This is a genomic window from Klebsiella sp. 141162 (assembly GCF_050600755.1).
Lineage (GTDB): Bacteria > Pseudomonadota > Gammaproteobacteria > Enterobacterales > Enterobacteriaceae > Klebsiella > Klebsiella aerogenes.
Genome location: NZ_JAQIRI010000001.1, coordinates 1093997 through 1150942, shown reverse-complemented (window position 1 = coordinate 1150942; position 56946 = coordinate 1093997). Strand labels below are relative to the sequence as shown.

Sequence of the window (56946 nt, the reverse complement as noted above, 5' to 3'; positions counted from 1 at the left end):
CGGTGGAGCCATCGCATCAGGACACGCTGCGTTCTATCGAACTCATCGCTAAACACATTGCCCCGCAATTCAGATAAGGAGTCGCTATGAGCTTAAGTCAGGATATTTTGGCTGAACTGGCGGAGATCGCCGCCGATTCACCGCTGGGCAAGGCCCGCGCGTTACGCGACGCTGCGACCCGCCACGCCCAGGGAAGTTACGAGGTGCTATTTAGCCAACAGGATGAGGATTTTCCGCTCGAGGAACGGTTCGCCATCGCCGCAAAAGTGGCCAGACTTCATCAGGCAGACGCGCTGGCGGCGCATTACGCCGGTTTCGGCATTGCCGACCCGACAACCCCACGGCTTGCCGCCGCGCTGGGGTTTGCCCGCCTGCTGACCTTTACTCCGGTGGAAGCGACGCCCGCGGCGTTACAAACGCTTAGCGACGCGGGCTGGAGCCTGCGCGGTATCGTAACGCTGGCGCAGCTTATTGCGTTTGTCAGTTTTCAAAGCCGATTGCTGAGCGGCTTGCGTTTGTTAAATGACAAACCAATCTCCGCGGCCGAGACCCCGGTGGTCGCCGGCTACTGGCACACACATCCCAGGACTGCCAGCGGTAAACCTGCGCCGGTGGCCTTTACGCGCGATGAATTACACTGGGAACCGTGGATTGCCGATAAGCCGCTGGCTGAATTTAATCCCGCCGAGCAGGCGCTGCTGGCGCAGTTCGGCCACAGTGACTCCCCCTACTTCCGCCTGCTGGCGCGCAACCAACCGGTGCTTGAACAGCGCACGCTGACCGATAAAGGGATCTTCTATACGCCGGGGGGCCTGCCGCGCGCCGAACGTGAACTGGCGGCAACGGTGGCCAGTAAAATCAACGGCTGCATCTACTGCGCGTCGGTACACGCGCGCAAGGCGGCGCAGTTGGCAAAAGATGAGCGAGCGGTGGAGACCCTGCTGGCGGTGACGCCTGGGGAGAATCTCAGCGATGGTCAAGGGCCGCGCTGGCAGGCGGAGATTGACGCCGCCGCCGCGCTTTCCGTTACCCCGCCTGCGATAACCTCAGCGCATCTCAGCGCGCTGGAGCAGCAGGGTCTGGATATCGTCGAACAGCTGGATCTGCTGCAATCGGCGGCATTCTTCGCCTGGGCTAACCGCCTGATGCTAACCCTTGGCGAACCGTGGCGGGATTAATCAGACCTGCTCTGCCTGGGTAACGCGATGACGCGTTACCCGCCGCTGATATCGCGCATACAGCAGCAACGAGCTCATCGCCAGGAACGACAGCGCTGCCGCCGGCAGCGCCACCGAACGCCAACCTGCGCCAAAGGTAATCATCATTCCGCCGCAGTAGGCGCCTATCGCGCTGCCGAGGTTAAACGCTATTTGCCCGCCCGCCGCCCCGAGCATTTCTCCGCCTCTGGCATTTTGTAGCAGTAGTATTTGCAGCGGCGCGGCGAGTGCGAAGAGCCCGGCGCAGCAGATAAACGCCAGCGCCAGCGAAGCCAGAGGCTGTATGCCGAAGGCAAAGATGAGCAGTAACGCCGCGACAATGACGCCGTTGGTCATCGCCGCAATACGCAGCGGACTGTAGCGTCCTGAGATCCTGCCGCTAAAGAGATTACCTAAAACCATCCCCAATCCGACCAGCATCATAATTAACATCATCGCCGACTCGCTAAAGCCGGAGACATTCATCATGAAGGGCTTGATATAGCTAAACCAGGCAAAAACGCCGGCATTGCCGAACATCGTGGCAGCGAAAATAAACCACGGCGCCGGGGTTTTAAGGAAATGGAATTGTTCGCTGAGCCGGGAGGCGGATTTGTCATATAGCGTCGGCACCCAGCGCAGTATCGCCAATAGCACCAGCACATCAAATAGCGCGATGGCAGTGAAGGTATAACGCCAGCTGAACTGATGGCCAAGCCAGGTGCCAGCCGGTACGCCAAGCAGGTTCGCCACCGTCATTCCCGCTATCATCCCGGCGACCGCCGCGGTAACCCTGCCCGGCGAGGCGATTTTCGACAAAATAATCGCCCCGACGCCAAAATAAGCGCCGTGAGGAAAACCTGAAATAAAGCGACCGAGCGCCAGCATGGGATAACTTGAGGAGAAGGTAAATAACGCGTTGCCTGCCACACATAGCGCCACCAGAAACAGCATCACCGATTTCAGCGAAAAACGACTGGAAAACAACGCCATGACAGGCGCGCCAAACACCACGCCAAAGGCGTACCACGAGATCATGTTGCCGGCCGCGGGGATGGTAATGCCGACATCATGGGCGATTTCAGGCAATACCCCCATGATGCCAAACTCCGCCATTCCGAGGCCAAAGGTTCCCAGCGCTAAGGAAAAAATCGTTTTCTTCATCTAGTCGGTCACTTTAATGTGCATTCACGATGCTAGTGTAACCGATTTCACACCCTGTTTTCTCCCCTTACGACCGACGAAAACTTAACCCATCCCCAGATAAGCATTTCTGACTTCCGGGTTATCCAGCAACTCTGCGCCGCTACCGCTCAGACGTATTTCGCCGTTGACCAGTACATACGCGCGGTTAGCCAGTTTTAGCGCGTGGTACGCATTTTGCTCCACCAGCAGCAGCGTCATGCCCTGGGCGGTCAACTCGCGCAAGATGCTGAAAATCTGCTTCACCACCAGCGGCGCCAGACCCAGGCTCGGTTCATCTAATAGCAATAGCTTTGGCCGACTCATCAGCGCGCGGGCGATCGCCAGCATTTGCTGCTCGCCGCCGGAGAGCGTCATCGCCCGCTGCGCGCGACGCTCTTCCAGCCGTGGAAACAGCTGATACATCCGCGCTTTATCTTCATTCTGATAACGATTACCAATGGGAATAGTGCCCATCAGCAGATTCTCTTCCACCGTCATGTCGGCAAAAATACGTCGTCCTTCCGGCGCCTGGGCAATACCGTTGGTGGCGATATAGTGCGTCGACTGGCGGCTAATATCATGTCCGCGATAGATAATACTGCCAGCGGAAATACGCGGCTGGCCGAAAATGGACATCAGCAGCGTGGATTTTCCGGCGCCGTTAGCGCCGATTAACGCCACCGTTTCGCCTTCATTGACCGTTAGCGATACCGACTTCAGCGCCTGGATTTGCCCGTAAAAAACATTAACCTCGCGAAATTCCAGCAACGGTTGGCTCATCAGGCAATCTCCTGTTCATCGGTACCAAGGTATGCGGCGATCACGCTCAGGTTGGCCTGGATCTCAGCCGGGGTGCCATGAGCAATAACATCGCCGTGGTCGAGCACAATCACGCGATCGGAGATATCCATCACCATGCTCATATCATGTTCGATCAGCAGTATGGTGACGCCATGATGTTCTCGCAGAAAACGAATAATCCGGCTCAGGGCACGCGTTTCCGCCGGATTGAGTCCGGCTGCGGGTTCGTCAAGACACAGTATTTCCGGCCCGGTACACATCGCGCGGGCGATCTCCAGCCGCCGCTGCTGGCCATAAGAGAGCGTTCCCGCCAGTCGATTGGCGCAGTCAACCATCTCCACCACTTCCAGCCAGTAAAAGGCCCGCTCTAATGCGCGGTTCTCCGCCTGCCGATAGCCGCGTGTGTTCAGGATCCCGGCGATCAGGTGGCGGTTGACCTGCATATGCTGGGCCACCATCAGATTTTCAATCACCGTCATTTCGCGAAACAGGCGGATGTTCTGGAAGGTACGCGCCAGCCCGGCGCGGTTGACCAGATGCGCGCCGCCGAACATTTTGTAGTACATCCGCCGTCCCAGGCGCGCAGGATGGAAAAAATCATCGGCATGCAGTTTCTGCCCGAGAACCTGAATCACATCGGTCATTCGTTGCCGGGCATTAAGACGAATGGCGCCGCCGCTGGCGCGGTAGAATCCGGTCAGGCAATTAAACACCGTGGTCTTCCCCGCGCCGTTCGGGCCAATCAGGGCGGTAATCGATCCGCGTTCAACCTCAAGGTTGACATCATTCAGCGCTTTAATCCCGCCAAAATGCATCATCAGATGCTCGACCTGCAATATTGCATCGCTCATGGCGCGACTCCTTTGCGGATTTCCACCCCGGTACGCCCGGTGCGCACCAGCCCGCGCGGGCGCCAGATCATCATCAGGACCATCAGCACGCCAAAGAGCAGAACCCGGTATTCGTCAAAGCCGCGCAGCAGCTCCGGCGTGACCGTCAGGACGAAAGCCGCCAGCACCACTCCCAATGTCGAGCCCATGCCGCCTAATACCACGATGGCGAGGATCAGCGCCGATTCGAAAAAGGTGAACGACGTCGGGTTGACGAACCCCTGATAAGTCGCGAAAAAGACGCCAGCGATGCCGGCCGTCGACGCGCCAAGCATAAACGCGGACAGCTTAACCAGCACGTGATTCAGCCCCATCGCCCGGCAGGCGATTTCATCTTCCCGCAGCGCCTCCCAGGCCCGGCCAATCGGCATCCGGGTCAGGCGGTGTTTTATCAGCAACACCATTAACACCACGATAAACAACACGGCATAAATAAAGATAAATTTAAGGTTGGGGTTGTAGGCAATATGCAGAAATTCATGAATCGGAGTGCCGCCCTCTTTGGCTCGCCGGGCAAACTCGAGGCCGAAGAGCGTTGGCGATGGCACCGAAACGCCGTTGGGGCCGCCGGTAAAGCTCACCCAGTTGTTGAGCACCAGGCGGATGATTTCGCCGAATCCCAGCGTCACAATAGCCAGGTAGTCGCCATGCATTCGTAATACCGGAAAACCCAATAACGCCCCCGCCAAAGCCGCCATCACCGCCCCCAGCGGCAGCATTGCCCAGAAACCTAAGCCAAGGTATTGATAGCCAAGCGCCAGGCCATAGGCGCCAATGGCGTAGAAGGCGACGTACCCCAAATCAAGTAACCCCGCGAGACCCACCACGATGTTTAATCCCAGCCCCAGCAGGACGTATATAAGCCCGAGGATCGCAACGGTAAGCAGATACTTACTGGCCATTAACGGGAAAATGATAGCCACAATCGCCAGCAGCGGCAGGACAAAACGCAGCCGACTACGATAGCCGGGAGGACGGACAAATACCCCCTGGTCGTTGCCTTCAAAACGTCCGACAAACCGCTTCCCCCCGCGGGTTTGCAAAAGCAGACTGAGCAACAGCCGCCCCGCCATTACCACCGCCACCAGCACGATGACGCGCTGTGGAGAAAGCGTAAAGCTGTACCCCTTCAGCACGATGCCGACGATCGGGCCAAAGACTATCAGCGCGCATAAACCGGCCAGCACGCTATCAATAACGCTGCGTTTGACATCGATGCCGTCTAAACGGGAAATATCGGTCATATGTCCCCCTTAGACCTTGGCCACAACAGGACGGCCTAACAGCCCTTGCGGACGAAAAATCAGAATCGCCACCAGCAATGCGAACGAGAAGACATCCTTATAATCCGAGTTCACTAACCCGGCGAACTGCGCCTCGGCGACGCCCAGCAGCAGGCCGCCAAGCATCGCCCCCGGTAGCGAACCGATCCCGCCCAGCACCGCCGCGGTGAAGGCCTTAATGCCGATAATGAAGCCGATATAAAAATCAAACGTGCCGTAATTCATGGTCACCAGCACCCCGGCGAGGCCGGCCATGGCGGCGCCAATCATAAACACCAGCGAGATCACCCGATCGGTGTTAATGCCGAGAATGGCCGCCATCCGCCGATCCTGCTGGGTCGCGCGGCAAACCCGACCTAACTGCGTGTGGTTGATTATCCAGCTCAGTACCACCATGCCGACGAAGGCGGCGAGCAGGATGAAGATTTTGGTCCAGGTGATTTGCACCACGCCATCACCTACCGTAATCCGCAATACGCCGTGCATCAACGTCGGGATCCCCTGTTGATTGGGGCCCTGACTCAGTTGCACGTAGTTTTGTAAAATCAGCGACATGCCAATAGCCGAAATCAGCGGCGCCAGACGCGTTGAGTTACGTAGCGGCCGATAAGCAATGCGTTCGATGGCCCAGCCGTAGACGCCGGTGATGATAATCGTAAACACCAGCGTGCCGAAAATCAGCAGCGGGAAGGAGTGAATACCGAAGTAGGCCAGCAGCGCCAGCCCGATAGCGCACAGGTAGGCTGAGACCATATATACCTCGCCGTGGGCGAAGTTAATCATACCGATGATGCCATAAACCATGGTGTAGCCAATGGCGATAAGCCCATATACCGCGCCAAGCGTTAAGCCATTGATCAGTTGTTGCAGAAAGAATGCCGCCATATGAACCATCCTGCCAGTCAAGGTGCAGCAGACGCAGAGGCCTTAACGTCTGCTGCTTATGGTGGTACGACGCCCCTCTGATGAGGACGTTATGCGCACTACAATCCCGGGTTACAGCTGATGATATTTGCCTTTATCATCCCATTGATAAACCACGTAATCTGATACTTTCAGGTCGCCTTTGCCATCCCAGGCTTTTTTACCCATCACGGTATCGACGCTATGGTTTTTTAACCATTCGCTGGCTTTGGCATTATCGGTACCGGCGGCGTTATAGGCGGCGGCGATAGCCTGAATCGAAGCGTAGGCGTAAAGCGTATAGCCCTCCGGTTCAAAACCGCTGGCGCGGAATTTGTCGATCACCGCTTTACCTTCAGGAATGGTGCGTGGATCCTTACCGAAGGTCATTAATACGCCGTTGGTAAACTGCGGCCCGCCCGCGGCGGTAACTAACTCTTCGGTCACCACGCAGTCGCCGGAGAAGAACTTAGCCTGGACGCCCTGCTCGCGCATCTGGCGCACCAGCGGGCCGGCTTCCGGGTGGCAGCCGCCGAAATAAACCACATCCGGTTTCAGGGCGCCGATTTTGGTTACCAGGGCATTAAAGTCTTTTTCCCCGCGGGATAAGCCTTCATACAACACTTCTTTCGTCCCGCGTTTAGCCAGCGCCGCGCGCGTCGCATCGGCTAATCCCTGACCGTAGGTATCTTTATCGTGAATGACGGCGATCTTCTTCGCCTTCAGCACATCCAGCATGTAGTTGGCGGCAATCACCCCTTGCTGGTCATCGCGCCCGCACATGCGGAACATATCTTTCATTCCGCGTTCGGTGATTTGCGGATTGGTGGAACCCGGCGTGATGGTCAGGATGCCGGCTTCGTCATAGACCTCGGAGGCGGGCATCGTCGAGGAAGAGCAGAAGTGACCCACCACTGCCGAGACGCCGGAGTCGTCGACCAGGCGGTTAGCCACTGCCACCGCCTGCTTGGGTTCACAGGCATCATCGCCCTGCACCAGCACAATTTTTTCGCCTTTAATTCCCCCGGCGGCATTAATATCCGCCGCCGCCTGCGATGCCCCTTTCCAGTATTGGGCGCCATAGGTCGCATTCGGCCCGGTAAATGGGCCGGCCACGCCAATCTTCACATCCGCCTGTGCATAAAATGCCGCGCTCAAACAACCTGCTATTGCAAAATGCAGAGTCAACTTTTTAAGTTTTAAAGACATTCGGATAGTCCTCAGCGATATCGAACAGACGCCATAAACTGGCGCAGTAAAAACCACTTACAGCGTAACGTGCCAATGCTGGAATAAGCCGTAGCGGCTTCGGTAGATAAAGCAAAAAACCCGCCAGGAAGAGAGGTATCGCCAGATCGATTACTAATAGTCGCGTAGCGTGACCGCAATCGGTACCACCCCGGCAATGCGCCAGTCTTTACAGGTCAGGAGGTCTGTTGCCGTCACGTGGCCTGCCGGGAACGCTGGTGTCCATACCGACAGTGAGCTAAACATAGAACGACTTTAGCAACCTTGCGCACCGGGCTGGTGCAAAAGTGCGGTGATGATCAAAACTAGTGAAAATTTTGCTGCATTAATGTGAAATTAATAACGAGAGCATGGGGAATGCTCGGCAATACAGGTCGCTACCATAAAGAATTGCCGATGAATAGCAACTTTATGCTGCCAGACGGCGTTTACGCTTTGAAACATTAACTTCTTTTACGTATTATCTTAAGCCTTGCTCTTTTACCTGCCGCCGTGGCGGGTTTCGCCTCATGGATGAAAATCATGACTTTAAAAAAATTAATTATTATCGCCATCAGCGCGCTTTCTATTAACGCCTGCGCCTTCGCAGCGGGTAATCTCGCCGACCAGTTACATTATACGCCGCCGGAACCGGCAGACCTGGCCGTTAATCCACCAGCAGAATCGCCTGAATCGAAAACGGAACAACCAAAATTAACGATGACGCCCGACGTTAATGCCTACACCTATTACAACGAAAAGGTGAATCCCGTTACCAATGATATTGACCGTATTGAACAAGGCGGCGTCGTCGAATTCTGATTTTTACCGGCGCATCGTGCGCGCCGGTAAACATTGACCACGGAGTATTCGCCATGATGAAGGATTATCTGATCATTGCCTGGATTACTATCGTCGCCTGCTGGCCCATTACGTTACCGGTGTTAGCCGTGGCCGCGGGAATACTATTTTATTCCCGCCATCACGTGGCGGGTATCGTTGTATCCGGGCTGTTTATCCTCGAAGCCGTGGCGGCATGGCAGTTTGAGCGCTATATGTAACCACGGTTTGTTTTAATTGAGCGGCCCGTGGTTAACCTTGCTGAGCGCTAAATTGACATCGAAAATCTTGTAGAACATCTCCTGCACGCCAAATTGCTGCAGGCGGGCGGCGTGTTTTTTTGCATAAGCCTGCGCGCTCTGTTCATCTTCGAACAGATATATGCCGCCGGCTTCCTGCGTAGCGCTATTCTCCGTCCAAATCTTCCAGATAAAACCGGGCTCCTGGTTAATAGATTGCGCGAGCTCGGCTAATTGCGTCGACATTTCATCGCCAAACGGGCCGCTAAAAGCAAAGTGCACCTGCAAAAGTTTTTTCGACATACTCTCTCCCTGAATGATTTTAGCTAATTGACGAGACTATCCTACCCGATCCCTGATTAATCAGCAGTGAGATGATGCGCTTAATGGCTATCTTTCTCTCTCCGCTGAATGAGAAGTTTTTCGCCGCTTTGCCTGGGTCTGATTACACTTTAAACAGCGACCTGCCTTTCAGGCCGTCACGCAATGAGGACTGTCATGGGAAACAAGAAAAAAACCGTTGCGCCCGTCATACCCGCCAAAACGGAGCCGTTAAGCGAGAAAGAGTATCAGCAGGCGTTGCGTAAACTGCACGTCGAGTTGGTCAAGCTACAGCGGTGGGTAGTGCATAAAGGGCTTAAGATATGCATCGTCTTCGAGGGTCGCGATGGCGCCGGCAAAGGCGGCACCATCAAAGCGATAACCGAACGCGTCAGCCCGCGGGTTTTCCGCGTCGTCGCCCTGCCCGCGCCAACCGAGCGCGAACGCAGCCAGCTCTATTTTCAGCGTTATATCAAACATCTTCCCGCCGCCGGCGAGATAGTGATTTTCGATCGCAGCTGGTACAACCGGGCCGGCGTTGAGCGGGTGATGGGATTTTGTACCGAGGAGGAGGTGCAAAAATTCCTCGACGGCGCGCCGATGGTAGAGCGAGGGATGGTCGATTCCGGCATTATTTTACTGAAATACTGGCTGGAGGTAACGCCGCAGGAGCAAGAACGGCGCCTGCGCGACCGTATTGATGACGGACGCAAAATCTGGAAGCTTTCGCCGATGGATATTAAATCCTTCAACCGCTGGGATGACTACACCGTAGCGCGCGATGCGATGTTTGCCGCCACCGATACCGCCTGGGCGCCGTGGTTTGTCGCCCGCTCGGAAGATAAAAAACGCGTACGCCTGAATATTATTACCCATCTGCTTTCGCAGATCCCCTACGAGGCTCTACCAACGGAACACATTACCTTACCGAAACGTAAAATTGGCAAAGTGAAACCGACCCATTTTCCTTTCCGGTTTATTCCTGAGAAGTTTTGAAGGAATAGCTTTATCACCTTTGCGCAGTATTCCCCCTGCGCAGAGGATTATTACAATAAACGTTAATATTTCATCTGTTGCGTTGCTCTGGAACCCGGCTCGCAAAATATAAAAAAGCGTTGTTAACGACATTTATTTTCCGGTTTAATGCAGAGATAATCAGACTGTTAATCACAGGGAGCAGAAAATGAATAGCAATGCGATGAATAAAAAACAGCGAAACGAGTCTGATGCGGCGATTAAACAGACCTTCGATCGGCAAACCATTAGTGATGCGGAAAGACTACAGCAACACCAGGAATTCATAAATGCCATGAATGAATTTACCGCGCGCGCCGGTTTACTGTCGGAAGACCCATTCTTCGAAGGGATTTAGTTATCATGCAATTTGATGTTTATCGTAATCCATCACCGAGGACAAATGAACTCCAACCTTATCTTATGGTGATTCAACATGATTATTATGATGATTTATCATCAAGGTTAGTTTTGCCACTGAGTTATCATATACATATGGCGAGTCATTATCACCCTGCAGCTCCACTAGTAAATATTGACTTTCAAAAGCTATTCCTCAACACCCCGGGAATAACCAGCGTAGCAAAGCAGCGCCTGAATAATAAATATTTCGTCTGTAATTTACATAAAGAAAGAACGGCTGTTATTTCCGCCATCGATGCGCTTATAACAAATACGTAAACCCGCCCCGATATCACCGGGGCGGGTTTACCCCATAAAGGCTTACTTCATTCCCTCACGGCTCTCTTTTTGCGCTTCCAGGCGTTCGACATCGCGATACCAGCGCGGGTGATGTTTCTTCGCCCAACGGCGGCTGACCTTACCCTCAATCATGCCTTTAATCGACCCTTTCACCCAGAATGCCATATACATATGAATGAGGATCGCGTGGATCAGGATAATCGCCGAAGTAGCGTGTATCAGCAGGCTGTAACGGATAACCGGAATCGGGAAATAGTCCGCAAAATACGGGCGCCAGATAATCACCCCGGTCACCAGCAGCACAAAAATCATGCTCATAATAGTCCAGAACATCATCTTCTGCCCGGCGTTATATTTACCGACGCGCGCGACCTTATGTTCATTGCCTTTCAGAACCTCCACGATGCCTTTCAGCCAGGGGATATCCTGTTTATCAGGGATATTGTGGTGGACAAAACGCACAAACATAAACATCAGCGCGACAAAAATCAGCACCCCGAAAAACGGGTGCAGGATTCGCCCCATCTGCGGGGTGCCGAAGGTTTCCGTCAACCACTGTAGCGTTGGGAAGAAAAACGAAATCCCCGACAGCGCCACCAGGAAGAAACAGATAACCACCGTCCAGTGACAGGCGCGGTCGATAAATTTGGTGCGCACTATCATTTTCGATTTATTCATCATGTTCCTCCTCATCGTCATCAACTTCCTTGTTCGGCCCGATACCGATGTAGTGGTAAATCAGCCCGGCAAAGGTGGCAATAAAGCCCGCCGCCGACAGCGGTTTCAGCGCCCCCTTCCACAGATTGATACTGGTATCGATCTGCGGCGCTTTCGGCAGCTTGTGATACAACTCCGGCTGGTCGGCATGATGCAGCACGTACATCACGTGGGTGCCGCCTACGCCCTGCGGGTTGTAGATCCCGGCGTTGGCATAACCGCGTTTTTTAAGCTTAGCCACCCGCTCCTGCGCCACTTCCAGCATCTCTTTTTTCGTGCCGAAGTGGATAGCGCCGGTAGGACAGGTTTTCACGCATGCCGGTTCCTGACCAACGCTGACCCTATCCACACACAGGGTGCATTTATAGACCCGGTTATCCTCTTTATTGAGGCGCGGGATATTAAACGGACACCCGGCAATGCAGTAGCCGCAGCCGATGCAGTTTTCCTGCTGGAAATCGACGATGCCGTTGGCATACTGAATGATCGCCCCGGCGGACGGGCAGGCTTTCAGGCAACCCGGCTCTTCGCAGTGCATACAGCCATCTTTGCGGATAAGCCACTCCAGCTTGCCGTTCTGTTCGGTCTCGCTAAAACGCATTACCGTCCAGGATTTAGCGCTGAGATCCGCCGGGTTGTCGTACACGCCGACGCAGTGCCCCACTTCATCGCGAATGTCATTCCACTCGGAACAGGCCACCTGGCAGGCTTTACAGCCTACGCAGGAGGAGACATCGATAAGCTTGGCGACTTCGGCCTTATAGTCCCGCGCGCGTGGCGCGGGAGTCATCTGGTTGGTCGCGGAGCGTTTAATAATGTCTTGTGTTTCCATCGCCATTTAATCGCTCCTTACGCTTTCTCGATGTTGACCAAAAACGCCTTATACTCCGGCGTTTGCGAGTTGGAATCGCCGACGTTAGGCGTCAGGGTGTTGGCGATGTAACCTTTACGGGCCACGCCTTCAAAACCCCAGTGCAGCGGGATACCGACAGTTTCTACCTGCTGGCCATTGACGTTCAGCGTGCGCAGTCGGCGGGTCACCACGGCAACCGCGCGAATAAAGCCGCGTTTGCTGCTGACTTTCACCCAGTCGCCGTTAACGATACCTTTGCTTTTCGCCAGCCCTTCGCTGATTTCGACAAACTGTTCCGGCTGCGCAATCGCATTAAGCAGCGCATGCTTGGTCCAGGTATGGAAGTGTTCGGTCAGGCGATAGGTAGTACCGACATACGGGAACTTATCCTTCTTACCTAAGCGAATAGCGTCATCTTCGTATAAACGCACTACCGGGCTGGAGACCACATTCGGGTGCAGCGGGTTGGTGCCAAGCGGCGTTTCCATCGGCTCGTAGTGTTCAGGGAACGGCCCTTCCGCCAGTTTATCGAGCGCAAACAGGCGCCCAAGCCCCTCTTGCTGCATAATAAACGGCCCGGTGTTGCTCCCCGGCGGCGCGGTATTGAAGTCCGGAATATCATTACCGACCCACTTACTGCCGTTCCACTGAATCAGCATTCGCTTCGCATCCCAAGGTTTGCCGTTAATATCGGCCGATGCGCGGTTATACAGCACGCGGCGATTGAGCGGCCAGGCCCAGGCCCAGCCCAGCGTATTGCCAAGCCCAGAAGGATCGGCGTTATCGCGATTCGCCATCTGGTTACCCTGCTCGGTCCAGCAGCCGGTGTAGATCCAGCAAGATGACGCGGTGCTGCCGTCATCGCGCAACAGCGCGAAGCTATTCAGCAACTGTCCTTTTTTCGCCAGTAGCACCCCATTGCCATCGTAGAGATCCGCCAGCGCGTAGCCGTTGTTCTCTTTTGCAACCTCTTCCGATTCCGGATGATCTGGCTGCTTATAACTCCAGCTCATTTTCAGCAGCGGTTCCGCGCCCTTACCGCCTTCGCGACGGTACAGCTCACGTAGACGTTGATAGATCCCGGCAAGAATTTCGCCATCGTTGCGTGCTTCGCCCGGCGCGTCCTGGCCTTTCCAGTGCCACTGCAGCCAGCGACCGGAGTTGGCGATCGAACCGTCTTCTTCGGCAAAGCAGGTCGATGGCAGACGGAAGACTTCGGTCTGAATCGTAGCCGGGTCGACATCATTAGACTCGCCGTGGTTCTGCCAGAAAGTCGAGGTCTCGGTCACCAACGGATCGATAACCACCATATATTTCAGCTTACTGAGGCTACGCACCACTTTGTTTTTGTCCGGGAAGGACGCAACCGGGTTGAAGCCCTGGCAGATATAGCCGGTGACGTTGCCGTTATCCATCATATTGAAGTACTTGATGACGTCGTAGGCCTGATCCCATTTCGGCAACCAGTTGAAGCCCCAGTCGTTCTCTTTCTGCGCCGCATCGCCGTAGAACGATTTCATCAGGCTGACGAAGAATTTCGGGTAGTTGCTCCAGTAGTTCACCTGGTCGGCCAGCGTCGCTTTCGGCGTGTTGGCGCTAAGATAACTTTGCAGATCGCTCTGTTTATCGGACGGCAGCGTCAAATAACCCGGCAGACTGGTCGACAACAGGCCCAAATCGGTCAGCCCCTGAATATTGGAGTGTCCGCGCAGCGCGTTGACGCCGCCGCCCGCCATGCCCATGTTGCCGAGCAGCAGTTGGATCATCGCCATGGTGCGGATGTTCTGCGCGCCGACGGTGTGCTGCGTCCAGCCCAGCGCATACAGGAAGGTGGTGGTGCGATCCGCGACGCTGGTTGAAGCCAACACCTCGCACACTTTGAGGAAGTCTTCTTTCGGCGTACCGCAGATGTTTTCAACCACTTCCGGCGTGTAGCGGGAAACGTGCTGCTTGAGCAGATTCCACACGCAGCGCGGATGGCTGAGCGTTTCATCGCGTTTCGCGTAGCCATTTTCATCGAACTGGTAGTTCCAGGACGATTTATCATACTGGCGCTTTTCCGCATCGTAGCCGCTGAACAGGCCATCTTCGAAGGTAAAATCATCCCGTACCAGCAGGCTGGCATTGGTGTAATGCTTTACGTACTCGGCATTAATCTTATTATTTTCGATAAGGTACAACAGCACGCCCGACAGGAACGTAATGTCGGTACCGGAACGAATCGGCGCATAGATATCGGCCACCGACGCGGTACGCGTAAAGCGTGGGTCGACGACGATAAGCGTAGCATCGTTATTGTTCTTCGCTTCCATCGCCCAGCGGAATCCCACCGGATGCGCTTCCGCGGCGTTGCCGCCCATCACCATTACGACGTTTGCGTTTTTGATATCAACCCAGTGGTTGGTCATCGCACCGCGACCAAATGTTGGAGCAAGACTTGCTACCGTTGGTCCGTGTCAGACGCGCGCCTGGTTGTCTACCGCCAGCATGCCGAGCGAGCGCACAAATTTTTGCGTCAGCATGCCGGTCTCATTACTCGCCGCCGAGGCGCACAGCATTCCGGTGGAAAGCCAGCGGTTAACCGTCACGCCCTGTTCGTTCTTTTCAATAAAGTTGGCATCGCGGTCGGCTTTCATCAATTTGGCGATGCGGTTAAAAGCTTCATCCCAGGAGATGCGCTGCCATTTATCCGAACCCGGAGCGCGGTATTGCGGATACCGTAGGCGATTTTCACTGTGGACGTAGTCCAGCAGACCGGCGCCTTTCGGGCACAGCGCGCCGCGGCTTACCGGATGATCCGGATCCCCTTCGATATGATAAATCGCTTCTTTGGCGTTTTTCGCGCCGTCGCCCAGGCTATACATTAATAGCCCGCAGCCCACGGAGCAGTAAGTGCAGGTGTTGCGGATCTCTTTTGCGCGCAGCAATTTGAAATTGCGTGCCTGAGCCAGCGCCATTTTCGGGGCGAAGCCCAGTGCGGCAGCTGTTGTTCCGGCCATACCGCCTGCGCAGATTTTAAAAAACTTTCTGCGGCTGACGTCCATTGATTCCTCCATGCAGGATGTTTGTTCATCGCGCGGAGGAAACTAACAGCAATGTCCCTTTTTTTATTGCGTCAAATCAAGGTCGCCCACGCTAGCCCTCTAAAGAGTCATCGGCGACGAGTTTGACTAACCCCAAAGAGTTATGCGCTACGGAAAAGATCGACCGCCGGGCGCAAAAAGATGTTATAAATTCTGGCTGCGTTTGAGTCACTATCAGGTTAAACATGGAAAAAAAGAGAGCGACGTCAATAGGCTTCGCCGCCATTATATTATGGAGCACGATGGTCGGCTTGATTCGCGGCGTTAGCGAAGGGCTAGGTCCTGTCGGCGGCGCGGCGATGATTTATAGTCTCAGCGGCCTGCTGCTCATTTTTACCGTCGGCTTTCCCAACCTGCGCCAGATCCCGCGCCGCTATCTGTTAGCCGGCAGCGTGCTGTTTGTTAGCTATGAGATCTGCCTCGCCCTGTCGCTGGGCTTCGCCGCCACCCGCCAGCAGGCCATTGAAGTGGGAATGGTCAATTACCTGTGGCCCAGCCTGACCATTTTATTCGCCATTCTTTTTAACGGTCAGAAAAGCAGCTGGCTGGTGATCCCCGGCTTATTGCTGGCGCTGTTCGGCGTGAGCTGGGTGCTCGGCGGCGAACACGGACTCAACCTCGATGAAATTATCAATAACGTCATCTCCAGCCCGCTGAGCTACTTTCTGGCATTTATCGGCGCGTTTATCTGGGCGGCGTACTGCACGGTTACCGCGAAATATGCCAAAGGCAAAAATGGCATTACCCTCTTCGTCTTATTAACGGCGCTGACCCTGTGGCTGAAGTTTTTGGCCAGCACGCAGCCGCCGATGTTGTTTAGCTGGCCGGTGGTCATTAAGCTGATTACGGTCTCCGTGGCGCTGGGGCTGGCCTACGCGGCGTGGAACGTTGGCATCCTGCACGGCAACGTCAGCCTGCTGGCAGCGGCGTCGTACTTTACGCCGGTGCTCTCTTCCGCGCTGGCGGCGGTGCTGCTCAGCGCCGCGCTCTCATGGTCATTCTGGCAGGGGGCCGGGATGGTATGTCTCGGCTCCCTGCTCTGCTGGTATGCCACCCGCCGTTAGCCGAGGTCGCCGCCCGCCACCGGTAGCGTCACGCCGGTGATATAGCTGGCCTCATCGCTGGCGAGAAACAGGATCGCATTCGCCTGTTCCGCCAGCGTGCCGTAACGGCGCATCAGGCTGCTCGCTACCGTCTGATCGACAACCTGCTGATACCACGCCTTTTCCTGCTCGCTCGGCTGCTCTTCATTGCGCGGCGTCAGGCGCGGCGGGGCCTCCGTACCGCCCGGCGCGACGGCGTTAATCCGAATGCCGCTGCCGCTGTACTCCATAGCGATCGACCGGGTCAGCGCGTTAACGCCGCCTTTCGCCGCCGAGTAAGGCACCCGGTTAACCCCTGCCGTCGCCACCGACGAGATATTGACGATGCTGCCTTTCCCCTGCTTCAGCATCCAGGGGAGCGCCGCGCGGCAGCCCCACAAGGTGGGGAACAGCGAGCGGCGGATCTCTTTCTCAATTTGTTCTGGCTGATACTCGGCGAAAGGTCGTGCCCAGATGGTGCCGCCGACGTTGTTGATGAGCACGTCGAGGCGGCCAAAATGCGCGACCCCGGCGGCAAACGCCTGTTCAGTACTCTGCCACTGCTCAAGGTCAGCCTCCAGCGCCAGTACCTGACTTCCGGCCTGGGCTAAAACGGCAGCCAGTTCATGTACGTAAGGCGAGCGGTCAATCAGCAACAGGGCGGCACCTTCAGTTGCCGCCTGTTCCGCGGTCTGGCGACCAATGCCCTGCGCCGCGCCGGTGATAGCGACGATTTTATCGGTAAAACGCATCATGTCTCCTTACGCCGCCGCGCTCTGGCTGGCGATAAATTTCTCATACCAGAACCCTGCCGGGGAAATTCCTCGTTCGCGCAGCGCCATGGCGACCGCATTCACCATCGGCGGCGGTCCGCAAAGATAGATGTCAACGTCGCCATTATTCAGCATCGCGTCATCGAGATGTTCAGTCACGAAGCCGCGCTGCGGGCAGGAACTGCTTTCATCCGCCACCACCGGCAGCCAGCGATATCCCGTCAGTTGCTGTTTAAACGCATCCAGCGCGTCGGTTTTCACCAGATCGTCGTCACGGGTCACCCCGTACAGTAACGTCACCAAACGCGGGCTACCCTGTGTCTGCAGGGTGTGTAACATGGACAGCAGCGGCGCCAGCCCGGTGCCACCCGCCAGCATGAGCAGCGGGCGTTCGCCGCTGCGCAAATAGAAGCTGCCCATCGGGCCGCTGAGGGTCAGGCGGTCGCCGGGCCGCGCCTGCTGGGTTAACCACTGGCTCATCATGCCGCCAGGCACGTTACGGATCAGAAAGCGCCCTTCGAGAGAACCCGGCAACGAGCTAAATGAGTAGGCGCGCACATGAGGCGTGTCCGGTACCTGAATGTTGATATATTGCCCCGGCAGAAAAGCCAGAGGCTCATCCAGCGCGACCACCAGTTCGATGGCGGTATTGGACAGTAAATTCACCTGTCGTACCTGCGCCCCGGTGTTCGTCAGCGCGGTTTTACACTGCGCGGCGGCCACCGGCACGTCGATCACACAGTCGCTGGTCGGGACCATCTGGCAGGTCAGCACCTGGCGAGCCTGCGCTTCGTCGTCGCTTAACGCCTCGTCGAGATAATCCTCCCCCAGGTCGTATTCACCGCTGGCGCAGTGACATTTGCAGGTGCCGCAAACGCCGTCAGAACAGTCCATCGGCAGGTTTACCATCTGGCGATAGGCCGCATCCAGCACCTTCTCTCCGGCATTGCATTGAATAAATCGCGTAATGCCGTCCTCAAAATTAAGAGCAATATTAAAAGTCATAAGCGCCTCTTAAATGTGGTAAACGTCGATAACCTGACGGATATAGTCGTTATTCAGGCGTACCGTTTTACGAACGATCTGCGGCCTGCCGTCCTGCTCAATTAGCGTGCAGCAGGTAGAGCCGAAATAGGCATCCGTGTGTTGATAGCGATGGCTCCAGGTGACCCAGTTGTAGCGCACCGCAAGCCCCTCATCGCTCTCGCCCATCAGCTCGACATTGCTGATAATGTGCGTGGTACGCGGCTCCGGCGTGCTGGCGCCGGAACGTTCGGTTTTAATGCGATAGACACGATCCTCCAGTCCTTCACGGTTGGGGTAGTAGATAAGTGAAATCTCTTTTTGCGGGTCGCGCGTCAGCTGGTCATCGTCGCCCCATGCTGGCATCCAGTAGACCACCTGCGGGCTGTAACAACTCAGCCACTCATCCCACTGACGGTCATCCAACAGGCGGGCTTCGTAATAGAGAAACTGACGAACTTGTTCGAGATTCAGCATCAGGCCACCTCCACGCGCTGGGTAATGGACTGGTTGTAGCGCTGCTGTTCCTGTTCCAGCGCCGCCAGCATGACCGTTTGCCAGTGGTGATGATGGGCAATATACAGCGCCTCATCTTCCGATTTCACCCCGCTTAGCCGCGGCGTAAAACCCGCGTGCCTGGCGTGTTCATCCGGGCCGTCGACCCAACGTAGCGCGCCGCGGCTGAGATCGCTCCATGCCAGATTTTCGCCAAGATAGCCGCGCTGGCAGGCGCTGAACTCTTCCAGATCGTCCGGCGTCCCCATTCCGCTGACGTTAAAGAAATCTTCGTACTGGCGGATGCGTAACGCCCGGGCCTGGTCTGATTCCCCTTTCGGCGCAAAACACCAGATGGTGACTTCGGTTTTATCGACCGCAATCGGGCGAATTACGCGGATCTGGGTAGAAAACTGATCCATCAGGTAGACGTTGGGATACAGGCACAGGTTGCGGGTTTCATTGACCATCTGGTCGGCGCGCAGTTCACCGAACTCCGCCTGCAGACGGTCGCGGTGGGCATAGACCGGGCGCACTTCCGGGTTCAACGCGCGGGTCCACAGCAACATGTGGCCGTTGTCAAATCCGTAGCCGCCGCCGACGCTCTTTGACCAGCCGTTGGCGTCAACCGCATGCGTCCCTTCCGCTTCATAGTTGCGGCGTGACATGGTTGAGGCGTAATTCCAGTGCACCACGCTGACGTGATAACCATCGGCGCCGTTCTCCGCGCCTAGCTTCCAGTTGCCTTCGTAAACGTAGCTCGACGAGCCCTTCAGCACTTCCAGTCCTTCCGGCGCCTGATCGACGATCAGATCGATGATTTTGCGGGTTTCGCCGAGATACTCCTCCAGCGGCTGCACGTCCGCATTGAGGCTACCGAATAAGAAACCGCGGTAAGACTGAAAACGCGGCAATTTTTGCAGATCGTGAGACCCTTCATGTTTGAAGGTGTCAGGATAAGCGCCGGTGCTCTCATCTTTGGCTTTTAATAATTTGCCGTTATTGCTGAAGGTCCAGCCGTGGAACGGACAGGTAAACGAATTTTTATTCCCGGTTTTGCGTCGACATAACATGGCGCCGCGGTGGGCACAGCTATTAATTAATGCATGCAATTCATTCTTTTTATCGCGAGTAATAATAACCGGCTGCCGTCCCAGCGTCAGGGTATAATAATCTCCCGGCTCGGCAATCTGGCTTTCATGGGCGAGAAACACCCAATTACCTTCGAAGATATGTTTCATTTCAAAATCAAATAACTGCTGATCGGTAAATATAGAGCGGTGGCAACGGTAAATATGATTTTCACGGTCGACAATTAACGCGTTGTTAATTTTGTCTTTAAGCGCTGATAGCGTTTTTTGCATGAGTTAACACCTCCTGCAGAATTCAGGATTAAAGATATTTGGCAAATGTGGTGATTATCGGGTGTAGAGCGCGGCCCGGGCCATCAGCGTGGCCGGGGCCGCTAAAGCAGATTACTCTTTGGCGCGCAGACGGGTGCCGCGGTGCTCTTCGTCGGGGCTCAGCGCTTTACAGAGGGTGAAATCAAAGCGCACTTCGGTGTGCTCGCCGTCCAGTTCACGCTGTGCAATCGTCTCGCGGTCGCTCACTTTCACCGGGTCGGCAATCAGTCCATCGCGGGTGGCAAAGGCAAAATCATCCCACAGGTATTTGTCGCCGCTGAGGTTGATCTGGCTGGTCAGATGTTTATGCCCCGGCGCGGAGACGAAGAAGTGAATGTGCGCCGGACGGTTGCCGTGGCGGCCTAACTGATCCAGCAACTTCTGGGTTGGACCATCCGGCGGGCAGCCGTAGCCGGATGGCATGATGCTGCGCACGCTGTAGCGGCCATCGGCGCCGGTGCGAATACGACGACGCAGGTTGTAGTCGCTCTGGCTCTGATCGAAGAACGAGTAATTACCCAGGGTATTGGCGTGCCAGATATCAACGATGGCGTTAGCGATCGGCTGGCCCTGGCTATCTTTAACCTGGCCGTGCAGCCACATCACTTCGCCGGCGTCGGTGCCATCATCCATGCGGGCATGGCGGTCGGCCAGCGGCGCATTGGCCACATACAGCGGCCCTTCAATGGTGCGTGGGGTGCCGGTTTCACGATGCGCCGCCGCGTCGATAGCGTCCTGACGCAGGTCGAGGAAGTGTTCAAGACCCAGCCCCGCCGCCAGCAGCGCCGCTTCCTGGCGCCCACCCAGCTCGTGCAAATAGTTCACCGCATGCCAGAACTCTTCTTCTGTGACGTTATAGTCATCGATCAGCGTGCAGATATTCTCCAGCAAACGGTGGACAATGGCTTTAAAACGTTCGTTACCGCCTGGAACATTTAAACCCGCGCCTTCACGTAATAATTTCTGCACGGCTTCTTGTTGTACGAAAGCATTACTCATAATTATTCTCTCTTATCGTTGTAGGATATTTGCCGGGTGCTCCCGGCATGAGGTCATGTTTTATTTTTATTAGCTATCGTCTTCACGAATAGACGAGGGATGACGGCACAGCGCCTCTACGCGAATATCCATAAATGGATATAACGGCAATCCCATTAAAATTTGATGCAACTCTTCGGCATCTTTTACATCGAAAATGCTGACATTGGCGTAAAGACCGGCGACGCGCCAAATATGTCGCCACTTGCCTTCACGTTGTAATTGTTGCGAATAGTCTTTTTCGCGTTGTTTAATTTCATCCGCTTCGGCGGCAGGAAACCCGATCGGAATATTAACGGTCATATCAACTTTAAATAGCATTATTTTCTCCTGTTATGCTTTACGGGAATAGAAGCGCAGCTTGTCTTCATCCAGCTCCACCCCGAGTCCTGGCGTTTGCGGCAACGCCACCTGACCGTCGGCAAAGGTCAGCGGTACGCTGACGATATCGTCTTTGAGTAGCAGCGGGCCGAACATCTCGGTTCCCCACTGCAGCGGCAATGTCGACCAGGCATGCAGAGAAGCAACGGTCCCCACGGTCCCTTCCAGCATCGTGCCGCCATACAGGCCAATCCCCGCCGCCTGCGCGACGCGGGCCAGCGCCAGCACGCTATTCGGCCCGCCCGCCTTGGCGATTTTCAGCGCGTAAGCGCCGGTAAAGCCCTGGTGCGCCAGTTGGTAACCATCGTAAGCGGTCGCGACCGCTTCATCCGCCAGGATCGCGGTTTCGATTTGCTGGCTCAGGCGCACCAGCGCTGCATTGTCCTGCGCGCTCACCGGCTGTTCGATGAGATCGACCCCCATCGCCGCCAGCTCGCGACAGCCCTTCGCGCCGGTTGCGGCGTCCCAGGCCTGATTAACGTCAACGCGAATGCTGGCGCGATCGCCTAAGGCTTCCACAATGGCGCGGGTATGGCGGAGATCGGTGGCTAATTCCCGTGCGCCAATTTTCAGCTTGAATGCCTGATGACGGCGCTCGGCTAACAGCTTTTCCCCTTCGGCAATATCTTTCGCGGTATCGCCGCTGGCTAACGTCCACAGCACCGGCAACGACGTTTGCAGCGCGCCGCCGAGCAGCGCCGATACCGGTAGCCCTAAAGCTTTGCCCTGGGCATCAAGGAGTGCGGTTTCAATGGCAGATTTTGCGAAAGTATTGCCTCTAATGGCGCTATTCATACGCGCCGTCAGCGCATTCAGGTTATCCGCCGGCTGCCCTTTTAGCAGCGGCGTCAGATAGTGGGTCAAGGCCGATGAGATAGCCTCCGGGCTCTCGACGCCGTAGCTCAGCCCGCCGATAGTCGTCGCTTCACCGATACCGCATACGCCATCGGAACGGGTAATGCGCACGATGACCAGCGTCTGGCAGCCCATGGTGGTCATCGATAATTTATGTGGCCGGATAGTCGGTACATCCACTAACCAGCTCTCAATGCGTTCTACGGTCGCAGTCATTTTTTGTTCCTGAAAGATGCATAACTTTTTGTACCCACATCCATAACGGGGATGTCTGTGCTTTGACAATAGGGTCCAGCCTGGCGGATGGTCAACGGCGATAATCGAAATGTTGTGCGATTATCGGCACGCTTGTTAAATTGCGGTTAATAATGTGATCGAGGTGGTAAAACAGGCACAATTCACCGCGCCCTGGTTTGCGCGCGGTATAGTGATTCCCCGTGAGCTTTACGTTGCAACGGAGAAAGATGCAATGAGCGACAATACCCACACTACGCTGAGCGCCAGGCAGGCCGAGCACGACCCCAATTTTATGCTGTCACTCGCCCGCGGGCTGGAGGTGCTCAATGCTTTTACTCCCCAGCGCCAGCGGCTGACCATTTCGCAGTTAAGTCAAAAAACGCAAATTTCCCGCGCGGCGGTGCGCCGCTGCCTGTATACCCTGGCGGCGCTGGGGATGGTGCATAGCCCGGACGGCCGCAGCTATGAACTGCTGCCGCGCGTGCTGGCAGTGGGCCACGCCTATCTGGCGGGAACCCCGCTGGCGAAGGTGGCGCAAACGGCGCTGGACAATCTTGGTAAGACGTTAGGTGAAAGCTGCTCCGCCGCCACGCTTGATGGCGACAACGTACTGTATATCGCCCGCGCGGCGGTCAATAACTTGCTCAGCGTCGATCTGGGCCGCGGCAGCCGCCTCCCGGCATGGACAACCTCAATGGGACGGGTATTGCTGAGCGCGTTGCCCGAAGATCAACTAGAAGTGACACTGTCACGCGCACATCTGATGCGCTACACCCCGTATACCCTGTGCAATCCTACAGCACTACGTGCGGAAATCGCCAAAGTTCGCATGCAGGGCTATGCGCTGGCGGACAGGCAAATTGAAGTTGGATTATGCTCGCTTGCGGTACCGCTGCTGTCGCGTAGCGGCCAGGTGGTGGCAGCGCTCAACGTTGGCGTCCCCGCCTCTTCGATGAGCGCCGCGGCGCTGAAGGAGAAAGCCCTGGCGCCGCTGCGTCGCGCGGCGATGGAGCTGTCTCTTCAGCTGTGACATTACCGTGGCGCCGGCGTATTGGCCAGCCCGCGCCAGATCCCCAGCGCCAGCAACAACAGCAGAACGCCAGCCGTCGCCAGAGAAATACTGTGAGCGCTGATAAATGCGGTTTTCGCCGCCGCGATTAGTGAATCAGCCGGTATCGCGGGTAATGATTGCGCCACCTTCATCGCCTCGCCGATGGACGATGAGGCCTGTACCGCTGCTTCACCGCCAATCCCGGCAGGCAGTTCAATCGCCGAACTGTAGCTGCGGGTCAGGATCAGGCCGAACAGCGCAATACCAAGCCCCGCGCCCAATTCATAGGCCATGGTTTCAATGGCGCCTGCCGCCGACGCCTTCTCTTTCGGCGCTGCCGCCATGATCGCCGACGTTGACGCCAGCAGCGCGCTGGCGGCGCTAAAGCCCAGCAGCGTCATTAACCCCCACGCCTGCCACTGTTGCGTGCTGAAGTCGGTCATCGACAGTCCCAAAAAGCTTAAAGCGCTCAGCAACATACCGCCGGTCGCCACCTGCCGCAGCCCTAGTTTCGATACCAGCATTCCGGCAATCGGCCCGCTAAAGCCGCTGGCAACCATCACCGGCAGCATGAACAACCCGGCTTCAAACGGCGTTTTCTGATGCACGAACTGTAGCTCCTGCGCCATCAGCAATTCAAAACCAACCAGCGTAATGAGCGCGGTCATCGCCATCATCACCCCGCTTAAAATAATGCGGTGGGTGAAGAGACGCATATCCACCATCGGCGTCGGCATCGACAGCTGTTTGCGGACAAACCAGGTCAACATGGCCGCCCCGCCGATGGCCACCAGCGCGATTAGCCACAGCGCCAGCTGCCCCTTTAGCGCCGACTTAGCGCTAAACACCAGCATCAGAATGGCCGCAATCAGGATCAGCGCCTGCGGCAGATTCAGCGGTTGCTCGCGGCGGGCGGGCTGACGGGGCACAACCTTAGCGTTGATGGCAATGACCAGCAGCACGATTGGCACGTTGATCAGGAACACCGATCCCCAGTAGAAGTGTTCCAGCAGCATGCCGCCCACCAGCGGGCCAAATGCCGCGCCGCCGGATCCCACCGCGGCCCATAATCCCAGCGCCATGTTACGCTGGCTGGCTTCGGCGAAAGTGCCGCGGATCCCGGCAAGCGTCGCCGGCACAATCATTGCCGCGCCAACCGCGAGCAGCGCGCGGGAGATAATCAGCGTTATCGCCGTCGGCGACAGCGCGGCGCACAGCGAAGCGATACCAAAAATTGCGCTACCGAGCAGCAATAAGCGCTTAAAGCCGATTTTATCGCCCAATGCGCCCATCGGCAGCACCATACCGGCCATCACCAACGAATAGATATCAATGATCCACAGTAGCTCGTTGCCGCTGGTGCCAAGCGCGACGCTGAGCGTCGGGGCGGCCACATGCAGCACCGTTGCGTCAATTGCTACCGGGATATAAACCAGCAAAATCGCCATCAGCGTTAACCATTGCCGAGACATACTACTTTTCCTCAATTTTCGAAATTGGACACGCGTCCAGGATTGCGATCCTGCCGGATTGTTGAACGTCTGTCCAACTTTTTGTTACCATCATCGCATCACCTCTTTGTCATGGGTCGCTATGCACTATTTAAATCGGGAAGCGCGTCGGGAAGTTATCATGCAGGCCGCCATGCGAGTGGCGCTAAATGGCGGCTTCAGCGCCATGACCGTGCGCCAGATAGCCAGCGAAGCCGGCGTCGCCGCAGGTCAGTTACATCATCATTTTGCCTCGACCGGCGAGCTAAAAGCGCAGGCCTTTATCCGCTTGATCCGCGAAATGCTCGATATTCAGCTGCTGACCGATGACGCCTCCTGGAGCGAACGCCTGTTTTCATTACTCGGCAGCGAAGATGGCCGTCTCGAGCCCTATATACGCCTGTGGCGGGAAGCGCAGATTTTGTCCGATAGCGATGAGGAAATTAAGGCCGCGTATCTGCTGACCATGACCATGTGGCATGATGAAACGGTCACGGCGATTAACCGCGGCGCCGAAGGCGGTGAATTTCAGCCGCAGGATACGGCAGAAAATATCGCCTGGCGTCTGATTGCCCTGGTTTGCGGGCTGGATGGCATTTACGCGTTGGGGATGCAAGCCATTGACGATGCGGCATTTACCCGTTACTTAAAACATTATATCGCGCTGGAACTCCCTCAGGCTTAGGTTACATTTAGTAACAATTGACCACCCTTCATTCCCGGCGTGAATTCTTTCACGCCTCGATTCTTATCTATCCTCAAACAATACAATTATTAAAAACAGCTGAAGCTTAATTCCAGCCTGCACAACTTCAGCTGTTTTTTTATTTATCCTTTTGATCTCGTACGCTTTAGTGAGGGTGTTATGTCGATAGAAGGTGATAAAAAGAATCATTATCTTTTAAAAGATTGGCGACCAGAAAATGAAGCCTTCTGGGAAAATAAAGGAAAAGCCATCGCACGCAGGAACTTATGGATTTCCGTATTTTGTCTGTTACTCGCCTTCTGCGTCTGGATGTTATTTAGCGCGGTCGCGGTCAATCTCAATAAAGTGGGTTTTAATTTCACAACCGACCAGCTTTTTTTATTAACGGCGCTACCTTCACTTTCCGGCGCAATATTACGCGTCCCCTACTCCTTTATGGTACCTATAATGGGTGGGCGTTACTGGACGGTTATTAGCACGGTTATTCTGGTGATTCCCTGTTTATGGCTGGGTTTGGCAGTGCAAAATCCAACTACTCCGTACTGGGTATTTATCGCTATTTCGTTACTGTGTGGTTTTGCCGGCGCCAACTTTGCCTCAAGCATGGGCAATATCAGCTTCTTCTTCCCCAAGGCTAAACAGGGCAGCGCATTAGGCATCAACGGTGGTCTCGGCAATCTCGGGGTCAGCGTGATGCAACTGGTCTCGCCTATTTTTATCTTTCTGCCGATTTTTACCTTCCTGGGCGTCCGCGGCGTTGAGCAACCAGGCGGCGCCATGCTGTGGCTTGGCAACTCACCGCTGCTGTGGGTGCCGTTACTGGTCATCGCCACCGTTTTCGCGTGGTTCGGTATGAACGATATTGCCAGTTCAAAAGCCTCGATTCGCGATCAGTTACCGGTATTGAAGCGTCCGCATATGTGGCTGTTAAGCCTGCTGTATCTGGCGACCTTCGGCTCGTTTATCGGCTTCTCCGCCGGCTTCGCGATGCTGGCGAAAACCCAGTTTCCAGATGTCGATATTCTGAAACTGGCCTTCTTCGGCCCGTTTATCGGCGCGCTGGCGCGCTCCTTCGGCGGTATCATTTCCGACCGCCTGGGCGGCGTACGGGTGACGCTGGTCAACTTCATTCTGATGGCGGTCTTTACCGGCCTGCTTTTCCTCACCCTGCCGGGCTCCGGTTCCGGCAGCTTCTTCGCCTTCTACGTGGTGTTTATGGGCCTGTTCTTAACCGCCGGTCTCGGTAGCGGCTCCACCTTCCAGATGATCGCCGTGATTTTCCGCCAGCTCACCATCGATAGCGTGAAAAAGCGCGGCGGCAGCGACGAACAGGCCCAGCACGAAGCGGTGACCGATACCGCCGCCGCGCTCGGTTTTATCGCCGCAATCGGCGCCATTGGCGGTTTCTTTATTCCAAAAGCCTTCGGGACCTCTCTGGCCATGACCGGCTCGCCGGTGGGCGCGATGAAAGTCTTTTTTGTCTTCTATGTGGTTTGCGTGCTGGTGACCTGGCTGGTCTATGGCCGCCGTAAACCCGCCTAACCATAACGATTTATCTGCCGGATGGCGGCTTACGCCTTATCCGGCCTACGAGTTCGTTCGCTCATCCGGCCGGGTGGCACGATGCCGGACATCATCGGAGCAGGAGAAATGTCATGAGTAAATTACTGGATCGCTTTCGCTACTTTAAGCAGAAACGCGAGACCTTTGCCAACGGCCACGGTCAGGTCTACGACAACAACCGTGACTGGGAAGATAGCTACCGGCAACGCTGGCAATTCGACAAAATTGTCCGCTCCACGCACGGTGTGAACTGTACCGGCTCCTGTAGCTGGAAAATTTATGTCAAAAACGGCCTGGTCACCTGGGAAACCCAGCAAACCGATTATCCGCGCACCCGACCGGACCTGCCAAACCACGAACCGCGCGGCTGCCCGCGCGGCGCCAGCTACTCCTGGTATCTCTACAGCGCCAACCGCCTGAAGTACCCGCTGGCGCGTAAACGGCTGATTGAGCTGTGGCGCGAAGCCCTGACACAGCATCCCGACCCGGTACAGGCCTGGGATAGCATCATGCAGGACCCGCTGAAAAACCGCAGCTACAAAGAAATTCGCGGTAAAGGCGGCTTTGTACGCTCCAGTTGGAAAGAGTTAAATCAACTGATCGCCGCGGCCAACGTCTGGACCATTAAAAACTACGGTCCGGATCGCGTCGCGGGCTTTTCGCCGATCCCGGCGATGTCGATGGTCTCCTACGCCGCGGGCACCCGTTATTTATCGCTGCTCGGCGGCACCTGTCTGAGCTTCTATGACTGGTATTGCGATCTGCCGCCCGCCTCGCCGATGACCTGGGGCGAACAGACCGACGTGCCGGAATCCGCCGACTGGTACAACTCCAGCTACATTATTGCCTGGGGTTCAAACGTCCCGCAGACCCGAACCCCGGACGCCCACTTCTTCACCGAAGTGCGCTACAAGGGCACCAAAACCATCGCCATTACTCCGGATTATTCGGAAGTCGCCAAGCTCTGCGACCAGTGGCTGGCGCCGAAGCAAGGTACCGACAGCGCGCTGGCGATGGCGATGGGCCACGTGATCCTCAAAACTTTCCACCTCGATAATCCGAGCGATTACTTTCTCAACTACTGCCGTACCTATACCGATATGCCAATGTTGGTGATGCTCGACCGTCGTGACGACGGCAGCTATGCGCCGGGCCGTATGCTACGCGCCGCTGACCTGCTTAACGGACTGGGAGAAAGTAATAACCCGGAATGGAAAACCGTCGCCTTTAACGCCGACGGCGAACTGGTCGCGCCGAACGGATCCATCGGCTTCCGTTGGGGCGAGAAAGGCAAATGGAATCTCGAACAGCGGGCTAACGGCCGTGACGTCGACTTAAAACTGTCGCTGCTGGATATGCACGATAGCGTGGTGTCGGTCGGCTTCCCCTACTTCGGCGGCAATGAAAACCCGCATTTTCGCAGCGTGAAGCAGGAGCCGGTAACGCTTCATCAACTGCCAGCGAAACAGCTGCCGTTAGCCAGTGGAGAAAACGCTCTGGTAGTGAGCGTGTATGACCTGGTGCTGGCGAACTACGGTCTGGATCGCGGCCTTGACGATGCCAATGCCGCGCGTGACTTTGCGGATGTGAAAGCCTATACCCCGGCGTGGGCCGAACAGATCACCGGCGTGCCGCGTCACCATATCGAGCAAATCGCCCGCGAGTTCGCCGATACGGCGCATAAAACCCATGGCCGTTCGATGATTATCCTTGGCGCCGGTGTGAACCACTGGTACCACATGGATATGAACTACCGCGGGATGATCAACATGCTGGTATTCTGCGGCTGCGTCGGTCAGAGCGGCGGCGGCTGGTCGCACTATGTCGGCCAGGAGAAACTGCGCCCGCAGACCGGCTGGCTGCCGCTGGCGTTTGCGCTGGACTGGACTCGTCCGCCGCGGCAGATGAACAGTACCTCTTATTTCTACAACCATGCCAGCCAGTGGCGCTACGAAAAACTAACCGCTCAGGAGCTGCTCTCACCGCTGACCGACGCCAGCAAATTCAGCGGCCATATGATCGACTTCAACGTTCGCGCCGAGCGCATGGGCTGGCTGCCCTCCGCGCCGCAGCTTAACGTTAACCCGCTGAGCATCAAGCAGCAGGCCGACGCCGCCGGGCTGTCCCCCGCAGAGTTCACCGTCCAGTCGTTAAAAGCAGGCGATATTCGCTTTGCCGCCGAGCAGCCGGATAGCGGCAACAACCACCCGCGCAACCTGTTTATCTGGCGTTCGAACCTGCTGGGATCGTCCGGTAAGGGCCATGAGTACATGCTCAAGTACCTGCTCGGTACCGATAACGGTATTCAGGGCGAGGAGTTTGGCTCCACCGCTGACGTGAAGCCGGAGGAAGTCGAGTGGCAGACCGCGGCGATTGAGGGCAAACTCGATCTACTGGTGACCCTCGATTTCCGCATGTCCAGTACCTGCCTGTTCTCAGATATCGTCCTGCCGACCGCCACCTGGTACGAAAAAGACGATATGAACACCTCCGACATGCACCCGTTTATCCACCCGCTTTCCGCCGCCGTCGACCCGGCCTGGGAGGCGAAAAGCGACTGGGAAATCTACAAGGACATTGCGAAAAGTTTCTCTGAAGTATGCGTCGGCCACCTTGATAAAGAGACCGATGTGGTACTGGTGCCGCTGCAGCATGACTCTCCGGCGGAGCTGTCACAGCCGTTTGATGTCCTCGACTGGCGCAAGGGCGAATGCGATCTCATTCCAGGCAAAACCGCGCCGTCAATTGCGCTGGTTGAACGTGACTACCCGGCCACCTGGGAGCGCTTCACCTCGCTGGGGCCGTTACTCGATAAGCTCGGCAACGGCGGTAAAGGCATTTCGTGGAATACGCAAAACGAAGTCGACTTCCTCGGTAAACTCAACTACGTCAAACCCGACGGTCCGGCCAAAGGCCGCCCGCGCATCGACAGCGCGATCGACGCCAGTGAAGTCATCTTGAGCCTGGCGCCGGAAACCAATGGCCAGGTGGCGGTGAAAGCCTGGCAAGCGCTGGGAGAATTTACCGGCCGCGACCACACCCATCTGGCGCTGAATAAAGAGGATGAGAAAATCCGCTTCCGCGATATTCAGGCGCAGCCGCGCAAAATCATCTCCAGCCCAACGTGGTCCGGCCTGGAAAGCGAACATGTCTCTTATAATGCCGGTTATACCAACGTTCACGAACTGATCCCGTGGCGCACCCTCTCCGGGCGGCAACAGCTCTATCAGGATCATCCCTGGATGCGCGCCTTCGGCGAAAGTCTGGTGGCCTATCGCCCACCAATCGATACGCGCAGCGTCAGCCAGATGAAGGACGTGCCGCCAAACGGCTTCCCGGAAAAAGCGCTCAACTTCCTGACCCCGCATCAGAAATGGGGTATCCACTCGACCTATAGCGAAAACCTGCTGATGCTGACGTTGTCGCGCGGCGGACCCATCGTCTGGCTAAGCGAAACCGACGCAAAAGAACTGGGGATTGAAGATAACGACTGGATTGAAGCCTTCAACGCCAACGGCGCCCTCACCGCGCGTGCGGTGGTGAGCCAGCGCGTGCCGCCGGGCATGACCATGATGTATCACGCCCAGGAACGCATTATGAATATTCCCGGTTCGGAGGTGACCGGTCGTCGCGGCGGCATCCACAACTCCGTCACCCGCGTCTGTCCAAAACCCACGCATATGATTGGCGGTTACGCCCAACTGGCTTACGGCTTTAACTACTACGGCACCGTCGGTTCCAACCGCGACGAGTTCATTATGATCCGCAAAATGAAAAACATTGACTGGCTGGATGGCGAAGGTCGCGACCAGGTACAGGAGGCGAAGAAATGAAAATACGTTCACAAGTCGGAATGGTGCTGAATCTGGATAAATGCATCGGCTGCCATACCTGCTCCGTCACCTGTAAAAATGTCTGGAGCAGCCGCGAAGGGATGGAATATGCGTGGTTCAACAACGTGGAAACCAAGCCCGGTATCGGTTACCCCAAAAACTGGGAAGATCAGGACGAGTGGCAAGGCGGCTGGATCCGCGGTATCAGCGGCAAGCTCACTCCCCGTCTGGGCAACCGCGTCAGCGTGTTGTCGAAGATTTTCGCCAACCCGGTGCTGCCGCAGATTGACGATTATTACGAACCCTTTACCTACGATTATCAGCACCTGCACAACGCGCCGGAAGGCAAATACTTGCCTACCGCCCGTCCGCGTTCGCTGATTAGCGGCGAACGAATGGATAAAATCACCTGGGGGCCAAACTGGGAGGAACTGCTCGGCGGCGAGTTTGAAAAACGCGCCAAAGACCGCAACTTCGAAGCGATGCAAAAAGAGATGTACGGCCAGTTTGAAAACACCTTCATGATGTATCTGCCGCGTCTTTGCGAACATTGCCTTAATCCGAGCTGCGTGGCGACCTGCCCAAGCGGCGCTATCTACAAGCGCGAAGAAGACGGCATCGTGCTGATCGACCAGGATAAATGCCGCGGCTGGCGGATGTGCATCAGCGGTTGTCCGTACAAAAAAATCTACTTTAACTGGAAGAGCGGCAAATCGGAAAAATGCATCTTCTGCTATCCGCGTATTGAGTCCGGGCAACCGACGGTGTGCTCCGAAACCTGCGTCGGCCGCATCCGCTATCTTGGCGTACTGCTGTACGACGCGGACCGCATCGAAGAAGCGGCCAGCACTGAACATGAAACCGACCTCTACGAGCGCCAGTGCGAGGTGTTCCTCAACCCCAACGATCCGGCGGTTATCGAAGAGGCGTTGAAACAGGGTATTCCGCATAACGTGATTGAAGCGGCGCAGAAATCGCCGGTGTATAAACTGGCGATGGACTGGAAGCTGGCGCTGCCGCTGCACCCGGAATACCGCACCTTACCGATGGTCTGGTACGTCCCGCCGCTGTCGCCGATTCAGTCCGTCGCCGACGCCGGCGGCCTGCCGAGCAACGGCAACATTCTGCCGGCGGTCGAAAGCCTGCGTATACCGGTACAGTATCTGGCGAACCTGCTGAGCGCCGGCGATACCGGCCCGGTCCTGCGCGCGTTAAAACGCATGATGGCGATGCGCCATTACAAACGTTCGCAAACCGTTGAAGGCGTGACCGATACCCGTGCGATTGAAGAAGTGGGCCTCAGCGTCGAGCAGGTGGAAGAGATGTATCGCTACCTGGCGATCGCCAATTACGAAGACCGCTTCGTGATCCCCACCAGCCACCGCGAACTGGCGGAAGACGCCTTCCCTGAACGCAACGGCTGCGGTTTTACCTTCGGCGATGGTTGCCATGGTTCTGATACTAAATTCAACCTGTTCAACAGTCGTCGCATCGACGCGATTGATGTGGGAGACGTTCGTCGACATGGGGAGGGAGAGTAATGCGGCTTCTCAAAGTCATCGCTTTACTGCTGGAGTATCCCGACGACGCACTGTGGGATAACCGCGAGGAGGCGCTGGCGCTGGTCAGTGCCGATGCGCCCGCCCTGACGCCGTTTGTTACGCGATTACTGGCGGCGCCGCTGCTCGACCGTCAGGCCGAATGGTGTGAGGTGTTTGAGCGCGGTCGCGCCACCTCGCTGCTGCTGTTTGAACACGTTCACGCCGAATCGCGCGACCGCGGCCAGGCGATGGTCGATCTGATGAACCAGTATGAACAGGCGGGTCTGCAGATCGATTGTCGCGAACTCCCGGACCACCTGCCTTTATATCTTGAGTATCTCAGCACTCTCCCGTTGGCCGATGCCCGTGAAGGACTGCAGAACGTCGCGCCCATTCTGGCATTGCTCGGTGGACGCTTAAAGCAGCGCGAATGCGATTACTATCAACTCTTTGACGCCCTTCTCACGCTGGCGGATAGCCCACTCAATAGTGACAGTGTCACCAGGCAGGTAGCGAGTGAGAAGCGTGACGACACGTGCCAGGCGCTGGATGCGGTGTGGGAAGAAGAACAGGTGAAGTTTATTGAAGATAATGCAACCGCTTGCGATAGCTCGCCAATGCAAGCTTATCAACGACGCTTTAGCCAGGATGTGGCGCCGCAGTACGTCGACATCCGCGCCGGAGGCCCGAAATGATACAGTACTTAAACGTCTTCTTTTACGATATTTACCCTTATCTCTGCGGCACCGTGTTCCTGGTGGGCAGTTGGCTGCGCTATGACTACGGTCAGTATACCTGGCGCGCGTCATCCAGCCAGATGCTCGATAAACGGGGCATGGTGCTGTGGTCGAACTTATTTCATATCGGCATCCTCGGCATCTTCTTCGGCCACTTCTTCGGGATGCTGACGCCGCACTGGGTCTATTCATGGTTCCTGCCGATGTCGCAGAAACAGGTGATGGCGATGGTGCTGGGCGGCGTCTGCGGCGTGCTGACCCTGGTCGGCGGCATAGGCCTGCTGGTGCGTCGTCTGACCAACCCGCGCATTCGCGCCACCTCCACCACTGCGGATATCCTGATCCTGTGCATTCTGCTGATTCAGTGCGCGCTGGGGCTGACGACTATTCCGTTCTCCGCCCAGCATCCGGACGGCAGCGAAATGCTGAAACTGGTAGATTGGGCGCAGGCGGTAGTCACCTTCCACGGCGGCGCATCGGCGCATCTGGATGGCGTCGCGTGGGTGTACCGCGTCCATCTGGTGCTGGGGATGACTATCTTCCTTATTTTCCCGTTCACCCGGCTGGTTCACGTCTGGAGCGCGCCGATAGAGTATTTCACCCGCCGCTACCAGGTGGTGCGTTCCCGGCGCTGAAAGCCAGCGGCTTTTATCATTCATCCCTACCGGTAGCCCGGACGAGGCGCCTACGCCGACTCCGGGTATTTATCAGCCCTGGCTCCAGCCTTTATGCCGGATGGCGGCTACGCCTTATCCGGCCTACAACGACTGCCCCGGCCTTCCGGGAACGTCTCAGCGATTTTGAGGCCACCAACATCGGCAGTTTCAGTCAGCATTGATGCGGTTGTAGCGGTGTAGCCCGGACGAGGCGCTTGCGCCGACTCCGGGTATGTATCGACCCTGGCTCCAGCCTTTACGCCGGATGGCGGCTACGCCTTATCCGGCCTACGGCGACCATGCGCTTTCCTCGTCCCGTTATAAACGTTACTTCCCGGCTTCCGGATGGGTATCGAACGCCGCCATTACCGCTGCCAGCGCGGCTTCGCTGAACCCGTGTTTTGGGTCGTCCACACCTAATCCGAACCGGGTTTGCAGCGCTTCATACAGCGCCGACACGTCCGCAAGATCCACCTTCTCCACCACGTGGTTGTTCTCCCAGTGGGTAAAATGGAAATTGGTGAGCGTCATTTTCCCGCCGTCAGGCAGATGACGGCACATCAGCAGATGGTGACGAAAGTGGGACTGCGGCCAGTGCGCCGACCAGAAGTTACCCATCACATAATCAGAAGCATACTGTCGACCCAGATCGAAATGGTACATCGACTGCCAGTGCTCATGATGATTAAACTGCAACGTCCACTCATCGCCTTCATGCACCAGGCGAAAAATCCCATGCGGCGTATGCTGCGGAATATCCGCCAGCAGCTTAATCGGCGCGGTCAGCGTCTGGCCGCCGAAACCGACGTCGGCGATCCAGCGTTCGCCCTCCACTTCCACCAGCAATAAGCGATGGGTACGCGGCGGCATTTGTGGCGGATTAGCCAACACCACGCGCCCCAGCAGGCTGCGAACCGAGAAACCAATCTCACTTAGCGCCCGCTGCAACAGCCCGTTCTGCTCAAAGCAGTAACCGCCGCGGCGGGCGGTGATTAACTTCTCCTCGAGCGCCCGATCGTCAAGGTGGATTTCACGCGGCAGTAAAACGTCCAGATTCTCAAACGGGATCGCGCTATTGTGATGGCTATGCAACTCCCGCAGGGTGTCAATGGAAACATCGGGGGTTCCCGTCCAGGCCAGACGAGTAAAATACGCGCTTAAAAATGGGGTCATCAACGCCTCCAGCTTTTGGTGTCCGACATTTATAGCGTATTTTTTCCCCGCGACGGCGTATTTTGTGCGATCGCGCCAGATGATTTCTGATTTAGGTCGCGGTTGACGTATTGATTACCTTTGTATTGTGAATAAACTACTTACAGGCATTCGCCACTCACCAAGGAACGCTTATGAGCCGTTTTCGCCACGTCGAACTTCAGTACGCCAGTCGCCTGCTCAACCACGGCCCGACCATTATGATCACCAGTTATGACGCGCAGTCAGGGCGGCGCAACGTGATGTCCGCCGCCTGGTCGATGCCAGTTGAATTTGCCCCGCCTCGCGTGGCTATTGTGGTGGATAAAAGCACCTGGACGCGTGATCTCATTGAGCGTAACGGCGCCTTTGGTATCGTGGTGCCAGGCGTGGCCGCCGCCAGTTGGGTCTATGCGGTAGGCAGCGTAAGCGGGCGCGATGAAGATAAGTTCAATGCTTACGGTATCCCGACGGTGCAGGGTCCCGAACTGGGGTTACCGTTAATTGAAGAGAAATGCCTGGCGTGGATGGAATGCCGTCTGCTACCCGCCACCGCGGCACAAGAACAATACGATACGCTGTTTGGCGAAGTGGTTGCCGCCGCGGCCGATGAACGCGTTTTCGTCAGCGGCCGCTGGCAGTTTGACGATGATAAACTCAATACCATTCACCATCTCGGTACCGGTAATTTTGTCGCCAGCGGACGTCACGTGCAGGCCAATACGCCAGAAAACAAATAAGGTTTCCTACGACGCCTGGTGTTGGCGGCGGCGGTCATCGCTGGGAGTCAGGCCAAAGACCTTTTTATACAGCGTCGTGAAGTGATTGCTATTGGCGAAACCGCATAAAAAGGCGATTTCTGTGATCGTCATTTCCGTTTCCCGCAGTTTTACTCGTGCGGATACCAGGCGCAGGCGTTTGACATAATTATCGGGCGTTAATCCAGTCGCCTCTTTAATATGACGAAAAGCAGTGCGCGACGTCAGGTGAAATTGTTCAGCAAGTTGCGGCCAGTTATGTTCCTCAAAGCAATGTTCCTGTAACCAGGTGAGCAGCTTATGGAGTTTGTATTTAGTGGTGCTATATTCGACTTCACTTTCCGCTCGTTGAATAAGCGTAATTAGCTGAAAAAAGGTGGCCTCACGCAGGGCGTTATTCTTAGTTTGTTGGTATTCGGCACTACATATTTTTTCAATCAATAGCTTACACTGTTGCCGGGTCTCCTGCGATAACCAACCGTAGCGCGAGGAGTCGGTGGCCGCAAAGTTTTGCAATAACGGTGCAAGTTCGCGTAAATAGATAAAATCAACCTGCGGATTAATTAATAGATTAATTAACTTCAGCGTCCCAAGCTCATCATAATAATGCGTATCGCCAGGAGAAACATAAAAAACATCCCCTTGTTGAATATACAAAGGCCGGCCATTAATAACGTGGAGGCCATGCCCTTGTTCAACTATCACTAACTCCGCGAATTCATGACCATGTTCGCGGTTATTATCCTCTGGATCGCTGGCGTAAATAGCCAGTTTAGCGAGTGGATTGCTGAAATAAGAATCAATAGTCAACGTCATCATCACTTAATATCCAATACGGCAAGGCAGCTGATAGCACGATAATGCATTTCCCAAACCACTATCGGTAAGATTTATCAAATTGTGATCGTCACCCGCCCCATCCCACTGCCATTGCCAACATGGCCATCGCGTTGGCATTGCCAGAGTGGTTGCCACTCACATCGTCATTTTATGCTGCGAGTCCCCTAACTTTGAGGACGCAGTATGTCACAAGCCATGCAATACAACGCCCAAGTTGCGATGATCCGCCATCCGCAGTTTTTACGCACCGCGGAGTCGCTTAAACCCGCACTGCACAGCGAATACCGCGAACCGCAGGCCATTATTGACGCTCATGCCGATGCCAGCGCACCCTTCGGCTGGCAGGCAGTGGAGCTTTGCACCCCACAGCAATTTTACCAGCGTGAATTCACCAGTGGCGACAGCGTCATCGTGGACTTCGGTAATCACTTTGTTGGCTATGTTGAGCTGGCATGTCTAAGCGTCGGCAGTCCTCCCGATGCCCCGGCGCACCTTCATTTTACCTTCGGCGAGACGCTGAGCGAGGTTTGTGAATCATTTGATGATTACCGGGGCTGGCTCAGCAGCAGCTGGTTGCAACAGCAGGATTTGTGGATTGATGAACTTCCTGGAGAAATCAGACTCCCGCGACGCTATTGCTTTCGTTATCTCAAAGTGGAGGTCAAGGCGGTTTCCAGAAAATTTAATCTGTGTTTCACCCGACTGCGCATCCATGCCGTCAGTTCAGCCCACAGTATCTGCCCCCCATCAACTACCCAAGACCCACGTTTACAGCTTATCGACCAGACAGCCGTACTGACGCTGAAGAATTGTATGCAAGACGTATTCGAAGATGGGCCCAAGCGCGACCGTCGTCTGTGGCTTGGCGATCTCCGCCTGCAGGCGCTGGTTAACGATGTCACGTTCGCGAATCACTCGCTGGTTCGCCGTTGTTTGTATCTTTTTGCTGGCCATACCCGGCAAGACGGTATGGTTTCCGCCAATATTTTCGTTCAGCCGCAAGTCATAGCCGACGACACCTTTTTGTTTGATTATTCGCTGTTTTTTGTTGATACGCTGTTCAACTATCTACGCAGTTCCGGCGACGTAGCCACCGCGCAAGAGCTCTGGCCCACCGCCAGACGGCAAATCGAGTTGGCGCTTGAACGTTGCGATAAACAGCATTTGGTTCGCGATAGCGACGACTGGTGGGTATTTATCGACTGGCAAGAGACGCTAAACAAGCAAACTTCGGCCCAGGGCGTCTTAATTTACTGCCTGCAGCGCGCCGTATTGCTCGCCGGACAATTTCAGCCCGAGTTAGTAGCGGGTTATCAGATGCATCTGCAGCAGCTAAAGTCGGCTGCGCTGTCCTGCTTGTGGGACGAAGCGCAAGGATTTTTCATTAGCGGCGCGCAACGTCAAGTCTCCTGGGCATCACAAATCTGGATGGTGCTAGCCGAAGTCGGCAATAGTGCGCAACGAGAAACGCTCATGCGTCATCTGCTTTCCTCCCCGCCGTCGGTGGCCATCAACACGCCCTATCTGCGTCACCATTTTGTTGCTGCTCTGCTGCAATGTGGGCTACGCGCGGAAGCTATTAACGAAATCAAAGCCTACTGGGGCGCGATGATAGATTACGGCGCGGATACGTTCTGGGAGGTTTTTGATCCTGACAACCCTGAGTTTTCACCTTACGGCAGCAAGCTGATTAACAGCTATTGTCACGCGTGGAGCTGTACCCCGGCCTGGTTTATCCGCCAATATAATCTTTAATAACAATTAAATACGAGCATATCATTATGGCAAACAATATATTCACTCTTTGGCGGCAACGCCTGGGCTACGGCATAGCAGATCTCTCCTGCAATTTGGTGTGGCAGCTTATCTCTCTGTACCTGATGTTCTTCTACACCGATGTAATGAACTTACCCGCCTGGTACGTCGGCGTGATGTTTCTGGTGACACGTCTGGTGGATGGCGTGGCCGATGTACTGATGGGACTGGTAATAGACAATACCGCAACCCGTTGGGGCCGCTGTCGTCCCTATTTGCTGATTGGCGCCGTACCGTTCGGCCTGCTATGTATCCTCGCGTTTTACGTCCCCGAATTCTCCACTACCGGAAAATTGATTTACGCCTTTATTACCTATCTGTGTCTGTCGTTTCTTTACACACTGGTCAATATTCCGTTTTGCGCGATGCTGCCGTTTCTGACAAACGATTCCCAGGAGCGCACTACGCTCTCGGCAGTACGAATCTTACTTGGCTCGTTGGGGGCGACCATTGTCGCCGTCACCACGCTGCCGCTTGTCAGCACTCTCGGTCAGGGCGATCAGGCTCGTGGGTTTTTCTATACCGCGGTGATGTTCGGCGTGATTGCCACTTTTTTTCTACTGGTCAGTTTCCGCAACGTCAAAGAAACAATCACCATCACTCAAGAAAAAATGACTCTGAAACGCGCCTGGTTCAGCCTACGCGCCAACCGTCCATGGTGGGTTTTCGCGATTAACATTTTCCTGATGTGGGGCGCCTTTTTCTTCCAGACAGGCGCGTTGGTTTACTTCTTCCACTACTACGTCGGCAATAGCAGTCTGACGGCAATCGTCGCCGGTATTTCGACATTTGTGCCTCTGCTGGGGACATTGACCGTCCCACTGCTGGCCAGTCGGCTAAAAAAACGCCATGTCTACCTGATTGCCAGTGCTATCAATCTCATTGGAATGATCGTAATGATGGCGGCAGGGGTAAATAGTTGGGGTTTGGTTACTGGTGCGGTGATCCTTTCGCTCGGTGCCGGACAACGCACGGCTATTTACTTCTCAATGCAGGCGGATCCGGTGGATTATGGCGTCTGGAAAACCGGAGTGAATACCGCTGGGATCCTGACCTCAATCAATGGTTTTCTTGGCAAAGTGGCCATGGCTGGCGCTGGCGCGATTACGGGCGCCCTGCTCACTTCAGGCGGCTATATCGCCAACCAGGCGCAAAGTGAAACGGCGATGCTGGCGATAAAGTCCTGCTATCTCTACATTCCGGCGCTACTGATCTTTGCCTCGATGTTGTGGATGGGTCGTTTTTATCGGCTTGACGATCATTACGAGCAAATCCGCGCAGACCTCGATGCCGGGCGCTATGCCACGTCCGACATTCATTCAACTGACGGAGAACGTCAGGCGATTTAAGTTCGCCCCCTCTTTTATTACCTCTGAAACTGACAAGGATAAGTATGCGTCTCTCTTTGATTTGCGCAGCAGTTTGCTGCGCCCTTTTTTCGGCCTCCGACGCGTTGGCCGCGCCGCTCACTATCGAGCAGCGGCTGGCCCAACTTGAGGCCAGACTGAAACATGCGGAACACCAGGCAGCCGAAGCAAACCGCCGTGCGCAGCAGGCCGAACAGCGAACCTCCGTCGCGGAACAACGCGCCAGCAATGCCGAAAAACAGATACAAACCCTAAGTAAGCGCACCGATGCCGGCGAACAAAAACAGCAGAAGCTCAGTCGTCAATTGGCCAAATCCACCGACGATAACGGTTTTGAATTTAATGCCTACGCCCGTTCCGGAATGCTGGTGAACAGCCACGGTAAAGGCGCGCACGGCGGACCCGGTATTTCACCGGCCAGTTCGCTTAACGGCGACGCCCACGTGGGTCGTCTTGGCAATGAGAAAGATAACTATGTTGAACTGAGCTTTGGCAAAAAAATGACCTTTAGCGACGGTTCATGGGCACATTTCAAAACAATGCTTGCCGATGGCGTCACCAACCCGGATCCGTGGGTGCAGGATAATACTAGCCACCACCTTAACGTACGCCAACTGTATGTCGAGATGGGTAGCTTCGCTGATTTTAGCGGTCCATTTAACCAGGCGTCGATTTGGGCCGGAAAACGCTTTGATCGGGATAACTTCGATATTCACTTTACCGATAGCGATATTATGTTCCTCGGCGGTACCGGCGGCGGAATCAATGATGTGCGTTGGAGTCAACAGCTTCGGGGCGATTATTCAGTCTACGCCCGCAACTTTGGCGATTTAGGTAGCGATAACTATGAAGATAACGATATTCAGAATCTGATGTTTACCGCCAATCATTTCTGGCGAAACTGGCAGTTAATGACCACGGTAATGACCGCGCAGGGTAATGACACGCTAAAAGACAACACCTCAACGACCGGCAGTTATGCGCTACGTAGCGACAACACTGCCAAAAATGGCTATTACGCGATGTTGGCTTATCACGACAAACAGCAGTTCTACGGCCTTGCGCCTGGCATCTCAGAAAGCGCCCTGCAGTACGGTGGCGGTTTAGGCGCAGAAGCTCGCCAGCCGGGCAGCGACGGCGATCTTACCGGGAATGCTAAATCCCTGCGTTTTGCTTCTTACGGCATTTTGCCGCTAGGGAAAAACTGGCAATTGGCGCCATCGGTCATCGCGCAACACAGCGAAAACCGTTATCGTGACGGCGACCGCTACGACTGGGCTACTTTTAACCTGCGTCTTTCCCAAGGGATCACCCGCAACTTTGCCCTGCTATATGAAGCCTCCTGGCAATATATGGATTTGAATCCTAATGGCCGAACCTATCGCTATAACGACAATGTTTATCAGTATCAGGCCGTCAGCGGCGATTTTTACAAGCTTACCTTCGCACCAACGTTTAAAGTCGGCGACATTTTCGATATTAAAGCTCGCCCGGAGATCCGCTTCTTCGCAACATGGATGAACTGGGACAAAGCTCTGGATCACTACGCCATTAACGATGATTTTGGCAGTTCCGGTTTTACCGCCGGCGGCAACTGGAATTTTGGCGTACAGACAGAAATCTGGTTTTAAATAGGGTACAAAATGACGGCAACCCTGCCGTCATTCCCGGATGACCATCTTTTACAATAAGTGATAAGACAGCGGGCTTATCATAAAACGATGAAGATGACTGCCGCCTTTAAGGTTGAAGTTAGCTTTAATCTTGTCTAAATGCGCATAAATGGTTTTTACCCGCAGACCTAACACTCTGGCAACGACGTTCACCGACATGCCGGCTACGACATGATCGATAATCATCATCTCTCTTTCACTGAGCGGGGCTCCCCCCTTTGCCTTTATTAGACTAAAGTCCGGCTGACCGCCATGGTCATATAACTGCCGATGCTTAATGTCCAACAACAACTTTTGAATATTGGCTGTCGATTCGCGACTACTCACCCACAATATATTCCCCCGATAAATCAACCGTCCAGGGCGACTACTTCTGGACGTGCTTACTCCCAAAATAATGCCCTTAAACAATTGAGATAACGCATAGAGATGCTTGTAATCTTGATAGCCATGTAGCGGCAAAATAATAAGATCCGCTTGCTGTATAGAATGGTTAGTGTAAGCCAATTCAACGTAAGCGGGCTCATGACACTCAGAAGATATCTGTTGTAGACAATATTCTACACCCAGTCGAAACCAGATATCCTTGCTATTAATTATAACCTTCAATTTTATAACCCTGGCATAAGAACGACAGGCGCACCTTGAATATAGAAAATCCTACTCGGCTGTTAACTTACGTCGGATATTCCACGTAACTGTATGATAGCGCCATCATTCTGGCAGAACGGTTTATCACTTTTCACAGAATAAACAGTTGTAACGTAGTGACTGTTGATATAATAACCCTGAGTCTTGACGCGTAATATAATTTCTTGCTCAATGCCGACATCCTTAAGGAGTCGACGTAAATTTTGCATCACTTGCCATAAACGTTGCGATGAAGGCCTTAAATCATTTTTCTCCCAGACATGCACCATCAACTCTTCATCACTAACAATTCTTTCAAGGCCATGTTCAAATAAATATTCAATTAGACAGGCCATCGTTTTTCGTAGACGGATGTTTTTTCTATTACCACTTACAGTAGCTATTTCCCGGTACTTCAAGAAGTAAAAAAAATCATCCTCTAATTGGTAACCAAGTAACGCACTACCTATTATCATTCATCTCTCCATGATAAAAATCATCATTTCAAAGGCAGGTTACATGGCAAATGAGCAATCGCCTAAACAATTTTGATATGCATAATAATCAAAACATAAAACTACATTTAAATACATACAAAGCGTAAATGACCTTATAACTTAATATTATCAGTTATTTATGTTGATTAGGATTATTCTTAAATGGCCATTTCCTTTACAAAAGGTAAATTAATGAAAGGTATGGAAATCAAAAAAAAGCCACTTTTATTGATCTAAATCAATAAAGCGGCATATCTTTCGCTCAAGTAAAATTGACCTTGGTCGATAGTAGTCTAATTGGCGCGATGAAAAGCGGCCCGTCCTTTACATTCGGTAGCCCGGTTTCTTAATCAAAGAATCCATCTGCGGCGCGATCTCATCATCCCACACCCGCTGCCAGTCGCTCTGCTGTACCTGATTAAGGGCAACGCTAACTGAACTGTCTTTGGTGCTGAGATGACGGATCAGAACCTCAGTGATTTCCGCAGCCAGCGCGCTTTTTTGCTCTTCGCTCAGTTCACGGGGAAAACATTTGATATCGACATGTGGCATAGCAGGCTCCTTATTATTGGGATTTTAAAACTATCACAGATTCCCTAACTCAAATCACGATTTGTGCCTTAGAGAAGATTATTGTCACGCAGTACCTGCTGCAGCTCCGCACGGCGATAAACCGCCTGAGCCACAGCGGCAAACTTTGGCGTATGCGCGGCAAACCACTCGCGCCGGGGCCCCCAGCTGTACATCGCGGCAATATAGCAATCCAACAGCGTGATATTCCCGCCTAATGCGTAAGGCCCGGCAGCCAGCTGCTGTTCCAGCCAGAGATAGAGTGATTTGCGGTATTGCTGACAGCTCTCACGCAGTTCGTCAGGCGCTGAGGCTGTCCAGCGTTCGGGATAGTCGGCATAGGTGAAGGTCGGATAAACGTTAGCCACCAGCCAGATCAGCAAACGTTGAAACTGCTGGCGCTGTGGCGTACCGGCTGGCGGCGCCAGATCCGGGCGCTCGTCGAGGATCATCAGCGCGATCGCCGCTGTTTCCGTCATCACGCTGCCATCCGCCAGTTGCAGGGTAGGCACCTGACACAGCGGGTTGATCGCCAGTAGTTTCTCTCGCTGCGCGCCTGGCTGGTCAAAGCCATCGACATTGATAAATTGATAAGGGATGTTGGCCAAGGTCAACATCATCTCGCTTATTGCCGAGCCCCACCCCGGCACACCATACAATTTCATGATCGTCAGTTCCCAGGCAGAAAACTTTTAGCGTAGCACTAATTCCGCGCGGCGCTGAATTCGCGCCAGGCGACGATGGCTACCAGTGCCACCGGAATAAGCACCGAGTAGAAACCCGTCAGGATGTAGCCCAGCGCCCCAAGCCCTGCTCCCAGCAGAAAACCGAGCACCGAAGCCCCCGATTTTTTGATTTTTTCTCTATTCTCGCGGTTGGGCGCCTGGCACCAGTTAACCACATCGATGGTTAACTGCGTGACGTTACCGGTCATCATCGTACTCGGGCTGGTGGTGGGTAATAATAATCGGGTGGTGGCGTTCCTCACCCCCATCGCCATCACGCCGGCCATGCCGGTGATTAACGCGGTCGCGCTATCCGCGCCGACAAAGGGCTGCCACAGCAGCCCCAACAGGCCGAAAAGGAGTAACAGCAGAATCTCAACGACGAACAAGCTGCCAAGAAAGCGTGGCGTAATGGTTTTTCGACTTTTGATAACCAGCGTGACGATCGCCACCGCCAGCATAAAAACAGGAATGGCGAGCAGTTTCGATAAAATACCTTCGCTGTTGGTGGCCAGGGCTGCCCCGGCCACTACCAGGTTTCCCGTGACGTGGGCGGTAAACAGGCCAAACAAGGTGATGAAGCTGATAGTGTCGATAGCGCCGCCGGAAGCGGCGAGCAACGCGGGCTCACGATGGTGCTGCCAGCGTTGCTCCAGTAAGAGTTGGTTTTCGGCCACAGAGATTAATCCATTAATAAGACACACGATGTAGCCATGAGTATAGCAATCCCTGGCTATTAATAATCACAGCATCAATATGTTATCCCCGGCGGATTGACCTCCGATTGCCTGACTACCTCCCCCTGTTCCCCCCAGCGCGCGAGAACCTGCTGATACTCGCCACGCGCGATCGCGCCATTCAGCGCCGCCTGCAGCGCGTATACCAGCCCATTGCCTTTTTTAGTGGTGGTCGCCACCCAGGCTTTTTTGGGACCGAGCCCGACAACTTTGGTTTTTCCGTTTAATGCAGCCTTATAAGAGGCCACCGACTGCGGACCAAAAAAGACATCCGCCCTTCCCGACTGAATATAAAGATTGCCGGAGGCATCGTCGGTAAGATAAACCGGTAACGCCGGTTGCCGTCCCGCGGCTTCGTTTTCCGCATTCCATCCCAGCAGGATCCGCTCCTGGTTGGTACCAGAACCGACAATGACTTTACGTCCTGAGAGATCCTGCGCATTTGAGATCCGCGTAATGTCACTGGTTGATTTCACCGAGAAGGCCAGCGAGTCTACGCGGTAGGTGGCGAAATCGAACTTCTCTTTGCGCTTCTCGGTCACCGCGATGTTAATCAACGCCACATCGTAACGCCCTGACGCGATCCCCAAAGGCCAGTCCTCCCAGGCCGTTGGCACCAGCTTCAGTTTCAGACCAAGGCTACCCGCCAGTATACGGGCGATGTCCGGGTCGCTGCCGATACGCGTGCGGTTGTCGCTGGCCAGCAGCGCCAGCGGCGGTGAATTTAATGCCGAAATCGCCACCGTCAGCACACCGGGCTCCACAAAACGATAGTCCGGAGGAATTTTGCTAATCGCGTTATCATCTCGCGTCACCGGCAATGGCTGTTCATTGGAGCGCAAATCGAGTTCGGCGCGCGCCTCGCCGATGCTCAGGAACAGCATGAGGGCTGCAGCTAATTTCCTCATGCCAGCACCCGTGATAAAAATTGCCGGGTACGCTGGTGTTGCGGATGATTTAACACTTCATCGCTGCTGCCCTGTTCAACGATTTTGCCATCGACCATAAACACCACCTGGTCGGCAACCTCGCGGGCAAAGCCGATTTCGTGTGTTACCACCACAAGCGTCGTCCCGGAGCGGGCAAGTTTCTTGATAACATCAAGCACTTCGCCAACCAGTTCCGGATCCAGCGCGGAAGTGGGTTCATCAAACAAGATCACGCGCGGATTGAGCGCCAGAGCGCGGGCGATGGCAATGCGCTGCTGCTGGCCGCCGGAAAGATGCCGCGACCAGGCATCGGCTTTGTTGCGCAAACCGACAATGTCCAACAATTCGTAAGCACGAGCGATGGCCTCCTTTCGACTGGCCCGTTTGTGGGCAATCGGCGCTTCAATTAAATTCTCCAGCACCGTCAGATGCGGAAACAAATTGAAGTTCTGAAATACGTATCCCACGTTGACCCGCTGGCGAAGGATCTCTTTTTCTTTCAGCTCGTACAGCTTGTCGCCTTTACGGCGATAGCCGATATAGTCGCCATCAATCTGGATAAACCCTTCATCGACCCGTTCAAGATGGTTAATTGTGCGCAGCAATGTCGATTTTCCCGAACCGGACGGCCCGAGGATCACCGTCACCGTTCCCGGCGCTATCTCCAGCGAAACATCATCCAGCGCTTTATGACGGCCAAAGTATTTACTGACCCCGGTTATCGAAATATGACCATTACGAGAGTTGAGCATGGACGGCCTCCTGCGGCTGACGAACCGGTTGGGTCAGGCGATTATTACGCACGCTGTTCACCGCCGAGCGGCGTTCGCTGCGCGCCAGCGCGCGTTCGACCAGGTACTGAATTGCGGAGAGCACGCTGGTAATCACCAGGTACCACGCGGCGCCCACCATCAGCAGCGGGATCACTTCCTGGGTGCGGTTATAAATCATCTGAATGGTGTAGAACAATTCCGGCATCGCCAGTACGTAAACCATCGCCGTCCCTTTTGCCAGGCTGATGATTTCATTGAACCCTGCCGGCAGAATGGTGCGCAGCGCTTGCGGCAAGATGATCCGCAGCGTGCGTCGCCAGGCGGGGAGTCCCAGCGCGGCGGCGGCCTCATACTGCCCGTGATCCACGCCCAAAAAGCCTCCGCGGATAATTTCGGCGGTATAGGCGCTCTGCACCAGCGTCAGGCCAACTACTGCCGTGGAGAACTGCCCCAGTACATTGATAGTCTGATAGCTCGCCCAGGTTACGCCGGTGAAAGGGATCCCCAGCGATAAGCTGTCGTACAGATAAGAGAAGTTATACAGAATGATCAACACCACGATTAGCGGCAGCGAACGGAACAGCCAGATATACCCCCATGCCAGGCTGCTGAGCAGCCATGACGACGACAAGCGGGCCAGCGCCAACAGGCCGCCGAAGATAACGCTTAAAAGGGTGCCAAGTAGCGTGAGCAGCAGCGTTTGCCCCAACCCCTCGAGGATCACCGGGTCGAAGAACCAGTGGGCGAATACCCCCCACTCCCAGCGCGGATTGAACGCGACCGACTGCACGACGACCGCCAGCACCAGCAGCGCCAATACCGCCCCGGCGACGCGCAGCGGGTAGCGCGCCGGAACCACTTTGATCGTTTCAGATGATTGCATAATGCCTCCTTAAGCGCTGTGGCTGAGGGCGCTAACCGCCAGCGCTTTACTGAACCGCAACCGGCCATCATAGGGCGGCCGGCTGTACTCTTCCGGGTCGCGAGCGAGGTCAAACTGCGCCTCATACCCCTGGCTTAAATAGAGCTTTACCGCTTCCGGCTGACGAAAACCGGTGGTGAGAAAAATATGGCTATAACCTGCCAGCACCGCCCGACGCTCCAGTTCTTGTACAACCCTGGCGGCCAGCCCCTGTTGACGCAGCCGACGATGCGTCCAGATCCGCTTAATTTCCGCGGTGTGCGTGTCTTTCGGCTTGTAGGCGCCGGTGGCGATGATTTCGCCGTCACGCTCCAGCACAATAAACAGCCCCTGCGGCGGCAGATACCATTCGGTTAACTCTACTTCCGCATCACGAGAAAAATAGTCGCCGTAACGAGCGGCGTACTCGGCAAACAGGCCGCTAATAATCGGCTGTAATTCCGGCGCGTCCGGAGAAATATCACGAAATGCTTCGCTCATAGCGCCCCCTGTTAATCGCCCAGCCCGGCGGGGTTGATTTCCGATTGTGGAATACTCTCCACTCCCTCGCCCCAGCGGTTGAGCACTTTGGCATAGTCACCGCTGGCGATAGCGCCGTTGAGCGCCGCCTGTACGGCATTAACCAGCCCGCTGCCTTTCTTCAGCGTCACCGCGATATGCGCCGCCTTCGGCCACCCGCCGTCCACGCTGCCCACCAGCTTGGTTTTGCCAGTAAGGGCCGCTTTCCAGGCGCCTATGACATTAGGGCCGAAGAATGCGTCGGCGCGGCCCGTTTGCAAAGCCAGCGTCTGCGCGGCGTCGTCTTTGGTATAGACCGGTATAAACGGTTTAAGCCCGCGCTTAACGTTTTCCGCATTCCATGCGAGTAAGATTGCCTCCTGATTGGTGCCGGAGCCGACGATAATCTTCAGCCCGGCAATATCTTCCGCTTTGTCGATCTTGTTCAGTGGGCTGGTGCTTTTAACGTAAAAACCCAGCGAATCTTTACGATAAGTGGCGAAATCGAACTTCTCTTTGCGCTCTTTGGTGACGGTAATATTGCTGATCGCGGCATCATATTTGCCGGAGGCGACGCCGAGCGGCCAGTCTTCCCACGAGGTCGGAACAACGTTGACTTCGAGGCCGAGGCTGTCAGCCACCAGACGCGCAATATCCGCCTCGCTGCCGAGCAACGTTTTGTTATCATCCGAAAACACCGTCAGCGGCGGCGAGTTCAGCGCCGCAACCGCGACGGTAAATTTCCCCGGTACCGCCAGGTGCAGATCTTTCGGCAACAGCGCAATTGCCTGCGGATTTTTTGCCGTATGAATCGGAGTTTTATTGGCCTCCAGGCTAACCCCGGTGCCGTTGATATTGACGTCCTGCGCCCACGACGGGGCGCTAATTGCCAACGCGAAGGCCAGCAATAGCGTTGATTTCTGCATAGCGCGGTTCTCTTTTATTATTTTTCGAATTGGTTAATGGGCAGATCCAGCCCCAGGCTTTCCCGCAGCGTGGTGCCTGGATAGTCGCGGCGGAACAATCCGCGCGCCTGCAGCAATGGCACCACTTCATCAACGAAACGCGGGAAGGTTTCCGGCGTGCCGCCCTGAATAATGAATCCATCGGCGGCGCGTTGTTCAAACCACAGCTGCAGGCCGTCGGCGACATCGCTGGCCGTGCCGGAGAAGCGCGGGCGCGGGCTGGCGGCCTCCAGCGCCACCTGGCGCAGGGTTAATCCCCGTTCACGGGCATTGCGTTTAATCTCATCGGTGGTGCTGCGGAAACTGTTTTGCCCAAGGTCGCCAATATCCGGGAAGGGTTCATCCAGCGGATATTGCGCAAAGTCGTGATGCTCGAAATAGCGCCCCAGGTAATTCAACGCGTCGTCGATCGAGACCAGCGCCGCCGTGGTCTGGTATTGACGCTCCGCATCCTCCGCGTCGTCACCGACGATTACGCTGACGCCCTGGAAAATATGCAGTTGATCCGCACTGCGCTGATAGGCTGCCAGTTGGCTTTTGACATCCTGATAAAACGCCTGCGCCTCGGCTAATGACTCCTGGTGGGTAAAAATGGCATCAGCGTGGCGAGCGGCTAATTTTTTGCCGTCATCTGAGGCGCCTGCCTGGAATATAATGGGCCGTCCCTGTGGCGTGCGGGCAATATTCAAAGGACCAGAGACTTTAAAGAAATCGCCATGATGATTAAGCGTATGCAGTTTATTTTTATCAAAAAACTGGCCGCTCTCTTTATTACGCACAAAAGCGCCGTCTTCCCAGGAATCCCACAATCCTTTAACCACATCAAGATATTCGTCGGCGATACGATAGCGCAGCGCATGATCGGGATGCTGGGCGCGGGAGAAGTTTTTCGCCGAGCCTTCCAGCGGCGACGTCACCACGTTCCAGCCGGCGCGCCCGTGGCTTAAATGATCAAGACTGGCGAACTGTCGCGCGGTCGTGAACGGTTCGCTATAGGAGGTGGAGAGCGTACCGACCAGCCCCAGACGATCGGTCACCGCCGCCAGCGTTGATAATACCGTTAACGGCTCAAAACGATTTAAAAAGTGCGGGATGGATTTATCGTTAATATATAACCCGTCGGCGACAAAAATAAAATCGAGTTTCCCCTGCTCGGCTTTTTGCGCCGTTTCTTTCACAAATTCAAAATTAATACTGGCATCCGCCAACGCCGCCGGATGACGCCAGGCGGACATATTTCCTGAGGCGCCATGTAAAATCGTCCCCAGACGTAATTGCCGTTTTTCAGACATAGTGACCCCTTACCCTGTCAAAAATTAAATATGGTGTAATGCCTGTTCCGCCAGATCCGCGAAATAGCGCGCGGCTGGGGCAATGACGTTTTCATCCGGATTAAAAGCCGGGTGATGCAGGCCAAATTCGCTGGCGCTACCTATGCTGACGAAAGCGCCCGGAATATGCTGCAGATAGACGGCAAAGTCTTCGCCGCCCAGATGTAAATCGGCGTGATGCGTGCGATAACCGAAGCGGTCGGCCGCCGCGCTGGCGAACGCCGCCCAGCGCTCATCGTTAACCAGCGCCGTTGGCCCGGCATACCAGAAGACATCAATTTGCGCGCCAAAGGCGCTGGCGAAACCGGCGGCGATTTCGCTGACTCTCGCCTTAACCCGCTGCTGCACCTCGCTACTGTGGGTGCGCAGCGTCCCTTCGAGCTCCACGCTTTCCGGCAAAACGTTCCAGGTATTCCCCCCCTGGATCCGCGTCACGCTGAGCACCACCGAATCCAGGGTGTTCACTTCGCGACTGGCAACGCTCTGCAGCAGCGTCACCAGTTGGCTCGCCAGCAGGATGGCGTCTTTACCTTCATGCGGCCGGGCGGCATGCGCCCCTTTGCCGGTCACTTTGAATACGAAGCGATCGACGTTGGCATAAAACGGGCCGCCGCGGGTAGCGAATTCGCCCACGGGTAAATTGGGCTCATTGTGCATGCCGAAGATGGCCGATACGCCGTCAAGCGCGCCAACGCGGATCAGCGTTTTGGCGCCGCCGAAACTCTCTTCCGCAGGCTGGAACAGGATCCGTACCCGCCCCGGCAGTTGCGCTTCTCGTTCCTTTAACAACAACGCCGCGCCAAGCATCACGCTGGTATGTATATCGTGACCGCAGGCATGCATGACGCCTGGATTTTGCGAGCGGAACGGCAGCCCGGTGGCCTCTTCTATCGGTAGCGCGTCGATATCCGCGCGGAGGGCGATGATTTTATCGCCGCTGCCCACCTCCGTGACCGCCCCGGTGGTTAACTCGTAAGGCAGTAACGGCAGGCCGCCGCTTTGCAACCAGTCGCGAATGCGCGCGGTGGTTGCTACTTCCTGTAATGAGAGTTCCGGGTTCTGATGCAGTTCGCGCCGCCAGCTTATCAACTGTTGTTCGAAATTCATGGCGTCACCTCCACGCCAGAATGCGCCTGCGCCAACAGCCCCAGCGACTCCAGCCGCGCCCCGCCCTCAGCAATAGGGGTATCAATAATAAACTCATCAATGCCCCATTGCGCCTGAAGGGCATCGAGTTGTGCTTTAACCTCTTCTGCGGTACCGAACAACAGCGAGGACTCGCGGCGCTCAATCCGCGTGGGCGGGCTACCGGCCTGACGGGCGAAGGCTGCCGCCTGAGCTTCACTACCCACCGTTACCCGCTGGCCGTTTGTCAGTTCAACGCCCCAGACCTCTACCTGCTTCGCCAGTTCAGCGGCGCTGGCGGCGTCTTGCGCAACGATAACTTGTACGGCCACGATCACCTCCCGGCGGCTCAATTCGCGCCAGTTGGTTAACACTTCCCGCAACAGGTTTTTATCGCCGTTGAGATGCGCGGCAAAAACAAAGTTCCAGTCCAGACGGGCCGCCAGGCGGGCGCTCTCGACGCTGGCGCCAAGCAGGAAACCGTCCGCGCGGCGCGGCGGGATAGGGGTCGCGCGCAGGCTCTCCTCGCCCTGGCTTTCGGTCAACGTTAGCCAGTTATCAAGCTGGGCAAGCTGTTCGGCAAAACTGCCCTTCTCATGCTGATGGACGCCCTGTTGTAGCGCGCGAGTGGCAAGCGGCAGACCGCCTGGCGCCTTGCCAACGCCGAGATCGACGCGTCCTGGTGCAATACTGGCGAGCAAATTAAAGTTTTCGGCGACTTTGTAAGGGCTATAGTGCTGCAGCATCACGCCGCCGGAGCCGACGCGGATCTGCCGGGTTTGCCCGAGGATCCAGGCAATCAATAACTCCGGCGACGGGCTCGCCAGCTGTTCCGCGTTGTGATGCTCGGCAATCCAGAAACGATGATATCCCCAGCGTTCTGCCTGTTGCGCAAGCGTTAACGTACGCGCCAGCGCCTGAGCAGCAGTTTCGCCAGGAGCAAGAGGACTTTTATCCAGGATACTGATTCGATAAGACATTTCGCAGGCTCGTTTTAATTAACATGCCTGCATTATTAGAATCTGCAGCGCGTACTGAGAAACAATTTATTCACATGTACTCTGCCGGAAATTAGATATGCGCAATAAGAGACGGGTCCAATACGGTCTCTTCGTGGCGGATCTGCCGGACAAGGTTTAGACTCAATTCCCAGCCATGAATTAAATTCATCAATGCGGAATAATGATGCTAAAAGATAACTTCAACGATCTCCTGTCGTTTATGGTAGTTGCCCGCGAACGCAGTTTCACCCGCGCCGCCGCCCAACTTGGGGTGTCGCAATCTGCGCTGAGCCATGCGATGCGCAACCTCGAGGCCCGGCTTGATGTTCGCCTGCTGACCCGTACCACCCGCAGCGTCGCCCCCACCGACGCGGGTGAAAAATTGTTCCAGAATTTACGTCCACATCTCACGGAAATTGAACGCGAGCTCAGCGCCTTGAGGGATAACCGCGACCTTCCGGCGGGTAATATTCGCCTTAACGCCGGCGAACACGCCGTCAGCGCGGTGTTGTGGCCGGCATTAAAGCCATTTATGTTGCGTTATCCCGATATCAATATCGAAATTACCGTCGATAACGGCCTGGCCGATATCGTCGATGGCCGCTTTGACGCCGGTATACGTCTCGGCGATCAGGTGGCAAAGGACATGATTGCGGTGCGCATCGCCCCGGACATGCGCATGGTCGTCGTGGGCTCGCCTGATTATCTTCAACGCCACGGCACACCGCAGACGCCTTATCAACTGGATCAGCATCGCTGTATTAATATACGGCTACCGACCCGCGGCGGGCTCTACGCCTGGGAATTCAGCGACAATAATAAAACCTTCCAGGTTTATGTGGACGGACAACTGACGCTGAATAGCTTGCCGCAACGCATTGATGCCGCGGAATCCGGTCTCGGCCTGGCCTATGTCCCTGATGATTGCGTCGAGGAGGCGCTGGCGGCCGGTCGATTAGTGCAGGTTCTCGAAGACTGGACGCCAACCTTCCCTGGTTATCATCTGTATTACCCCAGTCGCCGGCAGCACACCGCTGCGTTTGCGCTACTCGTCGACGCGTTGCGTCATTGAACTCATTGATATTTAAGTAAGTGCTGTAGCGAAATGTTTTACGTGCGTCACTATCACGTTACGTGTAGGATGCAGCGCCGTGTATGGTTTATCTCTACGACAGAATGGTGAGAAAGCCAGCACGATGTATCGCCGCTGCGCGATACGACAACCACTCATGGACATTGACAGGAAAATGGGTACATCAATGAATAACAAACACACTGACGCGGCGGAACATCATGCCGCGAAACGCCACTGGCTCAACTCGCACGAATCGGGTTACCACAAAGCAATGGGCAACCGTCAGGTGCAGATGATCGCCATTGGCGGCGCCATCGGTACCGGTCTGTTCCTCGGCGCCGGGGCGCGTTTACAAATGGCAGGCCCGGCGCTGGCGCTGGTTTATCTGGTTTGCGGTATCTTCTCCTTCTTCATCCTTCGCGCCCTCGGCGAACTGGTTCTCCATCGCCCCTCCAGCGGTAGTTTCGTCTCTTACGCTCGTGAATTCCTCGGTGAAAAAGCCGCCTACGTCGCCGGCTGGATGTATTTCGTTAACTGGGCAATGACCGGTATCGTCGATATCACCGCCGTCGCCTTGTATATGCATTATTGGGGCGCTTTTGGCGATGTTCCGCAGTGGGTCTTCGCTCTTGGCGCGCTGGCGATCGTCGGCACCATGAATATGATCGGTGTGAAATGGTTCGCTGAGATGGAGTTCTGGTTCGCGTTGGTAAAAGTACTGGCTATTGTCGCATTCCTGGTAGTCGGCACTATTTTCCTCGGTACCGGAAAACCGCTTGATGGCAATGCCACCGGCTTCCATCTGATTACCGACAACGGCGGTTTCTTCCCCCACGGTCTGTTGCCGGCACTGGTGCTGGTTCAGGGCGTGGTCTTCGCCTTCGCTTCCATCGAGCTGGTGGGTACCGCGGCGGGCGAATGTAAAGACCCGGAAACCATGGTACCGAAAGCGATTAACAGCGTGATCTGGCGTATCGGCCTGTTCTACGTCGGTTCCGTCGTGCTATTGGTGCTGCTGCTGCCGTGGAACGCCTATCAGGCAGGGCAAAGCCCGTTCGTCACCTTCTTCTCGAAGCTCGGCGTACCATACATCGGTAGCGTGATGAACATCGTGGTATTAACGGCCGCCCTCTCCAGCCTGAACTCAGGTCTGTACTGCACCGGGCGAATTCTGCGTTCGATGTCGATGGGAGGCTCAGCGCCGAAGTTTATGTCGAAGATGAGCCGCCATCACGTCCCTTACGCCGGGATCCTCGCGACGCTGGCAGTCTACGTGGTGGGGGTTTTCCTCAACTATCTGGTGCCGTCGCAGGTATTTGAGATCGTGCTGAACGTCGCATCCCTGGGGATTATCGCTTCATGGGGCTTTATCGTGATCTGCCAGATGCGTCTGCGTAAGGCTATCAAGGAAGGCAAAGCGGCGGATGTGAGCTTCAAAATGCCGGGCGCGCCATTTACTTCATGGCTAACGCTGCTGTTCTTGCTGAGCGTACTGGTATTGATGGCATTTGACTACCCGAACGGCACCTATACCATCGGGTCCATTCCGCTGCTGGCGGTGCTGCTGGTCGCAGGCTGGTTCGGCGTACGTAAACGCGTGGCTGATGTTCACAGCACGGCGCCGGGCGTTGAAAAACGCTAAGCGCTTTTCCATAACGGTTTGCCCCTCAGCGGGCAAACCGTCACCGAAAAATTAATTATCTTCCACCAGTTGAGCAACGTCGCTGCTGTTGATTTCGCGTTTGTTGCCAGACTCATCAATATAGCTGGTCATGCCGGTCTCTTTATCCAACTGCGGTTTGCCGTGGGTCACAATAGTTTGCCCACTTTTTGTCGTCATGACGTAATTAGAGCTGCAGCCTGCCAGAAGCGCCAGCATTGCCGCCGCGCAGATCACCATATATGGCTTTTTCATAATTTCTCCAGAATGATTACCACTCTCCCGCCGCGCGCGGGAAAAAGTAAGTGTATAACCTTTATAGTAATCAGGCTAATAGCGGTTTGTAACAGAGGATGAGACCCGGAGTAAGGAGGGGTCGCCCCCTCCATGGGGATTACAGGGCAATGCGGATTACGTCGTCCGGCGCGGTGGCCTCTTTCTGACGAGTTGACTCCTGCTTCACGCTAACAAACAGCGTTTTTCCATCGGCGGACAGCGCCAGGCTATTCGGGAAGGTCGGCGTTTTGAAGGTTTTGACAACCTTATAGGTCTTAGCATCAATGACGCTGACTTCACCCGCTTTGCGATGGGTGACGTAGACTTCGTTGCGGGCCGGGTTAAACAGCACCGCTAAAGATTCCGGCGCGGCGATTTTTTGCAGCACTTTCCCGTCACGAATATCCACCACCAGCACTTCCGGCTGCTTGCTGTCGGTAATGAAAGCGCGGTGACCGGCTGTATCCAGACTCAGGTTCAGGTAGAAATGCTCCTTACCGTCATCCTGCAGCTTCTTACGTGAGAGGATCTTATTGCTATCGGTATCGATAGTCAGCAGTTCGCCATCGGCATTGGTGGTGTAAAGACGTTTAGCGTCAGCATCGAGCGCCAGCCCGGTGGCCATCGCGCCGGTATTGGCAATGGTATCTTTCAGCGTCAGCTTGTCGCCATCCACCACCCAAATCACGCTCTCTTTACCCAGCCCGGAGATATACACGGTATTGGTTTTCTCATTCACTACCAGCTCACGCGGCTGCAGCGGGCGCACGGTATCACTACGTTTACGGTCATCGAGCACCAGTCGCCCTTTCACCGCGCTGGTTTTGGCATCTATTGCGGTCACGCTGCTATCAACGGTGTTGCCAAACCACAACGTCTGGGTGGTGTTATTGATGGTGGCGCCGAACGGTTTCAGGTCGTTATGAATAACCTGGGTGATGTCGAGCGTGGTCGGATCCAGACGATAGACGATGCCGCCCTTATCAAGGGAGCGGCTTTGCGAGGTGGCAACCCACAGCGCATTTTCCTGCTGGCTATACGCCATTTCGTACGCGCCTTTACCGACCGCTTTGCGCAGGAGCTCCTCGGCGGCGTGGGCGCTGAAGCTGCCTGCCAACAGTAACGACGTTAATAACAGAGAACGACGCAGACGCGGCGCGGATAACTGACGTAATGACATAACGATTCCCTTTATAGAACAATTAATTACTGGTTAGAGATGGCTTCCACAGCGTGAAGGTTAACTTCACCCTTTTTGTAAATGAGAATAGTAATCATTATTTATCGTAATGTGGAGCGTTAATTGCCTTTTTTGGTTAAAAGAATCACCTTTACTTGCCATTACTTAACGACCGGTTAGTTAATTCTTTTCAAAGAATTTACAAACGGTGTAACATATATACATATGTTCCATTTGGTACGTTTCTCTTTGCGAGTCGCTTTGATGAAGATTATTGCCATGCGCACGGT

The 56946-nt window shown here is 55.3% G+C and carries 55 protein-coding genes and 2 pseudogenes (2 of these 57 only partly in view); 22 read left to right on the top strand and 35 right to left on the bottom strand.

All coding sequences use genetic code 11. The annotated features are described in order from the left end of the window. Positions 1-77, top strand: partial view of a putative FMN-dependent luciferase-like monooxygenase gene (locus PGR23_RS05385; RefSeq protein WP_213797307.1) — the 3' end only. It extends 910 nt beyond the left edge of the window; 77 of the gene's 987 nt are visible here — the last part of the coding sequence; its start codon lies off the left edge, out of view; it ends in the stop codon at positions 75-77. 9 nt (positions 78-86) lie between these two features. Next, positions 87-1178: an alkylhydroperoxidase domain protein gene (locus PGR23_RS05380; RefSeq protein ID WP_320886520.1), complete on the top strand. Its 1092-nt coding sequence runs from the start codon at positions 87-89 to the stop codon at positions 1176-1178. Here PGR23_RS05380 and araJ read toward each other — a convergent pair whose 3' ends face one another. The 7 genes from araJ to PGR23_RS05345 form a co-directional block, all read right to left on the bottom strand. Beyond that, complete coding sequence (araJ, locus tag PGR23_RS05375) at positions 1179-2360, bottom strand: MFS transporter AraJ (RefSeq protein ID WP_047048623.1); 1182 nt, start codon at positions 2358-2360, stop codon at positions 1179-1181. Positions 2361-2444: 84 nt separating this feature from the next. Beyond that, positions 2445-3161, bottom strand: a complete 717-nt coding sequence (locus tag PGR23_RS05370; protein ID WP_047048625.1) for an ABC transporter ATP-binding protein — start codon at positions 3159-3161, stop codon at positions 2445-2447. After that, a complete protein-coding gene (locus PGR23_RS05365) occupies positions 3161-4033 on the bottom strand; it encodes an ABC transporter ATP-binding protein (protein ID WP_213797175.1) in 873 nt (290 codons plus the stop codon). Before PGR23_RS05365 ends, PGR23_RS05370 begins: the two co-directional genes overlap by 1 nt. After that, entirely contained in the window at positions 4030-5316 is a 1287-nt protein-coding gene (gene livM, locus PGR23_RS05360) for a high-affinity branched-chain amino acid ABC transporter permease LivM (protein ID WP_213797174.1), read from the bottom strand. Before livM ends, PGR23_RS05365 begins: the two co-directional genes overlap by 4 nt. A 9-nt stretch (positions 5317-5325) precedes the next feature. Beyond that, positions 5326-6240 carry an ABC transporter permease subunit gene (locus PGR23_RS05355; protein WP_047067670.1) on the bottom strand — a complete coding sequence of 305 codons (915 nt, stop codon included), beginning with the start codon at positions 6238-6240 and terminating at the stop codon, positions 5326-5328. Positions 6241-6351: 111 nt separating this feature from the next. Next, positions 6352-7467, bottom strand: a complete 1116-nt coding sequence (locus PGR23_RS05350; RefSeq protein ID WP_015366474.1) for a branched-chain amino acid ABC transporter substrate-binding protein — start codon at positions 7465-7467, stop codon at positions 6352-6354. A gap of 153 nt (positions 7468-7620) precedes the next feature. Next, entirely contained in the window at positions 7621-7752 is a 132-nt protein-coding gene (locus PGR23_RS05345) for a hypothetical protein (protein WP_015366472.1), read from the bottom strand. 276 nt (positions 7753-8028) lie between these two features. Here PGR23_RS05345 and PGR23_RS05340 point away from each other — a divergent pair, with 276 nt between their 5' ends. Further along, positions 8029-8307, top strand: a complete 279-nt coding sequence (locus PGR23_RS05340) for a hypothetical protein (RefSeq protein ID WP_047048636.1) — start codon at positions 8029-8031, stop codon at positions 8305-8307. 53 nt (positions 8308-8360) lie between these two features. Then, entirely contained in the window at positions 8361-8546 is a 186-nt protein-coding gene (locus PGR23_RS05335; protein WP_396279662.1) for a hypothetical protein, read from the top strand. A gap of 12 nt (positions 8547-8558) precedes the next feature. On the opposite strand, the gene PGR23_RS05330 is transcribed toward PGR23_RS05335, so the two are convergent. Further along, positions 8559-8867, bottom strand: coding sequence for a monooxygenase (locus PGR23_RS05330; protein ID WP_213797172.1), 309 nt, complete (start codon positions 8865-8867; stop codon positions 8559-8561). A gap of 195 nt (positions 8868-9062) precedes the next feature. On the opposite strand from PGR23_RS05330, the gene ppk2 reads away from it, so the two are divergent. From ppk2 to PGR23_RS05315, 3 genes are all read left to right on the top strand, one after another. Next, on the top strand, positions 9063-9881 hold the full coding sequence (gene ppk2 / locus PGR23_RS05325) for a polyphosphate kinase 2 (protein ID WP_213797171.1): 819 nt from the start codon (positions 9063-9065) through the stop codon (positions 9879-9881). A gap of 187 nt (positions 9882-10068) precedes the next feature. Continuing rightward, a complete protein-coding gene (locus tag PGR23_RS05320) occupies positions 10069-10257 on the top strand; it encodes a hypothetical protein (protein WP_047048646.1) in 189 nt (62 codons plus the stop codon). A gap of 5 nt (positions 10258-10262) precedes the next feature. Next, positions 10263-10580: a CcdB family protein gene (locus tag PGR23_RS05315; RefSeq protein WP_074165770.1), complete on the top strand. Its 318-nt coding sequence runs from the start codon at positions 10263-10265 to the stop codon at positions 10578-10580. A gap of 42 nt (positions 10581-10622) precedes the next feature. Here PGR23_RS05315 and fdnI read toward each other — a convergent pair whose 3' ends face one another. The 3 genes from fdnI to fdnG are packed head-to-tail and all read right to left on the bottom strand — an operon-like array spanning position 10623 to position 15215. Beyond that, positions 10623-11279, bottom strand: a complete 657-nt coding sequence (gene fdnI / locus PGR23_RS05310; RefSeq protein WP_045366159.1) for a formate dehydrogenase-N subunit gamma — start codon at positions 11277-11279, stop codon at positions 10623-10625. Next, on the bottom strand, positions 11272-12156 hold the full coding sequence (gene fdxH / locus PGR23_RS05305; RefSeq protein ID WP_045394130.1) for a formate dehydrogenase subunit beta: 885 nt from the start codon (positions 12154-12156) through the stop codon (positions 11272-11274). Before fdxH ends, fdnI begins: the two co-directional genes overlap by 8 nt. 11 nt (positions 12157-12167) lie before the next feature. Further along, the gene (gene fdnG, locus PGR23_RS05300) at positions 12168-15215 is read right to left on the bottom strand and encodes a formate dehydrogenase-N subunit alpha (RefSeq protein ID WP_213797170.1); all 3048 of its coding nucleotides are present in this window, start codon (positions 15213-15215) and stop codon (positions 12168-12170) included. A 224-nt stretch (positions 15216-15439) separates the two neighbouring features. Between fdnG and yddG the strand changes: the two genes are divergently transcribed. Beyond that, the gene (gene yddG, locus PGR23_RS05295; protein WP_213797169.1) at positions 15440-16318 is read left to right on the top strand and encodes an aromatic amino acid DMT transporter YddG; all 879 of its coding nucleotides are present in this window, start codon (positions 15440-15442) and stop codon (positions 16316-16318) included. Here yddG and PGR23_RS05290 read toward each other — a convergent pair. The 7 genes and pseudogenes from PGR23_RS05290 to PGR23_RS05260 form a co-directional block, all read right to left on the bottom strand. After that, a complete protein-coding gene (locus tag PGR23_RS05290) occupies positions 16315-17088 on the bottom strand; it encodes a 1,6-dihydroxycyclohexa-2,4-diene-1-carboxylate dehydrogenase (protein WP_213797168.1) in 774 nt (257 codons plus the stop codon). The genes yddG and PGR23_RS05290 overlap by 4 nt on opposite strands. 9 nt (positions 17089-17097) lie before the next feature. Further along, the gene (gene benC, locus PGR23_RS05285) at positions 17098-18114 is read right to left on the bottom strand and encodes a benzoate 1,2-dioxygenase electron transfer component BenC (protein ID WP_213797167.1); all 1017 of its coding nucleotides are present in this window, start codon (positions 18112-18114) and stop codon (positions 17098-17100) included. Between the two features lie 9 nt (positions 18115-18123). After that, positions 18124-18609, bottom strand: a complete 486-nt coding sequence (benB, locus tag PGR23_RS05280) for a benzoate 1,2-dioxygenase small subunit (protein WP_015366457.1) — start codon at positions 18607-18609, stop codon at positions 18124-18126. Next, a complete protein-coding gene (locus tag PGR23_RS05275; protein ID WP_045394118.1) occupies positions 18609-19991 on the bottom strand; it encodes a Rieske 2Fe-2S domain-containing protein in 1383 nt (460 codons plus the stop codon). Before PGR23_RS05275 ends, benB begins: the two co-directional genes overlap by 1 nt. 111 nt (positions 19992-20102) lie before the next feature. After that, positions 20103-21029, bottom strand: a complete 927-nt coding sequence (gene catA, locus PGR23_RS05270; RefSeq protein ID WP_015705528.1) for a catechol 1,2-dioxygenase — start codon at positions 21027-21029, stop codon at positions 20103-20105. Positions 21030-21098: 69 nt separating this feature from the next. Further along, positions 21099-21389 (bottom strand): muconolactone Delta-isomerase, encoded by a 291-nt coding sequence (catC, locus tag PGR23_RS05265; protein WP_430915609.1) that lies wholly within the window; start codon positions 21387-21389, stop codon positions 21099-21101. 12 nt (positions 21390-21401) lie between these two features. Beyond that, positions 21402-22564: pseudogene (locus tag PGR23_RS05260) on the bottom strand (muconate cycloisomerase family protein). Between the two features lie 209 nt (positions 22565-22773). On the opposite strand from PGR23_RS05260, the gene PGR23_RS05255 reads away from it, so the two are divergent. After that, complete coding sequence (locus PGR23_RS05255; RefSeq protein WP_396279661.1) at positions 22774-23571, top strand: IclR family transcriptional regulator domain-containing protein; 798 nt, start codon at positions 22774-22776, stop codon at positions 23569-23571. A gap of 2 nt (positions 23572-23573) precedes the next feature. Here the strand turns inward: PGR23_RS05255 and PGR23_RS05250 are convergent, their stop codons facing one another. Next, positions 23574-25064 (bottom strand): MFS transporter, encoded by a 1491-nt coding sequence (locus PGR23_RS05250; RefSeq protein WP_063447811.1) that lies wholly within the window; start codon positions 25062-25064, stop codon positions 23574-23576. Between the two features lie 121 nt (positions 25065-25185). Here PGR23_RS05250 and PGR23_RS05245 point away from each other — a divergent pair, with 121 nt between their 5' ends. The 6 genes from PGR23_RS05245 (at position 25186) to narI (ending at position 34097) form a co-directional block, all read left to right on the top strand. Beyond that, on the top strand, positions 25186-25767 hold the full coding sequence (locus tag PGR23_RS05245) for a TetR family transcriptional regulator (RefSeq protein ID WP_396279660.1): 582 nt from the start codon (positions 25186-25188) through the stop codon (positions 25765-25767). 180 nt (positions 25768-25947) lie between these two features. Then, positions 25948-27330 (top strand): NarK family nitrate/nitrite MFS transporter, encoded by a 1383-nt coding sequence (locus tag PGR23_RS05240; RefSeq protein WP_049060100.1) that lies wholly within the window; start codon positions 25948-25950, stop codon positions 27328-27330. A gap of 113 nt (positions 27331-27443) precedes the next feature. Next, entirely contained in the window at positions 27444-31184 is a 3741-nt protein-coding gene (locus tag PGR23_RS05235) for a nitrate reductase subunit alpha (protein ID WP_396279659.1), read from the top strand. Further along, positions 31181-32725 (top strand): nitrate reductase subunit beta, encoded by a 1545-nt coding sequence (gene narH / locus PGR23_RS05230; RefSeq protein ID WP_396279658.1) that lies wholly within the window; start codon positions 31181-31183, stop codon positions 32723-32725. Before PGR23_RS05235 ends, narH begins: the two co-directional genes overlap by 4 nt. Beyond that, a complete protein-coding gene (narW, locus tag PGR23_RS05225; protein WP_063415996.1) occupies positions 32725-33420 on the top strand; it encodes a nitrate reductase molybdenum cofactor assembly chaperone in 696 nt (231 codons plus the stop codon). The genes narH and narW overlap by 1 nt, the downstream gene beginning before the upstream one ends. Beyond that, positions 33417-34097: a respiratory nitrate reductase subunit gamma gene (gene narI, locus PGR23_RS05220; RefSeq protein WP_045394095.1), complete on the top strand. Its 681-nt coding sequence runs from the start codon at positions 33417-33419 to the stop codon at positions 34095-34097. Before narW ends, narI begins: the two co-directional genes overlap by 4 nt. 348 nt (positions 34098-34445) lie before the next feature. Here the strand turns inward: narI and nhoA are convergent, their stop codons facing one another. Continuing rightward, a complete protein-coding gene (gene nhoA, locus PGR23_RS05215) occupies positions 34446-35291 on the bottom strand; it encodes an N-hydroxyarylamine O-acetyltransferase (protein ID WP_396279657.1) in 846 nt (281 codons plus the stop codon). Between the two features lie 173 nt (positions 35292-35464). On the opposite strand from nhoA, the gene PGR23_RS05210 reads away from it, so the two are divergent. Then, entirely contained in the window at positions 35465-36049 is a 585-nt protein-coding gene (locus PGR23_RS05210; protein ID WP_045394090.1) for a flavin reductase family protein, read from the top strand. A gap of 6 nt (positions 36050-36055) precedes the next feature. Here PGR23_RS05210 and PGR23_RS05205 read toward each other — a convergent pair whose 3' ends face one another. Then, on the bottom strand, positions 36056-36886 hold the full coding sequence (locus PGR23_RS05205; RefSeq protein WP_045394088.1) for a helix-turn-helix domain-containing protein: 831 nt from the start codon (positions 36884-36886) through the stop codon (positions 36056-36058). A 204-nt stretch (positions 36887-37090) separates the two neighbouring features. Between PGR23_RS05205 and PGR23_RS05200 the strand changes: the two genes are divergently transcribed. Genes PGR23_RS05200 through PGR23_RS05190 form a run of 3 tightly spaced genes read left to right on the top strand, consistent with a single transcriptional unit; the run spans position 37091 to position 41720 of the window. Beyond that, on the top strand, positions 37091-38662 hold the full coding sequence (locus tag PGR23_RS05200; protein ID WP_047048691.1) for a family 78 glycoside hydrolase catalytic domain: 1572 nt from the start codon (positions 37091-37093) through the stop codon (positions 38660-38662). 26 nt (positions 38663-38688) lie between these two features. Then, complete coding sequence (locus PGR23_RS05195) at positions 38689-40071, top strand: MFS transporter (RefSeq protein ID WP_045394085.1); 1383 nt, start codon at positions 38689-38691, stop codon at positions 40069-40071. Positions 40072-40115: 44 nt separating this feature from the next. Continuing rightward, positions 40116-41720, top strand: coding sequence for a carbohydrate porin (locus tag PGR23_RS05190; protein ID WP_396279656.1), 1605 nt, complete (start codon positions 40116-40118; stop codon positions 41718-41720). Positions 41721-41771: 51 nt separating this feature from the next. Here PGR23_RS05190 and PGR23_RS05185 read toward each other — a convergent pair whose 3' ends face one another. The 12 genes and pseudogenes from PGR23_RS05185 to PGR23_RS05130 form a co-directional block, all read right to left on the bottom strand. Then, a complete protein-coding gene (locus tag PGR23_RS05185; protein ID WP_045394080.1) occupies positions 41772-42371 on the bottom strand; it encodes a helix-turn-helix transcriptional regulator in 600 nt (199 codons plus the stop codon). Positions 42372-42433: 62 nt separating this feature from the next. Then, entirely contained in the window at positions 42434-42868 is a 435-nt protein-coding gene (locus PGR23_RS05180) for a winged helix-turn-helix domain-containing protein (protein WP_045394078.1), read from the bottom strand. Between the two features lie 345 nt (positions 42869-43213). Beyond that, the gene (gene pptA / locus PGR23_RS05175) at positions 43214-43441 is read right to left on the bottom strand and encodes a tautomerase PptA (protein ID WP_047048700.1); all 228 of its coding nucleotides are present in this window, start codon (positions 43439-43441) and stop codon (positions 43214-43216) included. A 68-nt stretch (positions 43442-43509) separates the two neighbouring features. After that, a complete protein-coding gene (locus PGR23_RS05170; protein ID WP_063416002.1) occupies positions 43510-44127 on the bottom strand; it encodes a glutathione S-transferase family protein in 618 nt (205 codons plus the stop codon). A gap of 35 nt (positions 44128-44162) precedes the next feature. Next, a complete protein-coding gene (locus PGR23_RS05165; protein ID WP_045394070.1) occupies positions 44163-44861 on the bottom strand; it encodes a YoaK family protein in 699 nt (232 codons plus the stop codon). A 74-nt stretch (positions 44862-44935) separates the two neighbouring features. After that, positions 44936-45805: a transporter substrate-binding domain-containing protein gene (locus tag PGR23_RS05160; RefSeq protein WP_396280099.1), complete on the bottom strand. Its 870-nt coding sequence runs from the start codon at positions 45803-45805 to the stop codon at positions 44936-44938. 20 nt (positions 45806-45825) lie between these two features. Then, complete coding sequence (locus tag PGR23_RS05155; RefSeq protein ID WP_045394065.1) at positions 45826-46602, bottom strand: amino acid ABC transporter ATP-binding protein; 777 nt, start codon at positions 46600-46602, stop codon at positions 45826-45828. Then, complete coding sequence (locus tag PGR23_RS05150) at positions 46586-47506, bottom strand: amino acid ABC transporter permease (protein ID WP_315710632.1); 921 nt, start codon at positions 47504-47506, stop codon at positions 46586-46588. The genes PGR23_RS05155 and PGR23_RS05150 overlap by 17 nt, the downstream gene beginning before the upstream one ends. Before the next feature lie 9 nt (positions 47507-47515). Then, the gene (locus PGR23_RS05145; protein WP_045394059.1) at positions 47516-48025 is read right to left on the bottom strand and encodes a GNAT family N-acetyltransferase; all 510 of its coding nucleotides are present in this window, start codon (positions 48023-48025) and stop codon (positions 47516-47518) included. Positions 48026-48036: 11 nt separating this feature from the next. Next, positions 48037-50300: pseudogene (locus PGR23_RS05140) on the bottom strand (NtaA/DmoA family FMN-dependent monooxygenase). Between the two features lie 24 nt (positions 50301-50324). Beyond that, positions 50325-51446, bottom strand: a complete 1122-nt coding sequence (locus PGR23_RS05135; RefSeq protein ID WP_047067722.1) for an amidohydrolase — start codon at positions 51444-51446, stop codon at positions 50325-50327. After that, positions 51443-52444, bottom strand: coding sequence for an MsnO8 family LLM class oxidoreductase (locus PGR23_RS05130; protein WP_396279655.1), 1002 nt, complete (start codon positions 52442-52444; stop codon positions 51443-51445). The genes PGR23_RS05135 and PGR23_RS05130 overlap by 4 nt, the downstream gene beginning before the upstream one ends. 205 nt (positions 52445-52649) lie before the next feature. Here PGR23_RS05130 and PGR23_RS05125 point away from each other — a divergent pair, with 205 nt between their 5' ends. Next, positions 52650-53537, top strand: a complete 888-nt coding sequence (locus PGR23_RS05125; protein ID WP_047048727.1) for a LysR family transcriptional regulator — start codon at positions 52650-52652, stop codon at positions 53535-53537. A gap of 187 nt (positions 53538-53724) precedes the next feature. Beyond that, complete coding sequence (gene ansP / locus PGR23_RS05120) at positions 53725-55182, top strand: L-asparagine permease (RefSeq protein ID WP_045382500.1); 1458 nt, start codon at positions 53725-53727, stop codon at positions 55180-55182. Between the two features lie 51 nt (positions 55183-55233). On the opposite strand, the gene PGR23_RS05115 is transcribed toward ansP, so the two are convergent. Together PGR23_RS05115 and PGR23_RS05110 are read right to left on the bottom strand one after the other, a co-directional pair. After that, on the bottom strand, positions 55234-55455 hold the full coding sequence (locus PGR23_RS05115; protein WP_015366425.1) for a YgdI/YgdR family lipoprotein: 222 nt from the start codon (positions 55453-55455) through the stop codon (positions 55234-55236). A gap of 139 nt (positions 55456-55594) precedes the next feature. Then, a complete protein-coding gene (locus tag PGR23_RS05110; protein WP_045394050.1) occupies positions 55595-56656 on the bottom strand; it encodes a YncE family protein in 1062 nt (353 codons plus the stop codon). A 264-nt stretch (positions 56657-56920) separates the two neighbouring features. Here PGR23_RS05110 and pqqU point away from each other — a divergent pair, with 264 nt between their 5' ends. Beyond that, positions 56921-56946: the beginning of a TonB-dependent receptor PqqU gene (gene pqqU / locus PGR23_RS05105; protein ID WP_396279654.1), read on the top strand. 2086 nt of this gene lie beyond the right edge of the window; only the first 26 of its 2112 coding nucleotides appear in the window; the start codon lies at positions 56921-56923; its stop codon lies off the right edge, out of view.

Excerpts from the sequence above, each read along its gene's own strand:
- PGR23_RS05380 (WP_320886520.1), top strand. The coding sequence starts at position 87 with ATGAGCTTAAGTCAGGATATTTTGGCTGAACTGGCGGAGATCGCCGCC.
- araJ (WP_047048623.1), bottom strand. The coding sequence starts at position 2,360 with ATGAAGAAAACGATTTTTTCCTTAGCGCTGGGAACCTTTGGCCTCGGA.
- PGR23_RS05370 (WP_047048625.1), bottom strand. The coding sequence starts at position 3,161 with ATGAGCCAACCGTTGCTGGAATTTCGCGAGGTTAATGTTTTTTACGGG.
- PGR23_RS05365 (WP_213797175.1), bottom strand. The coding sequence starts at position 4,033 with ATGAGCGATGCAATATTGCAGGTCGAGCATCTGATGATGCATTTTGGC.
- livM (WP_213797174.1), bottom strand. The coding sequence starts at position 5,316 with ATGACCGATATTTCCCGTTTAGACGGCATCGATGTCAAACGCAGCGTT.
- PGR23_RS05355 (WP_047067670.1), bottom strand. The coding sequence starts at position 6,240 with ATGGCGGCATTCTTTCTGCAACAACTGATCAATGGCTTAACGCTTGGC.
- PGR23_RS05350 (WP_015366474.1), bottom strand. The coding sequence starts at position 7,467 with ATGTCTTTAAAACTTAAAAAGTTGACTCTGCATTTTGCAATAGCAGGT.
- PGR23_RS05345 (WP_015366472.1), bottom strand. The coding sequence starts at position 7,752 with ATGTTTAGCTCACTGTCGGTATGGACACCAGCGTTCCCGGCAGGCCAC.
- PGR23_RS05340 (WP_047048636.1), top strand. The coding sequence starts at position 8,029 with ATGACTTTAAAAAAATTAATTATTATCGCCATCAGCGCGCTTTCTATT.
- PGR23_RS05335 (WP_396279662.1), top strand. The coding sequence starts at position 8,361 with ATGATGAAGGATTATCTGATCATTGCCTGGATTACTATCGTCGCCTGC.
- PGR23_RS05330 (WP_213797172.1), bottom strand. The coding sequence starts at position 8,867 with ATGTCGAAAAAACTTTTGCAGGTGCACTTTGCTTTTAGCGGCCCGTTT.
- ppk2 (WP_213797171.1), top strand. The coding sequence starts at position 9,063 with ATGGGAAACAAGAAAAAAACCGTTGCGCCCGTCATACCCGCCAAAACG.
- PGR23_RS05320 (WP_047048646.1), top strand. The coding sequence starts at position 10,069 with ATGAATAGCAATGCGATGAATAAAAAACAGCGAAACGAGTCTGATGCG.
- PGR23_RS05315 (WP_074165770.1), top strand. The coding sequence starts at position 10,263 with ATGCAATTTGATGTTTATCGTAATCCATCACCGAGGACAAATGAACTC.
- fdnI (WP_045366159.1), bottom strand. The coding sequence starts at position 11,279 with ATGAATAAATCGAAAATGATAGTGCGCACCAAATTTATCGACCGCGCC.
- fdxH (WP_045394130.1), bottom strand. The coding sequence starts at position 12,156 with ATGGCGATGGAAACACAAGACATTATTAAACGCTCCGCGACCAACCAG.
- yddG (WP_213797169.1), top strand. The coding sequence starts at position 15,440 with ATGGAAAAAAAGAGAGCGACGTCAATAGGCTTCGCCGCCATTATATTA.
- PGR23_RS05290 (WP_213797168.1), bottom strand. The coding sequence starts at position 17,088 with ATGCGTTTTACCGATAAAATCGTCGCTATCACCGGCGCGGCGCAGGGC.
- benC (WP_213797167.1), bottom strand. The coding sequence starts at position 18,114 with ATGACTTTTAATATTGCTCTTAATTTTGAGGACGGCATTACGCGATTT.
- benB (WP_015366457.1), bottom strand. The coding sequence starts at position 18,609 with ATGCTGAATCTCGAACAAGTTCGTCAGTTTCTCTATTACGAAGCCCGC.
- PGR23_RS05275 (WP_045394118.1), bottom strand. The coding sequence starts at position 19,991 with ATGCAAAAAACGCTATCAGCGCTTAAAGACAAAATTAACAACGCGTTA.
- catA (WP_015705528.1), bottom strand. The coding sequence starts at position 21,029 with ATGAGTAATGCTTTCGTACAACAAGAAGCCGTGCAGAAATTATTACGT.
- catC (WP_430915609.1), bottom strand. The coding sequence starts at position 21,389 with ATGCTATTTAAAGTTGATATGACCGTTAATATTCCGATCGGGTTTCCT.
- PGR23_RS05255 (WP_396279661.1), top strand. The coding sequence starts at position 22,774 with ATGAGCGACAATACCCACACTACGCTGAGCGCCAGGCAGGCCGAGCAC.
- PGR23_RS05250 (WP_063447811.1), bottom strand. The coding sequence starts at position 25,064 with ATGTCTCGGCAATGGTTAACGCTGATGGCGATTTTGCTGGTTTATATC.
- PGR23_RS05245 (WP_396279660.1), top strand. The coding sequence starts at position 25,186 with ATGCACTATTTAAATCGGGAAGCGCGTCGGGAAGTTATCATGCAGGCC.
- PGR23_RS05240 (WP_049060100.1), top strand. The coding sequence starts at position 25,948 with ATGTCGATAGAAGGTGATAAAAAGAATCATTATCTTTTAAAAGATTGG.
- PGR23_RS05235 (WP_396279659.1), top strand. The coding sequence starts at position 27,444 with ATGAGTAAATTACTGGATCGCTTTCGCTACTTTAAGCAGAAACGCGAG.
- narH (WP_396279658.1), top strand. The coding sequence starts at position 31,181 with ATGAAAATACGTTCACAAGTCGGAATGGTGCTGAATCTGGATAAATGC.
- narW (WP_063415996.1), top strand. The coding sequence starts at position 32,725 with ATGCGGCTTCTCAAAGTCATCGCTTTACTGCTGGAGTATCCCGACGAC.
- narI (WP_045394095.1), top strand. The coding sequence starts at position 33,417 with ATGATACAGTACTTAAACGTCTTCTTTTACGATATTTACCCTTATCTC.
- nhoA (WP_396279657.1), bottom strand. The coding sequence starts at position 35,291 with ATGACCCCATTTTTAAGCGCGTATTTTACTCGTCTGGCCTGGACGGGA.
- PGR23_RS05210 (WP_045394090.1), top strand. The coding sequence starts at position 35,465 with ATGAGCCGTTTTCGCCACGTCGAACTTCAGTACGCCAGTCGCCTGCTC.
- PGR23_RS05205 (WP_045394088.1), bottom strand. The coding sequence starts at position 36,886 with ATGATGACGTTGACTATTGATTCTTATTTCAGCAATCCACTCGCTAAA.
- PGR23_RS05200 (WP_047048691.1), top strand. The coding sequence starts at position 37,091 with ATGTCACAAGCCATGCAATACAACGCCCAAGTTGCGATGATCCGCCAT.
- PGR23_RS05195 (WP_045394085.1), top strand. The coding sequence starts at position 38,689 with ATGGCAAACAATATATTCACTCTTTGGCGGCAACGCCTGGGCTACGGC.
- PGR23_RS05190 (WP_396279656.1), top strand. The coding sequence starts at position 40,116 with ATGCGTCTCTCTTTGATTTGCGCAGCAGTTTGCTGCGCCCTTTTTTCG.
- PGR23_RS05180 (WP_045394078.1), bottom strand. The coding sequence starts at position 42,868 with ATGATAATAGGTAGTGCGTTACTTGGTTACCAATTAGAGGATGATTTT.
- pptA (WP_047048700.1), bottom strand. The coding sequence starts at position 43,441 with ATGCCACATGTCGATATCAAATGTTTTCCCCGTGAACTGAGCGAAGAG.
- PGR23_RS05160 (WP_396280099.1), bottom strand. The coding sequence starts at position 45,805 with ATGCTGTTCCTGAGCATCGGCGAGGCGCGCGCCGAACTCGATTTGCGC.
- PGR23_RS05155 (WP_045394065.1), bottom strand. The coding sequence starts at position 46,602 with ATGCTCAACTCTCGTAATGGTCATATTTCGATAACCGGGGTCAGTAAA.
- PGR23_RS05150 (WP_315710632.1), bottom strand. The coding sequence starts at position 47,506 with ATGCAATCATCTGAAACGATCAAAGTGGTTCCGGCGCGCTACCCGCTG.
- PGR23_RS05145 (WP_045394059.1), bottom strand. The coding sequence starts at position 48,025 with ATGAGCGAAGCATTTCGTGATATTTCTCCGGACGCGCCGGAATTACAG.
- PGR23_RS05135 (WP_047067722.1), bottom strand. The coding sequence starts at position 51,446 with ATGAATTTCGAACAACAGTTGATAAGCTGGCGGCGCGAACTGCATCAG.
- PGR23_RS05130 (WP_396279655.1), bottom strand. The coding sequence starts at position 52,444 with ATGTCTTATCGAATCAGTATCCTGGATAAAAGTCCTCTTGCTCCTGGC.
- PGR23_RS05125 (WP_047048727.1), top strand. The coding sequence starts at position 52,650 with ATGCTAAAAGATAACTTCAACGATCTCCTGTCGTTTATGGTAGTTGCC.
- ansP (WP_045382500.1), top strand. The coding sequence starts at position 53,725 with ATGAATAACAAACACACTGACGCGGCGGAACATCATGCCGCGAAACGC.
- PGR23_RS05115 (WP_015366425.1), bottom strand. The coding sequence starts at position 55,455 with ATGAAAAAGCCATATATGGTGATCTGCGCGGCGGCAATGCTGGCGCTT.
- PGR23_RS05110 (WP_045394050.1), bottom strand. The coding sequence starts at position 56,656 with ATGTCATTACGTCAGTTATCCGCGCCGCGTCTGCGTCGTTCTCTGTTA.